Raw genomic sequence first — 57671 nt, 5'->3', positions numbered from 1 at the left:
CATATAGCAGATGATCTTGGCCGCCTGCTCACGGGTCAGGATGCCGGTGGGGTTGAAGTCGCCCTTGTTAGTGCCCTCGAGCACGCCCAGAGCAACCATCACATCCACGGCCTCGGTGTTCTTGATCTCAGCAGAGTCGCTGAAATCCTTGCTCGCAGCGCTGGCGCTGACGACCATCATGCCAACGAGCATGGCGGCGGCCAGAACCAAGCTGAGAGTCCGCTTGAGGTTTCTCATTTGGATATTCCTCCTTTTAAAATTTGAGTGGGGACGCTATCTGCCTTGTTCAAATTGCCGAACAGGGGCGTATAACTCCCCTTGCCTCTGTGAGCATGATAAAACAACTTTCCCTTCCCGTCAACCGCTTCCCGCGATTTGTAACAAAGCTGTAAAATAGCTGGAGCAAGCTGTTTTTCCGCCCGTTTTCTATTAGACGGAACAGTCGGGCAAAAGGTTCCGCCCACCCCGAACTTTTTTATTTCGACGGCTTCGGCCTGTATGATAGAGCAGGGGGGTGGTCCTTGAAACAGTACTTTTTTATTTATTTAAGGAGAGGCAAAAAAATTGTACGAAAGCGTGCAACTTATTCCTCCTTCCACTCGTCTAAAAAGCACCTGAAAAAATCTTAAGGATTCATTAAGAACTTGTCACTGGTTTGTAATTCCAGCGCGGCGGCGCTGTGGTACAATAACAACAAGGTCAATATTAGGAGGTACGGACAAATGGCAGAAGTGCAGACCCCTGTCCTGGATACGCCGGCGGTCACGCCGGGCACGGGGGGACCGAAAAAGAAGAAAAAAAAGGGCATGAGCCGCGGCGCGCGCATCGCCCTGACGATCATCATCCTGGCGGCCGTCGCCATCGCGGTGGCCGTGGTGCTCTACCTTTTTATTTTTAAAGAGGACACCAGCAAGGGCACGGCTATGACCGACTTTGTCTCCATCGGCTCGATCCAGAGCACCGTGGAGGGCAGCGGCACCACCAAGGCCAAGGACTCGGCCACCATTACGCCCACCAGCGGCGGCACTGTGCTGGAGGTCTTTGTGCAGGAGGGCGACCAGGTCACCGAGGGGCAGCCCCTCTATACCATGGACGACACCGCGGCCCAGAAAGCGGTGTCGGACGCCCAGAAGGCGGTGGACGACGCGGCCAAGACCGTGACCAACTGCCAGAAGGAGCTGCAGGCGGTGTATGACTCCATCGCGGACCTGACCATCACCGCCCCCCACGCGGGCAAGCTGATGGACGTGGCCAGCCTGAAGCGGGGGGACGACGTAAGCGTGGGCGACAAGATCGCCACCCTGGTCAACGACACCAAGCTGCGCCTGTCCCTCTACTACAGCTACGCTTATGAGGGGCAGATCTCCAAGGGGCAGAGCGTACAGATCTCCATTCCCGCCGTCATGGCTACCCGCTCCGGCAAGGTGGAGCAGGTCAACTATGTGCGCCGGGTGGTGCCTGAGGGCGGCGTGATGTTCGAGGTCATTCTGGTTCTGGACAATCCCGGTACCCTCACCGAGGGGATGGACGCCTCGGCGGCGATTACCGCGGCCGACGGCACAGCCATCTATCCCTACGAAAACGGCAAGCTGGAATACTATGAGACCACCGAGATCACCGCCAAGGCCCGCGGCCCGGTGGAGAGCATCAATCTGATGAACTACGCCGACGTAAAGGCGGGCGCGCTGCTGGTGCAGCTGGGCGAGGAGGACCAGGACGAGGAGATCGCCTCCAAGGAGCTGGCGCTCCAGTCCGCCCAGGAGGCGCTGAAGACTGCGCAGGATAAGCTGACGGAGGCCCAGAAGGGGCTGGCCAACCACAACGCGGTGGCCCCCATCTCCGGCACTGTGCTGGCGTGCAGCCTGGTGGCCGGCACCGAGGTGCAGAGCGGTCAGGCCATCACCATCGCGGACACCAGCGTGATGACCATTGAAATTAAGGTGGATGAGCGCAACATCCAGTACGTAAAGCCCGGCATGTGGGTGGACATCGACCAGTACGGCAATTACTTTGGCGGCGTGGTGGAGTCGGTCTCCCAGATCGCCAACGCCGAAAACGGCGTGGCCACCTTCCCTGCCGTTGTCAAGGTGGATAACCCCGACGGCCTGCTCATGAGCAATATGTATGTCAGCTACTCCTTTGTGGCCAGCCAGTCGGACAACTGCCTCACCGTGCCCATTCAGGCCGTCAAATACGTCACCCTCGCCGACACGGGCGGCATGGCGGGCGATGACGGAATGATGGAGGACGGCGCCATTACGGACGGCGACCTGGCGGAGCCCGTGCCCGAGGCGTATACCGGCGGTGCGGCGCCCAGCAGCCTGGGAATGGTCATATCGTCAAGCGGCGGCTCTGTGTCCATCGGCGGCGGCTCCGGCGGTCGGCCGGGCGGCTCCTCGGGCGACGGCACCGCAACCATCGTATTTGTCAAGGCGGATACCATGCCGGAGAACGGCATTGCTGAGCCCGACCCCGCCTGGGAGTGCCCGGAGGGCTTCTGGGCCGTGCCCGTTGAGGTGGGTCTGGCGGACACCACCCGCGCGGAGATTCTCAGCGGCCTGAACGAGGGCGACGAGGTATTCATCGGCTACGAGACTCAGAGCGCCGACAGTTGGGGTTAACGCCATGCTGATTGACGTAAAAAACCTCTTCAAGATTTATAATGAGGGCGAGGAGGCTGAGGTGCGGGCCCTGGACGGGGTGAGCGTGGGCATCGACCGGGGGGAATTTGTAGCCATCATCGGTGCCTCCGGCTCCGGCAAGTCCACCCTGATGAACATTCTCGGATGCCTGGACATTCCCACCTACGGGGACTATCACCTGGACGGGCTAGATGTGACCGAGCTCAACGACCGGCAGCTGGCCCATGTGCGCAACAAGCAGATCGGCTTTATCTTTCAGGGCTATAACCTCATCCCCGCTCTTAACGCCTGGGAGAATGTGGAGCTGCCTCTGATCTATCAGGGCGTGCCCGCCTCCCGGAGGGCCGACCAGGTGGAGGAGGCCCTGGAGCGGGTGAATATGGCTGACCGGGCCAAGCACAGGCCCACGGAGATGTCCGGCGGCCAGCAGCAGCGGGTGGCCATCGCCCGGGCCATCGCCACCCGGCCGCCTATCATCATGGCGGACGAACCAACCGGCGCTCTGGACTCCAAAACCGGGCTTCACGTGCTGGAGATTCTGCACTCCCTCCACGCCGACGGCTCCACCATCATCCTCATCACCCATGACAACGGCATTGCCGCCACGGCGAACCGGGTGGTGCGCCTGTCCGACGGGCACATCATCTACGACGGCGCCAGAGAGGGGGCGTTCCAGTGAATCTCAATCAGGCGTTTAAAATCGCGGCAAAATCCATTGCCGCCAAGAAGGGGCGCTCCGCTCTGACCATGTTGGGCGTCATCATCGGTCTGGCGGCGGTCATCATCCTGGTCTCCTACGCCCAGGGCCAGAACGCCCAGATGCGCGCCTACTACGAGAGTCTGGGCACCAACATCATCAACATCGAGGCCAGCAGCTGGTCCGGTCGGGACCTGACGGACGACCTGTATGCCTACTGCATGGAGATGGACGACTACGTGCTGGGCGTCTCCCCCAAGATCGAGATGTGGAACGACATTGTCATCAAATATGGTGCCAAGACCCTGAGCAACATGACTGCGGAGCGCTGGGAGGACACCCCGCAGCTGGCCATGGGCAACCACCAGTTCTCCCTTTGCAGCAACTACACCATCGCCAAGGGGCGTGACATCAGCTACCTGGACGTGCAGAAATACAACCAGGTGTGCGTGCTGGGCTCGCACATGGCGGAGCTGATTTTCAACTACGCAAACCCCATCGGCCAGACCATCACCATCAATAATCTACCCTTTGAGGTCATCGGCGTCTACGAGGAGCAGGACCCGAACTTTATGACAGGCAAGGACAACTATATCGTGGTGCCCTACACCATGACCCGCTACCTGAACAGCAGCACCTCCTGGAGCTCCTTCGTAGCCAAGGCCAAGGACGGCCCCTCCACCACCAAGGCCATCACCCTGCTCAACGGGTTCCTCAAGGGACTCATCGGCGAGAACGGCTATTACAATGTGCAGACCCCCAACCAGTGGCAGGAGCAGGGCGACGAGCAGATCAAGCTCCAGCAGCGCTTCCTGGGCGGCATCGCCGCCATCTCCCTGGCTGTGGGCGGCATCGGCATTATGAACATTATGCTGGTCACCGTGACCGAGCGCACCCGGGAAATCGGTATCCGCAAGGCCATCGGCGCTGAGCGCAAGAGCATTATCGCCCAGTTCCTGATTGAGGCCTGTATGATCTGCGGCATCGGCGGACTGCTGGGTATCCTGGTGGGCTATATCGGTACGCTGATCGTAGGAAAGCTGTCCTTTAATATGATCCTGCTGCCCAGCGCCGGCATCACGGTGGGCGCGTTCCTGATTTCCGTGGCCCTGGGCATCGGCTTCGGCCTGTATCCCGCCATTAAGGCCTCCGGCCTCCAGCCGGTGGTGGCCCTGCGCGCAGAGTAAAGGAGAGAGTGAAATGAGAATCAAACGACTGATTGCCTGCCTGCTGGCCGCGGCCACTCTGGCAGGGATGCTGGTATTCCCGGCTTCGGCGGCCAAGCTGTCCGCCTTTACCGACATCACGGACCCCAAGGTGGCGGAGGCCGCAGAAGTACTGCGGGTTCTGGACGTGGTGGACGGCACCGGCGGCGGCGCATTCAACCCCGGCCGGACCCTGACCCGGGCGGAGTTCTGCAAAATGGTCATTGAGATCATGGGCAAGGGCCCCGAGGAGCCCGCGCAGCGCAACCGCACCATCTTTCTGGATGTAAAATCCAGCCACTGGGCCAGGGGCTATATCAACCTGGCGGCCTCCACCACCATCGGCACGGCTCAGGAGGGTCAGCTGGCCACCAAGCTGATTATGGGAGCCGGCGACGGGAACTTTTACCCGGAGCGGATCATCACCTTTGGCGAGGCCGTGACCATTCTGATGCGTGTGCTGGGCTACGGCAATTCTGACGTGGCCACCGGTGCCCACTGGTATGACGGCTATGTAGCCATCGCCCGCTCCAGCGGCCTGGCCGAGGGCCTGAGCCTGGGCGGCGGCTCCACGATTACCCGCGGCCAGGCGGCAATTTTGTTCTATAATCTGCTCTTCACCAATCCCAAAGGCAACAGCGACAGCTATCTGGTCAGCCTGGGCGGGAAGAAGGAGGACGGCGGCATTCTCCTCTCTGTGGACGCCACCGCCCCGGATGGGACCTCGGGCGCGGTGAAAACCACCACCGGCGTGTACAAGACCAACCGCGTCCCCCTGGACGCATCCCTGGAGGGAGCCCAGGGCAGCGTGCTTCTGGATAAAGACGGCAAGCTGCTGGCCTTTGAGCCGGATGAAAAGCTCACCCGCCGCGCTGTCAGCGTCTCCGGCACCCCCAAGGCCACCTATGTGAACATTTCCGGCGGCGAGCGGCTGGATGTAAAGCCGGAGACCACGGTCTATCAGGACGGCGAGGCCAAGACCTATGAGGCCGTCTGGCAGGATCTGAAGCCGGGTACCCCCATGACCTTCTGCTACACGGCGGACGGCAAGCTCAGCTACATCTTCTATCGCCGCACCTCCTCCGCGGAGAGCGCCATGGTGGCCCGGGCCGTCCCCAACGGCACCACCAACCCCTTCTCCTCCCTGGTCTCCGGCCAGACCGGCTACCAGATCTATAAGAACGGTGTGCCCGCCACTGTGGCGGATATCCGCCAGTACGACGTGGCCACCTATGACTCCGCCGCCAAGGTGCTCAATATCTCCGACCTGCGCCTGACCGGTGTGTATGAAAATGTTTACCCCAACACGGAGACGCCCACAAAAATTACGGTTCTGGGCACGGAATTCAATGTCCTTCCCGAGGCGGCCAATGACCTGCAGAACTTTAAGATCGGCGGCCAGCTCACCCTCCTGCTCACCCGGGACGGGCAGGTGGCCGGTGTGGTCTCCACCAGTGCCGCCCGCTCCAACACCGTGGGCGTGGTAAAGTCCATGGACGGCGGCAGAGCAGTGGTTACTCCCCTCAGCGACGTACTCCCAGAGCTCAGCGGCGAGAGCGGCTACTCCGGCGACACCGCTGCCAAGATGGTGGGCCAGCTGGTCACCGTCTCCTCCTCCAAGGTTGGGCAGATCAACCTCTCCAAACTCAGCGGCAGCGGCTCCACCTCCCGCTGGGATGTGGCCTCCGGGAAGCTTGGCACCGCTGAGCTGGCGGAAAATGTGAAGTTCTACGAGCGGGTGGGCAACGGTCAGCCCCATGAGATCAGCCGTGACCAGATTACCTGTGCCAGCGTCCCCGCCTCCAAGATTCTCTACGTGAGCAAGGATTACGCCGGAAAGGTGAATATCCTGGTGCTCAACGATGTCACCGGCGACCTGTATACGTACGGCCGCCTGACCACCAAAGAGGAGGAGACTGGCAGCTTCAACGGCGAGACCATCTATAATACGGTTGTCTCCGTGGAGACGGACGGCAAAACCGCTCCCGACGGCTGGCAGAATAAGAGCATGAGTGTGTTCGGCAGCGTCAATATCCGGCAGAACGCATTTGGCGGCATCTCCCCCTCTCTGGACACCTTTAATGGCTCCCCCAAGCTTGCCGGTTATGTGGAACTGACCGCCCTTTCCGGCGTGCGCCGCAGCGCCTTTGATCTGGAGGCCATGACCGTGACCACCACGGACGCGGTGTTCCCCATTTCCGAGCATGTGGTCTGTTACAATAAGACCACCGGCAAGTGGTTCCCCGACGCGGAGACCCCTAAGGAGGCCCTGAACCAGGCCCGGGCCTATTCCGACAACCTGACCATCTATTATGACAAGGCCCCTCAGGACGGCGGCAAGGTCCGCATCGTCGTTGTGGGATAATCCCCCCTTCCCGAAGCGGAGCGCTGCAGGTGCAGCGCTCCGCTTTTTTGCTGCAAGAAGAGAGAATGTCTACCAAAAGTCTACCAAGCCAAACCCGCAAGTGACTGCCCTGCAGTCATTTGCGGGTTTTATATTGTTCAAATCAGAAAGTTTGTCTACCAAATGTCTACCACCGGAACTTTAAAAGGAGAAACAGTCGTATTTCTAATTAAAACATTTGCCTTCAGCAACCAATTTGATGGGTGCAAGGGGCGTTATACGCCCCTGTTCGGCAATTTGAACAAGGCAGATAGCGTCCCCACTCAAATTTTAAAAGGAGGAATATCCAAATGAGAAACCTCAAGCGTGCTCTCAGTCTGGTCCTGGCCGCCGCCATGCTCATCGGCATGATGGTCATCTCCGCCAGCGCTGCGAGCAAGGATTTCGGCGACTCTGCCGAGATCAAGAACACTGAGGCCGTTGACGTGATGGTCGCCCTGGGCGTCATCAACGGCAAGGGCAACGGCTCCAACTTCGACCCTACCGGCACCCTGACCCGTGCTGAGGCGGCCAAGATTGTCGCCTACATGAACCTGGGTCCCGCCAACGCCGAGAAGCTGGGCACCACCGGCGCTTCCTTCACTGACGTGCCTGCCAAGCACTGGGCGGCTTCCTATATCGGCTACTGCGCCAGCATGGACATTCTGGCCGGCGTGGGCAACGGCAAGTTCAACCCCGAGGGCAAGCTGACCGGCATCGCCTTCGGCAAGATGCTGCTGGTTGCCCTGGGCTTTGACCCTGTTGCCGAGGGCTATGTGAACGATCCCAACTGGTCCACCAACATCGCCGTGGACATGGTCTCCGCCGGCCTGGATGTGAACAATATCGTCCTGTCCGACAACATCTCCCGTGACGACGCCTGCCAGATGGCCTACAACGCCCTGTTTTACAGCAAGACCACCGAGACCAAGGACGTTTACACCATCAACGTGACCACCGACGCCGACAACAGCATGGATCCGGTGAAGGGCACCTCCTATGATACCTTTGCCGAGGCCTATCTGGTGGCTTCCAATGCCAAGGGCTCTGGCGATGCGTTCTCTATCGTAAAGTCCACCCAGGAGGTCAAGACCGACTCCCTGGCCAACAAGATCTTCAAGCTGACCCGCAGCACCACCGACAGCGACGCGTTCCTGCGCCCCGCTACCGGCTACGCCAGCACCCTCAAGGCCTACAAGGATGTGGCCGACATTCTGGCCCCCAAGACTGCCGACTATGTGGTCAACGGCAAGATCACTGAGAAGGACCTGTACAGCATGGTGGGCTACAAGGCCGCCGGCGCTGACTACACCTGGACCAACAACGTGGACGGTGCCGCCTCCTCCAGCCATGCCAGCTCCAAGCCCGGCAAGACCACTGCCACCGCCTTTGCGGACACCGCCCCCGGCACTGTGATGTATGTCTACATCAACGACGATGCCAAGACCGTGACCACCTGCCTGATCAACACCTACATCGGTGAGGTCAAGAAGGTCACCGCCGCCAAGGACGCCGATCCCCGCTTTGTCACCCTGACCAACGGCAAGACCTTTGTCACCGAGGACTTCGCGGTAAAGGACGTAGTCCTGTACACGGATTCCAAGAAGAACGTCGGCGGCTCCCTCCTGGGTGTGCAGTCCCTGGAGATTGCCAAGTCCGTATCCGGCACCCTGACTGCTGTGACCAACAGCAACAAGTTCACTGTGGACGGCACCGATTACATCGTCTCCAACAAGGGCTCCACCGCTCTGGGTACTGCCAACCTGAGCAAGACCGTCTCCTTCTACGTGGACGGCCAGGGCAACATCATGAAGGACATCAGTGCCGCTGCCACCGCCAAGAACTACTTCCTGGTCCTGGCCAACAGCGTTGTCCAGTCCAGCTCTGACTTCCAGAGCGGCGTGACCAACAGCGTTGAGGTCTACGGTGTAGGCACCGACGGCGTGGCCACCACGCTCACCGTCTCCAAGATCGGCGGTGCAGCTGTGAGCAGCAGCAATGTATCTCAGGCAAACGCCAGCAACATCATCAACAAGCTGTACAGCTACGTGGTGGACGCCAACGGCAAGTACGAGCTGACCGAGGTCACCAACTCTGCCGCCACCGTCGATATCGCTGTGAAGGACACCTCCGTTGCCTACAACTCCACCTCCGCCATCCTGAACGATGCCACTACCTTTATCTTCCTGGAGCAGGCGGACAAGACCGCGACCGGCTCTCTGGTCGCCTCCAATATCAGCACCAAGGTGGGCAACGCCAGCATCGGCGCTGCGATCGACGTCAGCGCCACTCCCGCCTACGTGGCTGCTGAGAACGGCGTGGCCAAGTTCGTCTTTGTGACCCGCGCTTACGCTGACTCCAGCACTGACTCCGGCAAGGTGGTCTTTGTGGACGCTTCCACTCAGGTCGCTACCACCACCAGCACTGCCAAGGGCCAGGTGACCGTCTATAGCTATGACGGCTACACCGTGGACGGCAAGATCACCGTCACCAGCAAGACCACCATCGGCTCTGACGCCCTGTACAAGCTGAACGATGACAACACCGTGGGCGCTTCCGTGAGCACCACCTCCGGTGTGATCACCGCTATCAACGGCAGCGTTATCACCATCGCCAGCTCCACCAGCCTGAATGTTGTGGACGGCACCGCCGAGATCTTCATGGGTGAGGATGCCGAGCTGAAGGTCGGCCAGACCGTCTCCTACGTGGCCAACGCCACCAGCACCTCCGACCTGGCCACCATCGTTGTGACCGCCGATCAGGTGACCAAGACCCTGACCCTGGCCGGCACTCCTGATGGCGTCACCTGCACCACCACCGCCTATGAGGTCATCACCGGCACCGGCGTTGTAAACACCATCGCCATCACCGCCACCAAGACTTCCGGCACCTGGGTCGCTGACAAGGCCATTACCCTGGCCATCTCTTCCGTTAGCACTCAGGCTGTTGTTGGCACCGTGACTCCCTCTGCCGCGACCAACACCGTAACCTTCTATGTCACCGTGACCGCTCCCACCAACAACGAGACCATTACCATTTCCAGCGTGACCCAGGCTACCTAATCCCACCCCAACCGCATAAAAACAGGGGACTCCCGGCTGGGAGTCCCCTGTTTTCCGTTCTTATTTCAGCCCGTACACCTCCACCCGGGAGCCCGCCTGGAGGTTGGCCCCGGCGGAGGAGATAGTCACCTCGGTAATCTCCTCCGGGGTCAGGGTCTTGTGCATGGAGCAGCCCTCGACCCCGTGGCAGCTCCATGCGGTATTCCCCGCCCGGTAGTGATAGGTCATGATCTCCCGGAAATGGCACCATACAGTGGGCAGGGTCAGGTCCAGCACCACCCGGCTGAAATAGGTCACGTCGCTGGACAGGGTGGGCACGGTGACCAGGGACGCCAAGGCGCTGCTGTGGCTCACCGTGTCCCGGAACATCAGCACGCTCTCCGCCGCCGCCCGGTTGTTCAGGTAGAGTGAGGCGTTAGAAACGTCACCGCACAGCAGCGCCGGCCGGACCTCCAGCCCCCGATACAGGCTCAGGTCCACGTCGGTCAGAGGAATACGGATCAGCGTGCCCACTTCTGTGCTCACGTACTCCTTCAGCGGAACCGTCTCCTGACGCAGCGCCCCCAGCGCCGCGTCAATTTTCTGAAAGTCCTCGTTGAAGTCCGTCCGTAAAAAGTCGTCTCCCGGTTCCCATTGATGTAATTGATAGTTATCCGTATAGTTTGCCATAAATATAACCCTCCTTTATCAAGGGAGGCCCACCCGCCTTTTGTTGCACGCGCACAGAAAGCGGGCCTTTTCCATGCCCGCCGGCACGGAAAAGGCCCGCTTTTTTCTCTTTTTAAAACAACTCAGCCCTTGAGACTCTCCGCCCAGGCGGCATATTTGGCCACCCGCTCGTCGCAGGCGGCACGGCTGTCCCCATTGGTGAGAATGTAGACCTTCACCTTAGGCTCGGTTCCCGAGGGGCGCACAATCAGGCTGGTGCCGTCGGAGAGCTCGTAGCGCAGCACGTTGGAGCCGGAGAGCTCCATGGGCGCCAGCGCCCTGCCCTGGGCGTCGGTGACCGAGCCGTCCTGATAGTCCTTTCGCTGGGCCACCGGCACCCCGGCGATCTCCACCGGCGGGTGCTCCCGCAGGCCGGCCATAAGGGCGGCCATCTTCTTCAGCCCGTCCAGGCCCGGCATCACCAGGTTCATGGTGCGCTCGCTGTAGTAGCCGTACTTCTCAAACAGTGCGTCCAGCGCGTCGGCCAGGGTCATCCCCTGCCCGGCATACCAGGCGGCCATCTCGGTGAGCATCAGGGCGGCGGTAACCGCGTCCTTGTCCCGGACGTAATCGCCGAACATGTAGCCATAGGACTCCTCGTAGGCAAAGATCACCTTGCCCTGGCCGGACTCCTCCAGTTGGTCCTTCTTTTCGGCCAGGAATTTAAAGCCGGTAAAGGTGTCGTAGCAGTCCAGACCGTTCACCTGGGCCACCTTGCGGGCCATCTCCGTGGTGACGATGGTTTTGAGGGCCACGGGCCTGGCGGGCAGGCGGCCGGTGCGCTTCATGGCGCCGATGAGATAGTCCAGCACCAGCACGCCGGTCTGGTTGCCGGAGATGGCCTGGAACGTGCCGTCCTTGGCGCGCACCATAATGCCCACCCGATCGGCGTCCGGGTCGGAGCCCAGGATGAAATCCGCCCCCTCTTTCCTGGCCAGCTCCACCGCCAGGGCAAAGCCCTCCGGGTTTTCCGGGTTCGGTGAGACCACGGTGGGGAAGTTTCCGTCAATCACCATCTGCTCCGGTACGCAGATCACATGCTTCATGCCCATGCGCGCAAGCGCCTCCGGGATGAGCTTATATCCGGTCCCATGGAAGGGAGTGTAGACCATCCGGAAGGTGTCCGCAACCTTCTCCACCGCGGTGGGGTCCACGACCTGGGCCATGACGTGGGCGAGGAACTTTTCATCGGTCTCCTGCCCCAGCAGGGTAATGAGCCCCCTTTGGAGCGCCTGGTCGTAGTCCGCGGTTTTCACGCAGCCGAACACGTCCAGCTCTGCCATCTTTTTGGCCACCAGATCGGCGTGCCGGGGGGGCAGCTGGGCGCCGTCCTCCCAGTACACCTTATAGCCGTTGTACTCCTTGGGGTTGTGGCTCGCGGTGACGTTGATGCCGGCGATGCAGCCGTACTCCCGCACGGCAAAGGACAGCTCCGGCGTGGGGCGCAGGGCGTCAAACAGCCGCACCGGAATCCCGTTGCCCGCCATGACGCAGGCGGCCTCCCGGGCGAAGAGGGCGGAATTGTTGCGGCAGTCATAGCAGATGGCCACACCCCGGGCCGCGGCCATGGGGCCCTCCTCCAGGATCACCTGGGCAAAGGCCTGGGTGGCGTGGCGGATGATATGCACGTTCATCTGGTGCAGCCCCACGCACATGGTGCCCCGCAGCCCGGCGGTGCCGAACTCCAGGGGGCCGAAAAAGCGGCTCTCAATCTCCTTTTCGTTGCCGGCAATGGCTCGCAGTTCGTCCTTCTCTTCCTCGCTCAGTGCGGGACTGTTCAGCCAGGTCTCATACGCTTGCTTGTACGTCATATCGGTTGCCTCCTCCATTTTATCACCGCTTATTTATGGTAGCTGGAGCCCTCGCGGATCTTAAAGCTCCGGTAGATCTGCTCCAAAAGCATTACCCGCGCCAGGTGGTGGGGAAAGGTCATGGGGGACATGGACAGCCGCCAGTCCGCCCGGCTCTTCACACTGGGATGCAGCCCGTAGGAGCCCCCAATGACAAAGACCAGCGTGCTCCTGCCACTCCCGGCCCAGGCCTCCAGCTTTGCGGAGAGCTCCTCGCTGGAACAGAGCCCGCCCTCCACACACAGCGCCGTGACCGCCGCGCCCTTGGGCACCTTTCCCAGAATCGCTCCGGCCTCCCGCTCCAGCGCGGCGTCGATCTCACCCCGGCCGGGGGTGGAGCCCAGGCGCTCCTCAGGCAGCTCGGTAATGGTCAACCTGCAATACGCCCCCAGCCGCTTGGCGTATTCCGCCGCGGCCTGGGTGTAAAAGCGCTCCTTCAGCTTTCCCACACAGATGATATGGATATTCAGCCCTCGTCGCCTCCATTCATCCCACCCGGAAGCGCCGGCTGGTCTCCGCCCGGGGCGCCACCTCCAGGGTTACGTCCCGTCCAATCGCCGCGCCCGCATATTCCAAGGCCGCGCGCACCGTATCATAGGCCCGCACCGGGGTATTGTTTTCCGCGGAAAGATGGGCCAGCACCACGGTCCGGGCGCCCCCCTCCACCGCGCTGCGGGCCAATTGGGCCCCCGCCTCATTGGACAGGTGGCCCCGGTCCCCCAAGATACGGGCCTTTAAAAAGTAGGGATAGGGCCCGGACTGCACCCAGTCCACGTCGTGGTTGGCCTCTGCCACCAGAAGGTCGGTCCCCCGGATAGCCCGGGCCACCTCCTCCGTCACACGGCCCAGGTCGGTGACCACGGCCGCCTTGCTGCCGCCGCTGGAGACGGCGTAGCCTACGCTCTCCGCCGTGTCATGGGGCGTGGCAAAGCTCTCCACCGCAAGGCCGTCCACCGCGAAGCTCTCCCCGGCGGAGAAGGGGCGCAGCAGCTCCTCCAGAAAGGCGATGCGGTAGCACAGCTGCAGCCCCGTGCCCCGGCTGGCATACACCGGCAGGCGAAACTGCTTGGCCAAAGTGGCCAGCCCGGCAATGTGGTCCGTATGCTCGTGGGTGATCAGCACCCCCGCCAGATCGGCGGGGTTCACATCCAGCTCCTTCAATCCCCGGCAGATGCGGCGGGCTGAAATGCCCGCGTCCACCAGCAGCCGGGTACGGCCGTCGGACGCCAGCAGGCAGTTCCCGCTGGAGCCGCTGGCCAGGGTAACTAGCTCCAGCAAAAAGATCGCTCCTTATGTAAATCAGGGGCGGCGGCATCCAGCCGCCGCCCCTCGATTTCTCTTATCCAACCTGAACCTGCTTGTCCTCATCCGGGGCGACTACTACGCGGATATCCGCTCCAGCCCCCGAGAGCTTGCGCACAATATCCTCATAGCCTCGCTCAATATGGTAGATATTTCCGATCTCCGTCGTTCCGTGGGCGGCCAACCCCGCAATGATCATGGCCGCGCCGGCCCGCAGGTCACAGGCCTGCACCTTTGCCCCGGTGAGCTTCTGCACCCCTTCGATCACAGCCACCTTCCCGTCCACCTGGACCTGGGCGCCCATACGGCGTAGCTCGTCCACATAGCGGTAGCGGTTGTCCCACACGCCTTCCGTCAGCACGCTGGTACCCTCCGCCAAACAGAGAATAGCGGCAATCTGGGGCTGCATGTCCGTGGGAAAGCCCGGGTAGGGCAGGGTCTTTACATTGGTGCGGGTGAGCTTGCCGGTGCGGCGTACCACCACCGCGTCGTCCCGCTCCTCCACATCCACTCCCATCTCCAGCAGCTTGGCGGTGATGCATTCCAGGTGCTTGGGAATCACGTTCTTGACCAGCACCTCACCTCCGGCGGCGGCCACAGCGGCCATGTAGGTGCCCGCCTCAATCTGGTCCGGAATAATGGAGTAGGCGCCGCCGCTCAGGCGGCTGACCCCACGGATCTTAATCACGTCCGTGCCCGCGCCCATGATCTCCGCGCCCATGGAGTTTAGGAAATTGGCCAGGTCCACAATGTGGGGCTCCTTGGCGGCGTTCTCAATGACCGTCATGCCCTCGGCCAACACGGCCGCCAACATAATATTCATGGTCGCGCCCACGGATACAATGTCCAAATAGATCTGGGTGCCCTGCAGCCGGCCCGCGCGGGCGTTGGCGTGAATGTAGCCCCCGTGTACGTCCACATCGGCCCCCATGGCCACGAAGCCCTTAATGTGCTGGTCAATGGGCCGTCCGCCGAAGTCGCAGCCGCCGGGAGGCGGAACCTCCGCCGAGCCAAACCGTCCCAGCAGTGCGCCGATCAGGTAATAGGACGCCCGAATTTTCCGGGCCAGCTCCTCCGGCACCCGGGCGTTGCGGATGTGGGAACAGTCCACATCCACCGTGGTGCGGTTTACTGTCCGCACATCCGCGCCCAGCTCCTGCAAAATATTCAAAATTAAGGTGACATCGCTGATCTGCGGAATGTTCTCGATCCGGCACACGCCATCCACCAGCAAGGCGGCGGGGATGATGGCAACAGCGGCGTTCTTGGCGCCGCTGATCTCAATTTCTCCGGAGAGCGGCTTTCCGCCGTGAATCACATATTTAGTCAAACCTGCAACCCTCTATTCCTAGTCCATGGGGCGAGCCTCCCAGCCCCAGAAATCCATAGGCGCCCCGCGGGGAGCGGCCCCGATAAATTCAATTTATACGCCTCATCGAAATGAGCACGCTTCAATACGTATATATTATAGCATAGGAAAATGTAAAATCCAAGTAATTTTCTTCTCTTCTCTCTTTTCTCTCCTCAGCCCGCTTCTCTTAATATTAAAACGATGCCCAATCTGGTGGATTTTATGCAGACAACCCCCTCCGAACTCCGGCAAGAGCAGAGAATGTCTACCAAAAGTCTACCAAGCCAAACCCGCAAGTGACTGCCACGCAGTCATTTTCGGGTTTTATATTGTTCAAATCAGAAAGTCTGTCTACCAAATGTCTACCACCGGAACTTTCAAAGGAGAAACAGTCGCATTTCTAATTAAAACATTTGCCTTCAGCAACTAATTTGATGGGTGCAAGGGGCGTTATACGCCCCTGTTCGGCAATTTGAACAAGGCAGATAGCGTCCCCACTCAAATTTTAAAAGGAGGAATATCCAAATGAGAAACCTCAAGCGCGCTCTCAGTCTGGTCCTGGCCGCCGCCATGCTCATCGGCATGATGGTTGTCAGCGCCGGTGCTGTGGGCGTTGACGACTTCTCCGACAAGGAAAACATCGTCAACAAGACTGCCGTAGATACCCTGATCGCTCTGAACGTGATCAATGGTAAGGAAGACGGCTCCTACTTCGACCCCACCGGGATCGTGACCCGCGCCGAGATGGCCAAGATGATCACCATCATCTTGAACGGTGGCAAGGCTCCCACCCTGGGTGTCAAGGACGTGCCCAGCTTTACCGACATCAAGGGCACCTGGGCGGAGCAGTTCATCGAGTACTGCGCCAGCCCCTCCGTCGGCTCTATTTCCGGCCGCGGCAACGGCAAGTTTGATCCCACCGGCACCGTGACCGGCTCCGAGGCCGCCAAGATGCTGCTAGTGACCCTGGGCTACGGCGCAAAGGTGTACGGCCTGACCGGCGCCAACTGGGAGATCAACACCAACGTACTGGCCAACACCGTCAAGCTGTATGAGAATCTGGACATCAAGGCTTCCGCCGGCCTGACCCGCGATAATGCCGCCCAGATGATCTTCAACGCTCTGAACAGCGACATGGTGGAGCTGCGCTACAGCCAGAATGTGGCCACCGGCGAGATCACCCAGTCCTATGTCCCCACCGGCAAAACCCTGCTGGAGACCAAGTACGGCACCACCGAGAAGATCGGCGAGATGACCGCCTTCTCCTATGACGCCGACAAGGCTCAGTTTACCTACACCGTGGGCGGCGATACCTTTACCACCGCTCTCGACGCTACCGCCCTGTACAAGATGAACGTCAAGGTCATCTACAAGACCGTCAACGGCAAGACCACCGTGTTCGGCATCTTCGCTGAGAAGAGCGCTGTGATTATTACTTCCGCTTATAAGAACGTGGCGGACGGCGAGAACAACGGTGAGATCAAAGTCGGCGGCACTGTGTACAAGACCGACGTGGCCGCCAAGAATCTGAGCGGCAAGTACTATGCCTTCAAGTCCGGCACGGCTGCCGCCCCCGGTTTGGAAGAGATGGTCACCTTCATCGACAAGGACGGCAATGGCAAGATCGACTATGCCACCTACGTGCCTGTGGCGGTTGAAGAGGTCACCTATGCCGGCGTGAAGTCCTTCACCCTGAGCGGCGCCACCGGCAATAAGCTCTTCACCGACAAGACCGTCAGCGTCTATGACGGCATTGCCAAGGGCGACAAGGTCATGGTCGTGGCCGCCGCCAATAGCGCCAAGGGCCTGATCGAGATCTCCAAGCTGGACGTGATTTCCGGCAAGGTCACCGCCACCAAGGGCTCTGAGGTTCAGGTCAACGGCACCTGGTACAATGTGAACGGCAACACCATGACTCTGGGCACCTCCTATGACTTCGTGGCCATCAACGACGTGGTCATGAACACCACCGCCACTACCTCCTCCACCAAGGTTGAGGACTACGTGGTTCTGGTGAACAAGCAGGCCCTGGGCGGCTTCCAGCTGTACAACCAGGCTCAGATCCTGCGCTCCTCCGGCGAGTTCGAGGTTGTTGACCTTGAGGCCGACGCCGATAACGGCTCCGGCGTGGACTTTAGCTCTCTGGCTCTGGCCACCCTGTACACCATCTCCGACGCGGACGGCGACGGCAAGTATGTGCTGACCGCTATCGCTACCAGTGCTGGCGGCGACGGCAAGGTGGGCGGCTTTGACGGCTATACCACCGGCGCCTATGCCAAGGCTGACGGCAAGGCTGGCACCATTGATGGCAAGGCCATCGCCTCCGACGCCGTGGTCTTTGTGAAGACCTCTACCGGCTATAAGGTGGTTACCGGCGCCGACCTGGCCAAGGTAAGCGTTGCCACCACGAAGAACGCCTATTACAACACCAGCAGCTCCACCGGCTTCGCCACCATCTCCCTGGCCTTTGTGGAGAGCGAGATGGGCTCTGCCAGCGACCTGCAGTACGGTTACGTAGTGGCCGATGTGGAGAAGGTCCTGAACGATAAGAGTGTCACTGTCGCCAAGGTCACCTTCTGGAACGGCAAGGAGAACGTCACCCTGAACACCGCCGCCGATACCGACGCGCTGGCTAAGGGCGCTTACTTCTCCTACAAGGTGGACGCCAACAACAACATGACCAACCTCACTGTCTACACTGTGGCCGGATACGGCCAGGCTATTGTGGCCTATGATGGCACCAACATGAAGTTTGCCAACAATGCCGATACCCTCAAGGTAGACGAGAACACCGTGATCCTCTATGTGGACTCTGCTGCCAAGACCGGTGTTGAGGGCGGCTCCATCGTCCTGAGCAACACCGCCTCCGATAGTTCCCGCGTGAAAAATGTTGTGGCTGTTGCTGCTGCTGACAAGACCCTGGACTTCGTGTTCGTAGACGTAAACAACGAGATTAAGTAGGTTTCCGACTCTCGGAACCCAAACCCAAAGAAAGGGAGCCCCCTCGTTTGAGGGGGCTCCCTTTTCCCTGTTTATGAAATGGCGCAGTAGAAGAACCGCTTACTCTGCGCATTGGTGCCGATCGTGCCCCCGTAGGTCCCGCCCACCGATTTGCTAAACACCCGGAAGCCGCTTTCGGTCAGCTCCACGCTGGCAAAGTCGCAGAATCGGGTGCCCCCCGCCGGCCCGGCGAATCCCCGATAGGAGACACGGTCCGTCTGGACCATGGTCTGGTCCTGGGGAAAGACTGCCACCGCCTTGGGGCAATAGCCCAGGTTCACATCCTGCCATTCCGACCCGTCCCCGGTGTACGTGCCGAACAGGATACCGCTCTTTTCCCCCAGCGCCGCGTCGATCCGCTGAAAATCCTGATTAAAGTCCTCCCTCAAAAAATCGTCCCCCGCTTCCCACTGGTGTAATTGATAGTTATCCGTATAGTTTGCCATAAATATAACCCTCCTTTATCAAGGGAGGCCCACCCGCCTTTTGTTGCACGCGCACAGAAAGCGGGCCTTTTCCATGCCCTTCAGCGGAAAAAAAGTCCTTTTTCGTCTCTTTGCGCCGCAGCTTTTCCCGCCCTTGCGGCCGGACGCTCTTTTTGCTATACTGGGGCTATCTGAGACAAAGGGGGGCGGTTCCTGTGGCGGAAGCGCAAGGTCTGGTGCAGCTGTACTACGGCGATGGGAAGGGAAAAACCACGGCGGCCTTCGGGCTGGCCCTGCGCTGTGCGGGTTGGGGGAGGCGTGTGGTCGTCGCCCAGTTCCTCAAGGGCGGAAGGAGCGGCGAGGCGGAAGCGGCGGCGCGTATTCCGGAGATCACGCTCCTGCGGGACTCCCCCACCGGCAAATTCACCTTCCAGATGGACGAACGGGAGAAGGCAGAGACGGCGGCGCGCTGCCTGGCCCTCTTCCGCCGGGCGGTCGGGCTGGCCCGGGCCGAGGAGGCCCGCCTGCTGGTGCTGGACGAGGTGCTGGACGCTCTCCACGGCTTTCTGCCCGCGGACGAGCTGCTCTGCTTCCTGGATACCCGCCCGGCGGGCCTGGAGGTGGTGCTCACCGGCCACGACTTGCCCCCTGCTCTGGAGTCGCGGGCCGACTATATCACCCGCTTTTCCAAGGAAAAGCACCCCTACGACCGGGGCGTGACCGCCCGGAAGGAAATTGAGTTTTGAGCCGCCTGCGCCGCCGCCTGCTGGCCCTGGCCCTTGTATGCGGGTGCGTGATCGCCTTTTTGCTCTCCCCCCTGTTTCCCTTCGTCCGCTCCCTGGCGGTGATGGGGGTGTACAGCGGGATGCACCAGCGGCAGAGCCTGCTGGCGGAGGAGGGGATCCGCCTGCACATCCCCGGCGGGCTGGCCACGCCGGAGGCTGACTGGTACCCCTTTGTCATGACCTTCACCGCGGATGCCGCCTATGCCGCCTATACCGGCCAGCCGGACGCCCGGCTGACCATTCTCTACAACTTCCCCGCCTTTGACCTGAGCCGGGGCTGCAGCCGCCTTTACGACCCGAACTCCCCCTATTACAACGGCTTCTACGGGGCCTATCTGGTCCGGGACGGGAGCAACGCCGCCCTGGCCGGCGGGGACCCGGATGAGGACGCGGCGGCCCAGATCGCCGCCTTCGACTTCTTCACCCTGGTGCTGGGGGATTTCGGCCTGACGCCGGAGGAGCGGGTGTTTGACTTCACCGTGACGGAGCGCGCCTCCGGCGTGACCTATGCCGGGTACGAGGGCTGGACCAAATTCCAGGCGGAGTTCACCGTCAACGGCAGCGCCCACAATGCCCGGGAGGGGGGCGTGCTCTCCTACCTCCAGTACGGCGCGCCCGGGTTCGGCCCCGTGGCGGAGGAATTCGCCCCAGTGGAGATGCACGGCATTGTCTGCGCCCGCTACTTTCCTGAGTGGGACGCGGGGGTCTATTTCTATGTGATGGGCACAAGCGCGGAGCTCTGCCGCGCCTGCGACCAGGAAATTCTCTCAAAAAGCACCCTGGAGGCCAAGCCATGAAACACGCCAATCGCCTGCTCCACTGGGTGGCGGGCCTGCTGCTCGCCTCCGCCATACTCGCCCTGGCGGTGGCAGTTACCCTGCATTTCCGCCCCCTCTATGTCCGGGATGTGCGTGCCTACGACCTCTCCCAGGCCACGGGCATGAGCGAGGCGGACATTCTCCGGCAGTACGACGCCCTCATCGACTACAACAGCATCGGCGGGGCGGAACAGCTGGAATTCCCCGATCTGCCCTCCTCTCCCACCGGCCTCATCCACTTTGCGGAGGTGAAGGTGATCTTCCTGGCCTTCCAGTGGTGGGCCGTTCTGGGCACGGCTCTCTCCGTGCTGCTGGCAGCGCTCCTCCGCCGCCAGCGGCCCCGGCGCTGGCTGAAATACGCGGGACTGGTGTCCCTGCTCTTCCCCGCCGGGGTGGGGCTGGGGGTGGCCCTCATGTGGGACAGGGTGTTCGTGTGGTTCCATGAGCTGTTCTTCCGCAACGACTACTGGCTCTTCAGTGCGGAGACAGATCCCATCATCCTCCTGCTGCCCGACGGGTACTTTATGCACTGTGCCGTGCTCATCATTGCCCTGTTCCTGCTGGGCGGGGCGGTGTGCCTGGGCCTCTATGTCCTGAGCCGCCGGAAGGAAAAACAACGTGAAAAAACGGCCGCTTGACGCGGCCGTTTTTTCGTCCGCCGGAGACCTCGGCGGCTTTTATGGATTTTTCAGGGCCTGCTCTCCCCCCACCGGCCCCAGGATGTTCAGCGCAAGCGGCGCGGCGGACAGCTCCGCCCGGTATCCGCCGCAGTTGGGGCAGAACCACGCCCCGTAAGGCCGCTCGGGCCGCCCGTACTGGGTGAGCAGCCCCATGAGCGTACCCCCGTGGGTCACCACAGCCGCCCGATCCAGCCCCCGGCGCCGGGCGTCCTCCGACACCTTCCGCAGGCCCTCCGTCACCCGGACGGCCACCTGCTCCTCCGTCTCCCCCAGGGGGCTGGCGGCAAAATTGGGGCCGCCGGGTCGGTCGGCCCACGCCCGGTAGAGGGGGTCGTCCGCCAGCTCCGCCTCCCGCCTTCCCTCGTAGGGGCCGAAATCGGTCTCCCGCAGCTCCTCCACCACCGTGGTCTCCACGCCGGGCCACAGCAGCTGCGCCGTCTGACGGCAGCGCAGCAGGGGACTGCGGTAGATATGCTCCACCGCCGGGAGCGTGGGGGCCACCCGCCGGGCCAGCTCCTCCCCCTCGGGGAGGAGGGGCAGGTCCAGCCTGCCCACGAAAAAGTGCTCCACATTGCCCCGGGTGGTCCCGTGGCGCACCAGAATCAATTCCATTTCCAGCTCTCCTTTTCGCTCCGCTTTCAGCGTCTACGCACTCGCCGGCCCGCCCGCAGGAGGGCCGCCCCTTTCTCAAAGCACTGCAGCACCAGATGCATCAGCGGCTGGGCCAGGCACATGAAGAGGATAAGGATCAGCAGCGGCTGGAGTGTGAGCTCCGTCAGCCCGAAGCGATCCCCATAAAAGAGCACGATGACCGACGCGCACCCGGCCATGGTGCCCCAGAGCACCCGGCGCTTCCAGTCAAAGGGCTTGCACACCTGGTAGAGCACCAGCAGCCCGATAAAGAGCAGCAGAATGGCGGACATGGTGGACAGGTCGGCCTCGGTAAATCCGAACACCAGGTAAAACAGCTCGATCCCCAGGATGATCACCAGGTCGGTAATGCCGCCGGGGAGGGCCTGACGAAACACGTTGCCCAGGAACTTTCCCCTGACCAGGCTGTAATTTGGCTCCAGCGCCAGGAAGAAGGACGGGATGCCGATGGTGATCGCGCTGAGCAGAGATAGCTGCAGCGGCGTCACCGGGTAGGGGAAGGTGGCGAACAGGGAGATGATGGCCAGGCAGAAGGAGAAAATATTCTTCACCAGGAACAGCGCCGCAGCCCGCTGGATATTGTTGATGACCCGCCGCCCCTCCGCCACCACCTTGGGCATGGCCCCAAAGTCGGAGTTGAGCAGCACTAGCTGCGCCGCCCGGCAGGCCGCTTCCGCGCCGGAGGCCATGGCGATGCCGCAGTCGGCGTCTTTGAGGGCCAGCACGTCGTTGACCCCGTCGCCGGTCATGGCAACGGTGTGCCCCTGCTTCTGCAGGGCCCGCACCAGCTTGCGCTTCTGCCCCGGGGTGACCCGGCCGAACACCACGTATTTTCCCGCGGCCCGCTCCAGCTCGGCATCGGTGCGCAGGGTGGCTGCGTCGATGTATTTATCCGCCCCCTCAATACCTGCCTGGCGCGCCACCTCGGATACGGTCACCGGGTTGTCCCCGGAGATCACCTTCACCGTCACCCCCTGCTGGGCAAAATAGTGAAAGGTTTTGGGCGCGTTGGCCCGGATGCGGTTGGACAGCAGGACCAGCGCCATGGGCCGCACCCGCGCCGGGTCCAGCCCCCTCTGGTCGGGGACCCCGTCGTACTCAGCGGCCAGCAGAACCCGGTAGCCCTTGGCGGAGTATGGCTCCGCCAGCTCCTTCAGGTCGGCGTAACGCGCGCCCATCACAAACTCCGGCGCGCCCACCACGTAGGCCCCATGGCCGGGGAACACGGCAGCGCTCCATTTGGTGGCTGAGGTAAAGGGGATGGTGCGGGCCGCATGCCAGGGGGACACGCCGTGAAAGCGCTCCTTCATGGCGCGGGCGGTGTCGTTTTCCGCCTCCATACACTTATAGAAGGCGTTGAGGGCGGAGGTGACCGCCTCCTCCGGATACTCCTCCTCGTCCAGGAGGACCGTCTCGCTCACCTCCATATGGGGCTCGGTGATGGTACCCGTCTTGTCCACGCACAGCACGTCCACCCGGGCCAGGGTCTCAATACAGCTCATATCCTGGGCCAGCACCTTGCCCTGGGCCAGGCGCACCAGGCTCACCGCCAGGGCCACGCTGGTGAGCAGATACAGCCCCTCCGGAATCATGCCGATCAGGGCGGCCACCGTGGACACCACGGCCTGCCGCGCACCTAGCTCCAGAAAATAAAACTCCTTGATAAACAGGGCCACACCCACGGGGATGAGCAGAATGCCGATCACCCGGATCAGCTTGTCCAGAGAGGCCATCATCTCCGATTTGCCGGCGGTGACGTTCTTCTTGGCCTCCAGGGTCAGGCGGGCGGCATAGGAATCCGCCCCCACCTTGTCCAGCCGGGCCCGGCACTTCCCCGCCACCACAAAGGACCCGGAGAGCAGCGTGTCCCCCGCCCCCTTCTCAATGGCGTCGGCCTCACCGGTAATCAGCGCCTCGTTCACCTGGGCCGAACCGGAGAGGACCGTGGCGTCCGCGGGGATCTGGTCCCCGGAGGTAAACTCCGCCACGTCGTCCCGCACCAGATGGGCAGAGGGGATGGAGATCAGATTCCCCTCCCGCACCACCTTGGCCCTGGGGGCGGAGAGCAGATTGAGCTTGTCGATGGTGGCCTTGGAGCGCAGCTGCTGAATAATGCCGATGCCCGTATTGGCCGCGGCGATCAGCAGGAAGAGCATGTCGTCAAAGGACCCCACCGTGATCAGCAGGCAGGCCAGGACAATGAAAATGAAGTTGAAGAAGGTACATACATTGGCGCGCACGATCTCGCCCACGGACTTCGTGGGCGACTCCACCGGAGTATTGGCCCAGCCGGCCTGCTCCCGCTGATGCGCCTGCTCCTGAGTCAGGCCCTCCTCTGGATCCGGACTCACACGGGGCACCTCCCGGCGGACGGGCGTCTCCGGCCGGGGATCGGGCGTTTTTTTTCGCTGGTTTTTCTTCATGTACACGCCTCTGTTTCCATTTGGTAGTCTCCATTATATCCAATCGCCCGGCGCGGGACAAGTGGCTTGGGGAAAAATTAACCGTTTGGTCATAATCGCTTAGGATCGGAAATAAATTGCAGCCCGTCCCCCTGGCATGCCGGGCGGGCGGGCGCACTATACTGGATCAAAAGGAGGCGGAGTCCTATGGATGATTGGAAGCAGGATAAACAGCAGACCGTGACCCGGCTGGCCATCTGTGTGGTCATTGCCGTGGTGCTCTACGTGGTGATGGACAAATTCGGGGATAAACTCCCCCTGCCGGATGGGTGGCGTCCCTGGCTGGAGCGCAACAAGATACAGGCCATCGCCATTCTGGCTGCAATCCTCTTCGGCGCTTCTCTTGTGCTGCTCCCCGCGCTGCAGGTCGGCGGGCAGCCCCAGCCGCCGGAAGACCCTGACCCCTGCCAGGGCTTCCAGCGAACCGAGGAGTAGCCCTCAGCTGTCCCGCAGGTTCAGAAAATTCCCCGCCTGGAAGGCGGCCATGGCCCCGTCCGCAGCGGCGGTCACCAGCTGCCGCAGGGGCTTTGCCCGGGTATCCCCGGCAGCAAAGACCCCGGGCAGATTGGTGCGGCAGCCCTCGTCCGCCCGCACATAGCCCTGCTCGTCCAGCTCCAGGGGCGGGGCGAAGGCCCCGTTGTCCGGGATAAGGCCCACTGCGGTAAACACGGCGGACACGGTCAGCTCCCTCGCCCCCGCCTTTCCGTCCAGCAGCAGGGACTCCACCCGCTCGGCTCCCCGCACTTCCTCCACCCAGGTGTCCATAACCGGGATGATGTTGGGGATGGACTCCACCGCCCGGACCAGATGGGTCTCTCCCCGGAACCGGTCCCGCCGGTGGATCAGCCATACCCTGGGACACAGGGAGGCCAGGTAGAGGGCGTCCTCCAGGGCGGCGCTGCCGCCGCCCACCACGGCCACCTCTTTTCCCTTGAAAAAGCCCCCGTCGCAGGTGGCGCATACGCTCACGCCCCGGCCGGCCAGCTGCTCTTCCCCGGGCACCCCCAGCTTTCTCCGGCGCACCCCGTTGGCCAGGATCACCGCCCGGGTCTCGTACCCGCCTGCGGCTGTGCGCACCCGCCAGCCGTCCGACACCTTTTCCAGGCCCGTGGCGGCCTCAAAGCGAATCTCCGCCCCCAGGGCCGTGGACTGCTGGTACAAATTCATGGCGAAGTCGCCACCGGAAATGCGCTGTGTGCCCGGCCAGTTTTCAATCTCCGGAGTGGTGGCGGCCTGGCCACCCAGCACCCCGCCCTCCAGCAGCAGGGCGGAGCGCCCCGCCCGCTTGGCATATAGTGCGGCGGTAAGCCCCGCCGGGCCGCCGCCGATGATTACAATGTCATACATGGCATTCTCCACGCTCCCAACACAAAAAAGGGTTCCTCCGGGCCGGGACACTCCTGTCGTGTCCCGGCCCGGAGGAGGTTCATGCTTCGATCTGCGTCGGCGCCTCCGATTCCGGGAAGGAGACGGCCGCCTTAAACAGGTCGCCGTCCACATCCAGCCGGAAGGTGCCGCCCTGCAGCTCCGCCAGGCTGCGGGCAATGGACAGGCCCAGCCCGGAGCCCTCCGTACTGCGGGATTCCTCTCCCCGCACAAAGCGTTCCATCAGCTGCTCTGCCGGAATGTTCAGCTGCTGGCGGGAGATGTTCTTCACAGATAGGGTCACCTGTCCTTCCCATTTTATCACATCCAGATAAATCCTGGTACCCTCCAGCGCATATTTATTGCAGTTGGAGAGCAGATTGTCAATAATGCGCCACAGGTGCCGGCCGTCCGCTTCCACGTAGGCCTCCTCTGCAGGAGCGGTAAGCACCGGCGTCAGACAACTGCGGGCAAACTTTTCCTCAAACTCGCCCAGGGCCTGCTGCACCAGCTGAACCACGCCCAGCCGTTCCCGGTTCACGCTCAGGCTGCCTGTGGACGCCTTGGAGGCCTCCACCAGGTCTTCGGTCAGCTTTTTCAGCCGCTGGCTTTTCCGGTCCAGCACCTCAATATACTCTGCCGCCTTTGGATCGGAGATCTCCTCCTTTTTCAGCAGGTCCACATAGTTGATGATGGAGGTCAGGGGCGTCTTGAGGTCATGGGAGACATTGGTAATCAGCTCCGCCTTGAACCGCTCGCTCTTCATCCGCTCGTCCACGGCGGTGGAGATGGCGCTTCCCAAGTTGTTCAGCTGCTCGGCGTGAATCTTCAGGTCCCGGTACATCTTTTCGGTATCAATTTTATACTCCGGATTGCCCCCGGTAATCTGCTCCGTACCTGTGCGCACCCGCTTCCACTGGATGGTCCAGCGGCACAGCAGCCAGAGGACCACGCCCTGATAAACCGGAATCAGAAACACGGTAAGCGCGGTGAGGAACGTGCCCAGCAGATACAACAGGAACCAGCCCACCATGCGCCCTGTGAGGGGCCAGGAGGCGGAAATGCGTCGGCAGCCCTTATAGATGACCTTACACAGCATCCAAACCAGAGTGTTGGAGCCCACAGTGCCCGCTTTGATTCGGACGACCAGCGTCAGAAGGAAGGCCTCCACACAGCCTGCGATCCCCAGGGAAATAACGCTTAAGCCCGCCGCCAGATCCGGTGTGAGGGACATGGTATTGAACGCCCATGCCATAGAATCCCCCGCATTGAGCAGCAGAGCCAGTGCAAAGAATTCCAGTATCGCCAGAGCATCCAGCGGAATCCGGTCAAAGCCGTTGAGCACCACGCCCTCCCGTTCCCGCCGACGGCCGGCGCCCAGACAGAGAAATACAAAGAGCAGGACCGCCGCTGCATCCAAAACGAGGGCCAGCAGAGCAATCGCCGGCAGATACTGGGCGTACTCCAGATATTCCTGCGCGCCCTGGGTAAATTCGTCCTCCACGGTGGTGGGGTTGGTCACCCCGTACTCCACGGCAAACTCCACCGATACCACCCGGCTGTCCCGGCTGGAATCATACTCCCAGGAGTAGCCCCCGTCAAAAAACCAGCCGTATTGGGCAGCCAGCTGCGTCTCCTCCGGCGTACACACCTTCGTGCTTCCATCCGGAAGCACCAGATGGAGCAGATAATACTCCTGTTCTCCGTCCCAGCTCATATAGTCTTCCCGCCGCTCCCCACCGTTTCTGGTGAATCCCATCGCGTCGGTATGGACCCGGTACACACTCTCCCCCATGGGCCAGCCCTTCAGGTTGCCGTAGACCAGCTCGCCGGTGGCGTTGTCCAGCAATTGGAAGCGAAAATTGGTCTTTTCCGGGGCAAGCATCTCTTTCAGGTTTTCCAGCCTCTGCTGGTCCAGATAGGACAGGCCCCCATCCCACGCCTTTTCCTGCGTCAGCCGGGCCAGCTCCTGTACTTGACCCAGACGGTTGTAGAGATTAGCATAATAATTGTTGCTGTCATAGTAGCCCGCTCCGGTCCAGATGTCGTCCCACTTGTACAGGGTAAACAGGGACGCCCAAAAGCCCCCTGCCGCCAGGACCAGGAGCAGGATCACCGCCACCGCCTTGAGAACAGGATTGGTGCGAAGCTGTTTTTTCATGGTATCACTCCTTGCTTTGGGGGGCGGACGCCCTCCGAAATACGCGCTCTGCGCGGGACAGAGCCCCTCCGGTAAAATTGGTCCGGCGCAGTCCGGCCGGTCAAATCTTCTCCATCTTGTACCCCAGCCCCCAGACGACCTTGATGTACCTGGGATTGGCCGGGTCGATCTCGATCTTTTCCCTCAGGTGGCGGATGTGCACGGCCACGGTGTTTTCCGAGCCAAGGGAGGGATCGTTCCACACCTGCTCGTAGATCTGGCTGGTGGAAAACACCCGCCCCGGATGCTTCATCAGCAGCAGCAGAATGTTGTACTCCAGGGGTGTGAGACTGACCGCCTCCCCGTCCACGCTCACGGATTTTGCGGTATCGTCCAGCACAATACCGCCGTTGGTCAGGGCGGCGCTGTCCGCCCCCGGACGGCCGCCCAGAGTGGTGTACCGCCGCAGCTGGCTTTTCACCCGGGCGATCAGCTCAATGGGGTTAAAGGGCTTGGTCACATAGTCGTCCGCCCCGATGTTCAACCCCAGCACCTTGTCTGAGTCCTCGCTTTTTGCGGTAAGCAGGATAATCGGCACATTGCGGCTCTCCCGCAGCTTGGCCGTGGTGCGGATTCCATCCAGCCCGGGCATCATGATGTCCATCAAAATCAGGTCCACCGGATGCTCCTCCGCCAGCCTCAGCGCCTCCAGCCCGTCGTAAGCCTTCAGGGTGCGGTAACCCTCGCTGGTCAAATAGATCTCCAGCGCGGCGACGATATCCTTGTCGTCATCACAGATGAGAATGTTGTACAACTCCATCACCTCATATTCGGTATCATAGCAGGAGAAGGTTAAGCCCCAAGCGGGAAAACCTTTAAGAACTGATTAAGAAAACAGGAACATTTTACCCTAAAGTACGTCTAAAAAGCAAACCGGCAAAAAGGAGGTCTTCCCATGAACATCCGGATACTGTCGCTCGCCCTGACATTGTCCCTTATTTTGACGGGCTGCTCCGGCGGGACCCAGGCGCTGAAAGCCGCCCAGTCTCCGCCCTCTGTGACCCCTCTCGCCGACCCGGACCTGGACCTGGCCGCTGCGGACTTCGGCCTGGAATTGCTGCGTCAAACCCGCCTTGCGGGAGAAAACACCCTCCTCTCTCCCCTCTCTGTGCTTTTATGCCTTTCCATGGCGGCCAACGGCGCGTCCGGGGAGACCTTAACGCAGTTTGAAGCGCTGCTGACCGGAACGGGCGGCCGGGACGCCCTCAACGCCAATTGCGCCGCGCTGCTGGCCGACTACGCCGCGCTGAACGGCGGTACCCAGCTGTCCATTGCCGACAGTCTGTGGCTGGATGCGCGCGCCCAGGCGGAAGACGTCTTTGTGGGCCGCTGTACAGACCCCTACCAGGCCGGGATATTTGCCGCCGATTTTACCGCGCCCTCCACCCTTAGCCAGGTTAATGCCTGGGTGGAGCAGCACACCGGCGGACACATAAAGCAGGCCCTGTCTCAGCTGGACCCGGACACAGTACTGGCCCTGGTCAATGCCGTCTATTTCGAGGGGAAGTGGGAAAAGGAATTCGACCCCTCTGACACCCGAAGTGCCCAGCCCTTTTATCGGGAGGACGGCACCCAGGGCCAGGTGGACCTGATGAGCAACGGCGGCCGGACCGAGCGCGTCCTGCACGCCGACGGAGTGCGCGGAGTCCTCCTGCCCTATCAGGACGGTCGGCTGGCCCTGATGGCCCTTTTGCCGGAGGAAGGCATATCCTTGGCAGACTGTCTGGAGCGGCTGGATGGAGCAGGTCTGCAGACGCTGATTACAGGCGCAGCCGAGCGGCACCTGGTCCTCCTCCTCCCCAAATTCACAGCCTATTGGCAGGGCACTCTGGTCGGGCCGCTCCAGGCTATGGGGCTTACCCGTGCCTTTGCCCCCGCCCTGGCCGACTTTTCCGCCATGGGCACCGACCAGGGCGGCCGCCCCCTCTACCTCAGTACGGTCGTCCACGGCGCTGGAATCGAGCTGGATGAACAGGGCACCCGCGCTTTTTCCTTTACCTTTGGCGGCATAAACACCATCAGCGCCCCGGCTCCGGATGACATTCTTACCTTTGACCGTCCCTTTGTCTACGCCATTGTGGATCTGGAGCGATGTATTCCCCTGTTTTTGGGCACTTTTGAAACCTCTGAACCCTGAAAATACGAATTTTGACAGAAAAACCACGCATTTTTTATTGAATTTCGTCTTCAGAAATAGTATAATAGGCGCAATAAGGGGGGGATTTTATGCCGGTGCTCTATGGACGGACCGACGGAGGAGCGGCGGCCAGGCTGCTCTCTTATGCCCTGCAGCAGACCTATGGCATAGCCGCTCTGCCGGAGACGGCCCGGCTGCCCGGCGGAAAGCCCTGGTTTCCCGCTCACCCCCACATCCATTTCAGCATCAGCCACAGCGGTCCTCTGGTCCTATGCGCCGTGGGGGACGCCCCCCTGGGTGTGGACATAGAGCTCATCCGCCCACGCCGCGCCGGCCTGCCCCGCTGTGTGCTCAGCCAAGGGGAGTATACCTGGTTTGAGGCCCGGGGCTGCAATTGGGAAGACTTCTATACCCTGTGGACCCTAAAAGAGGGGCGGTGCAAATACACCGGCCGCGGGCTGGACTGCTCTCCCGCTGGTCTCTCCGTTCCCCTGCTGGAACCAGGCGACGGCAGTACGCTGGACAACCTGTCCTTCCGCGCTTATGGCTCCTCGGCCTGGCGCGCCGCCCTGTGCGCCGCCGCCCCGGCAGCCCTCCCCCCGTCCATTGTGTGGCTGGACTATGCCTCCCTGGAAACCGTCAGATTTTCTTAAGGATAAATTAAGGATTCATCTGCGGTTTTCTAAAGAATCCTACGATATACTGGTCGCAGAAAAGGAGGAAGCGCCATGAAGATCCTGATCTTGACCGGAAAATTTGGCCTAGGCCACTGGTCGGCTTCCCTGTCCCTGCGCCAGCAGCTGCTGCAGTGCTTCCCCCGCGCTCAGGTAGAGGTGGAGGATCTGATCGCCTACGCCCTGCCGGAGACCTCCGACCTGGTTTACAAAGGGTTTCACTGGCTGGTGACCCGGGGCAGCGGTCTGTTTAATCTGTATTACAAGCTGACCCAAGACGTCCGCATAGAGCTGCGCCCGGCCTGCGAGGGACTGCTGCTCTCCCGGCTGAACCGGCTTTTGGAGGAGCGGTGTCCGGACGCCGTCATCGCCACCCATCCCGCCTGTGCCCAGCTGATCTCCCGCTACAAGCGGCTGCACCGCAGCGCGCTGCCCCTGGTCACCTGCGTCACCGACCTGACCGCCCACGCCGAATGGATCAACTATGGCACGGACTGCTATCTGGTGGGCACCGAAGACATCCGGGACCAGCTGCGTGTCAAGGGGGTGCCCGGCGCGCGCATTTTGGTTACCGGTATCCCGGTGAAAGAGGAGTTCAAGCATATTCGCCGCCGGCCGGCGGACCGGGAGCGCCGCCTGCTCATCATGGGTGGCGGGCTGGGCCTAATGCCCCGGACGGACCGCTTTTATGAGGCGCTCAATTCCCTGCCCGGGGTTCGGGTCACCCTCATCACCGGCCGCAATCAAAAGCTCTATGACCGCTTGGCGGGTCGGTACGACAACATCGAGGTCGTGGGCTTTACCGACCGTGTCTACGACTACATGGCCCAGTCCGATCTGCTTTTGTCCAAGCCCGGCGGCATTACCCTCTTCGAAAGCATTTTTGCCGAGCTGCCCATGCTGGCGTGGGAGCCCTTTTTGGAGCAGGAGAAGAAGAATGCCCGCGCTTTGGAGGAGCGTGGGCTTGGCCGGGTTGCGGCCAAGGAGCCCGAGGCCTGTCTGTCCGCGATCCGCGCTCTGATCTATGACGACGATGCTCTGGAATGCATGGCCAGCCGTATGCGGGCGCTGAAGAGCCAGCTGGAGGAGGAGGACTTGGTGCGCCGCCTGTCCCAGCTGGTCGGAGCAAAGGAGGCGTGTGCCTGATGTCCAAGCGAAAAAGCTGCCTCGGCATCGCGCTGATGCTGGGTCTGATGGCCCTGACCGGCTGGATGCTCTTCCGGGACCAGCCCTTTTCCCGCCTGGCCGGCACACTCAGCCAGGTCAGGCCCGGCTGGATTCTCCTGGGACTGGCCCTGATGCTCGTCTTTGTGGGGTGCGAGGCCCTGTGTTCCCGGCTGATCCTGGGCCGGCTGGGCCATCGGGTCCCCTACCACAGCTGCCTGGGTTATTCCTTCGCCGGATTCTATTTCAGCTCCATTACCCCTTCCGCCACGGGCGGACAGCCCGCCCAGATCTACTACATGTCCAAGGATGGCGTTCCCGCCGCCCACGGAACGCTGAACATGATGCTCATTGCCGTGTGCTACCAGGTGACTGTACTGGGCTACGCCCTTGTGGTGCTTTTTGTGCAGCCCGGCCTCCTGACCAATCTTGGGGGGGGCCTGGGTCTGCTACTGGTCTACGGCGCGGTGGTAAACCTGGCCCTGACCGCCGGGATGCTCTGCCTGATGTTCCTGCCCAACGCCGCCCGCAGGCTCGCCCGGGCCGTGCTGGCTCTGCTGGTAAAGCTGCACATTGTCCGCAGCCCGGACGCCGCTCAGGAAAAGCTGGAGCACCAGCTGAGCGAGTACCGCCGGGGTGCGGACTGTGTCCGGCACAACCCCGGCCTAGTGCCGATGCTGCTGGCCCTCACCGCTCTTCAGCTGACCGCCTCCTTCTCCGTCCCCCTCGTAGTGTACCAGGCCTTTGGTCTGTCAGGGCACAGCCCCTTCGCCCTCATCGGCACTCAGGCGCTGATTACCCTGGCTGTGGCTTCCCTCCCCCTCCCCGGGGCAGTAGGCGCTTCTGAGGGCGGTTTTGTCAAAGCCATGGCCCTCTTTTTCGGCTCCGGCCTAGTAACCCCTGCGGTGTTGGTCTCCCGGGGCATCAGCTTCTACGCCTTCCTGCTGGTCAGCGGTGTGGTGACCCTGTGCGTCCATCTGCGCCGCCGGCGGAAGGAGTGTCTTCCAGCCCGGCCCAAATTAGCCCCCTCTCTACCCAGGACCGGCAGCAAGATCATTGCCGACGGCTGAGCAATGGCCTTCTCCGGAACAAAAAGCTACGGGACGCATCCAGGTGCGTCCCGCAGCTTTTAATCTTCTAAGAACTGGATGCCTCCACCCAGCACACCGTCCCCGATGTATACGCTGAGGGTGGCGTCCAGCGCCCCCTCCCAACAGTGTCCGTAATCCGGGAAGGCTGCCCGCATCCGCGCAGAGAGCTCTGCCATCTCCTCCGGAGCGCCGCCGTTGGCCACGCCCAGATTGTAGCGCAGGGACTTACCCGCCCGCCGGCGCTCCTCCACCAGGCGCCGGAGCAGGTCGAGAATTTTGTCCTGCACCTGCCGGCGGCCGCGCACCTTGGCAATGCTCTGCAGCTGCCCGTCTTGGGCAAAGGTGATGATGGGCTTAATATTCAGCAGGCTTCCGGCCATGGCGGTCACCTTGCCGATCCGGCCGCCCTTATAGAGATACTCCAGGGTGTCCACGGAGAAAAATGGGTAGGTATTGCCGATCAGGTACGGCGTGCGCCGCTCCACCAGTTCGTTCCAGCCCGCCCCGGCCAGAATCTCCTCCCACAGCTGCAGCAGGATAATCCCAATGCCCAGAGACCCCGAATTGGAGTCAAACACCGCAACCTCCAGATCCTCCCTCTGCTCCCCCTGCAGGCGCACCATGTTATAGGTGCCCGACAGCCCAGAGGAGAGCATCACCGCAATTACCTTTTCATACCCGTCGGCCCTGATGCGGTCAAAGGTGTCGCTGACCACACCCCCTTCGGGCAGAGAGGTGCGGGGCAGTTCTCCGCCCCGCAGTCGTCTGTAAATGTCCTGGGCGAAGATGTCCTCCCCGTCGGAGTACTCCCCGTCCTCACAGATGATCTTCAGCGGCACCACATAGATTGCCTTGCCCTCCCGCATGGCGGGGGGCAGATCGGCGGTGGAGTCGGTCAAAAGGGCAATTCTCTCAGGATTCAGCAAAGCGATCCTCCTACTCTGCAGCAATGGCGCCGAAATGATTAGTCTGATTATAACGGATGCAAAATATTTCTGTCAAGGCCCGCTCCTCAGTTTGTCTCCATTATACCCCCCTGCGGCGGCGGGCACAAGTGCCGCAGGGAATTTTTCCCACCGGACAGGCAGATTTTTTTCTTGCGGTGCATACAGTCTGGAGACGGAGGTGAAACCATGTCCAAATTGCTCTCCAGACAGCGTGTGCGTGAGGTGCTGCTGAGTCTGGCCCTGCTGTGCGCCACGGCGGCGCTGCTGCTCTTCCCGCAACAGGCCATGACGGCGGCCAAGGATGGGCTGCTGCTGTGTTATAATGTCATCGTCCCCTCTCTTTTCCCCTTTTTCGTCCTCTCCTCCCTTGTGGTGGACTTGGGGCTAGCCGGCTATCTGGGCCGGGCCCTGGAGGGGGTGATGCGTCCGCTGTTCCGGGTCAGCGGGGCGTGTGCCTCCGCGCTCGCCCTTGGCTTTATCGGCGGCTATCCGGTGGGGGCCAAGACCGCCATCGGCCTGTATGAGAAGGGGATGTGCTCCAAGGTGGAGGCGGAGCGGCTGCTGGCCTTCTGCAACAACTCCGGCCCCGCCTTTATCCTGGGGGTCGTGGGCGCAGGCGTTTTCGCCAACAGCCGGGTGGGCGTGCTCCTCTGCCTGGCCCATGCCGCGGCCTCCGTGTGCGTGGGCGTCCTCTTCCGGTTCTACGGTCGGAAAACGGACACAGGCGCACGGACCCGAGCTCCCCATCCTCAGTTTCGGGCGGAGCACTTTTCCTCCATCTTTACCTCTGTGGTAAAAAACGCGTTTTTTTCCACGTTGAACATCTGCGCCTTTGTGGTCTTGTTTACGGTGGTCATCCGTCTGCTTTTCCTCTCCGGCTTTCTTCCGGGCGTAGCCCGGCTGCTGGGTCTGCTCTTTTCCCCCCTGGGGCTGACCCAGGAGTGGGCGGAGCGCCTGCTCACCGGCGCCATCGAAATCTCCTCCGGCGTGTGGACCCTGGCCGGAGAGGGCGCCCTGGCCGGGCGGCTGTCCATGGCCGCCTTTATGCTGGGCTGGGCCGGGCTGTCCGTCCACTGCCAGACCCTGTCCTTTTTGGGCGGCAGCGAGCTGTCTGCCCGCACCTACCTGGCGGGCAAGGTGCTGCATGGGGTGTTTTCCGCCCTGCTGGTGGGCGGGCTGGCCCGGCTGATCCCGCTGGACGCCCCGGTCTCCGACTATCTGGCCGAACAGGTGGCCGGCATCGCGGCCCTGGATTTTCACACCGCGCTCACCATCTCCACGGTATGCGCCTGGGTAGTCTTTCTGATCTTTCTGCTGGCCGCCGCCGCGTCCGTGCGGAAAGGCCTTGGCAAAGGGCGCCGGGGCGTGTTATAATAGAAATGAATCGGGTATTGACGAAAGAAGGCGTGCACCATGCTGTTCCAGAAGAATATTGAGCCCCGCTGCAGTTACTGCGCCCGGGGCGCACAGTTGGATCCGGATTCCATTCTCTGCCCCAAGCGGGGCGTGGTGTCTCCCGGCGGCAGCTGCCGCGCCTTCCGCTACGATCCGCTCAAGCGGATCCCTGCCGCTCCGGCAACGCCCGATTTCAGCCGTCTGAAGGACGAGGATTTCCGGCTGTAACCCACAAAAGAACCTGCGGTGAGGTGACCGAATCATGAAGGAAAAAGTGGAAGCGATTTTGGACGAACAGGTGCGCCCCTATCTGCGCTCCCATGGGGGCGATGTGCGCATCCGGGAGCTGCGGGACGGCGTGCTCTATGTGGAGCTGCTGGGCCAGTGCTCCCACTGCCCGTCCAATACCATCACTACCCAGAGCGTGATCCAGGAGGCCGTGTGTCAGGCCATCCCCGACGTCACCCAGGTGGTGCTGGAGGACACAGTGAGCGAGGAGCTGCTGGACATGGCCCGAAAGGTCCTCAACCATGAGCTGTGAGCGGATGGAGCGGGCGGTCAAGTACTGTGGCGGCTGCAATCCCCGTTTTGACCGGGTGGCCGCCGCCGCGTCCCTGGGGTTTGCCGGCGCCCCCTCCGCCCGGCCCGGCGTGCCCTGCGGCACGCTGCTGGTGGTCTGCGGCTGTACGGCCCGCTGTGCCGACCTGTCCGGCCTGGAGGCCGACCGGATCCTCCTGGTGAGCACCCCGGAGGAGGCGAAGCGCGCCCGGGCCGCTCAGAATAAAACGGTGTGACGCAGACGGTCCCGGCTCTGGCCGGGGACCGTCTTTTCTTTGACATTCGCCCTCCAAGGGGATACAATAGCATTTACCAAAGCTGTTTCCGGGAAGGAGTCTTTTCCATGCTGTTTGCGGAATATGAGCGCTGTCACTACCTCCGTCCACCGCTGGCGGAGGTTATCTGCCAGCTGCGTTTTCCCACCATTCTCTCCATCGGTGCAAAGGAGCCCGCGGACTTTCAGGAGGCGGTGCGGGCCGATTTTCCCCGCTATCTGGTCCGTCAGGAGCAGCAGCCACCCAAGCTGACCGCGGGCACGCCGCCCAAGGTGGAGCCCCAGAAGCCGGTGACCAACTATCACTTCATCTCCGCCGACGGCCGGTGGAAGCTCAACCTCACCCAGAGCTTCATCGCCCTGTCCACCCTGAGCTACCAGAGCTGGGAGGACTTCGCCGCCCGGCTGGACAAGCCCCTGGCCCGGTTTATCCAGCTCTATCAGCCCGCCTTTTTTGAGCGGATCGGCCTGCGGTACGTCAACGCCTTCTCCCGCCGGCGGCTGGGCATGGAGGGCCTGCTGTGGGACGACGTAATTGAGAGCCCCTTCCTGGGCATCCTGGGAGAGCCGGATGTGGATGAGACCGCGGTGCGCAAATGCGCCCTGCACGTGGAGAGCACACTGAACGGCGGCTGCCGTATGAAGCTGCAGACTGGCCCGGGCCTGCTGGGCGGCGGCAAGGCCGACCAGGAGGTCAAATTCATTTTGGACCAGGACTTCTCCTTCTCCGGCAGCCTCACCGCTGACTCAGTCCCCGGCCATCTGGAGGAGATGCACCGCTGGGCTGTGCGCCTTTTCCGGGGCGCTGTAACCCGGCAGACCCACGAGGCCATGGGCCCCGTGGACGAATGAGGAGCGACGCCATGCTGACAATACAAGCGGCGGTGCCGGAGGACCTGGACACCGTCTGGGCCCTGGTGCAGCGGGCGACCGCCCATATGAACACCCTGGGCAATCCTCAGTGGGGTGACGATTACCCCACCCGGCAGCTGTACGCCGGCGATATTGACCGGGGCGAGCTGGCCGCAGCCCGGCTGGACGGGGTCCTGGCCGGGGTGGCGTGTCTCAACCTGGAACAGGACCCCGCCTATGCGTCCCTGCCCTGGCGCACGGATCCCCGGGCTCTGGTGATTCACCGCATGGCGGTGGACCCCTGCTTCCAGAGCCGGGGAATTGCCCGCGCCCTGTTTCACCACGCGGAGGAGTACGCCCGCCGCCAGGGCCTGAGCGCCCTCCGGCTGGACACCTACTCAAAAAACGACCGGATGCAGCGACTGCTCCTGTCTCTGGGATTTCGGCTGGTAGGTCAGATGCGCACCCCTGACCGCCCTCTGCCCTTCCCCTGCTTTGAAAAAAGCCTGTAAAGGCTTGCTTTTTTGCCTGTTTTGGGCTATGATAGCAGCAATTCTACTGTCAAGACAGGTACCGCCGCGTTGCGGCGGTCGCCTGCCGCGAAAGGGTCGTGAACGATCAGATGAAAGAACGCATGAACTATACCCTCCTGTGCGATTTTTACGAGCTCACCATGGGCAACGGCTATTTCCAGACCGGAATTGCCGACCAGATCTGTTACTTTGACGTGTTCTTCCGCAACGTTCCGGACGGGGGCGGCTTTGCCATTGCCGCCGGCCTGGAGCAGGTCATCGACTATATCCAGCGCCTGCGCTTTGATGAGGAGGACATTCAGTATCTCCGCAGCAAGGGCTGCTTCTGCGAGGCGTTTCTTGATTACCTGAAGCAGTTCCGCTTTACCGGCGACATCTGGGCCGTACCCGAGGGCACTCCCATTTTCCCCGGGGAGCCTATCCTCACCGTCCGCGCCCCCGCCATTCAGGCCCAGTTTGTGGAGACTTTCATCCTGCTCTCCCTGAACCATCAGTCCCTGATCGCCACCAAGTCCAACCGCATCGTGCGCTCCGCCGCCGGGCGGCCGGTGAGTGAGTTTGGCTCCCGCCGGGCCCAGGGGGCGGACGGCGCCGTGCTGGGCGCCCGGGCCTCCTATATCGCCGGGTGCGCGGGCACTGCCTGCACCCTGGCCGACGAGCTGTACGGCTCCCCCGCCGGGGGCACCATGGCCCACTCCTGGGTGCAGATGTTTCCCGACGAGTACACTGCCTTCAAAACCTACTGCCAGCTCTATCCCCACTCCGCCACTCTGCTGGTGGACACCTATAATGTGCTCAAGTCCGGCGTGCCCAACGCCATCCGCGCCTTTAAGGAGGTCCTGCTCCCTCAGGGCATCACCAACTGCGCCATCCGCCTGGACAGCGGCGATTTAACCTATCTCTCCCGCAAGGCCCGGCAGATGCTGGACGCAGCCGGGCTGACCGAGTGCAAGATCGTGGCGTCCAACGCCCTGGACGAGTATATTATTCGGGACTTGATCCTCCAGGGGGCCAAAATCGATTCCTTCGGCGTGGGAGAGCGGCTGATTACCTCCAAGTCCGAGCCGGTGTTCGGCGGCGTGTATAAGCTTTCCGCCGTGGAGGACAGCCAGGGCAACATCATCCCCAAGATCAAGATCAGTGAGAACGCCGCCAAGATCACCAATCCCCATTTCAAAAAGGTCTACCGCCTGTTTGAAAACGCCACCGGCAAGGCGTTTGCCGACCTGATCTGCGTCCACGACGAGAAGATCGACTTCTCCCAGCCCCTGGAGCTCTTTGACCCGGACGCCACCTGGAAGCGCCAGGTCTTTACCAACTTTACCGCCAAGGAACTGCTGGTCCCCATTTTCCAGGGCGGCGAGCTGGTGTACCGCTCCCCCTCTATTACGGAAATGCGCTCCTACTGTGCGGCCCAGATCGACCTGCTGTGGGACGAGGTCAAGCGCTTTGAAAACCCGCACAACTACTACGTGGATCTGTCCCAGCGGCTCTGGGACATCAAGCAGCAGCTGCTCAAGCGCAGTGGAAGCTGACCAAACCTATAATAAAGAGCGCGGACGTTTCGAACGTCCGCGCTCTTTTCAGCTCTTGCGCCGGGCCGCCGCCCGCAGCCGCCTCTCCAGGGTCTGTGCCGCCCTGCCCAGGGGGCGGTTCTTATCGGTTACCAGGCAGATGGAGCGCTCCGGTATCGGCTCGGCCAGGGCGACGGCAAATACCTCACCCCGCTCCAGTGCCCCTGCGGCAAACCGCTCCGGCAGAAAGCCCAGCCCCAGATCGCTGCACACCAGCGGGAGAATCTGATCTGCGGTAGCCGCCTCAACATCTGGCTGAAGGGCCAGGCCGTGCCGCGCAAAGAGCTGCTGATAAAATTCATAGGTCTTGGTCTCCCGCCCCAGGCAGATCAGGGGGTAATCGGCCAGCTGTGCCAGCGCGATGGTCTCCCCGGCCAGAGACGCAAACCGCGGCCCGGCGATCAGAATCTCCCGGTAGTCCACCAGCCGCGCCTCCTCCAAAGGATGGCGCACCCCAGTGGGCGTCGTCACCACAGCCAGCTCCACCTGGCCGCTGCGCAGCGCGGCCACAGCCTGGGGGGTAGAGTGGTTGGAGATGCGGATCCTCACGCCTGGATAATCCAGCTGAAACCGGCGCAGCACCGGCAGCAGAAGCCCATGCAGTGCGGTCTCGCTGGCTCCCACGGTCACCACCCCGCCCCGCAGGTCCTTCCCGGCGGCAAGCTCCGCCTCCCCCTCCTGCAGCTGCTGCTGGGCGATGCACACATGGGAGTAGAGCCGTTCTCCCTCCGGAGTAAGGGCCACCCCCCGGTTTGAGCGGGAGAGCAGGCGGCAGCCCAATGCCTGCTCCAGTGCGTTCATGGCCCGGGTGACATTGGGCTGACTGCTCAGCATCGCCTCCGCCGCCCGGGTCAGGTTTCGGTATTTGGCCACATAGTAAAAACAGCGGTAATATTCATAATTTATATTCATGTCAATCACCTCTGTCATTATATATTGATATAATTGCAATATCAACTCTATATTTTTCTTTTTTAAGGGCAGGGCGTATACTGTGGTAGCCTGAAAGGATACGGTTGCTTTGGAATCAGAAAAGGGGAATTTGTTTTGAAGCCTTTTATTCTCTGTATTGGCCGTCAGTATGGAAGCGGCGGGCGTGAAGTCGGTGAGCGTGTGGCAGAGGCCCTGCGGGTTCCCTGCTACGATAAGCTGCTGCTTCAGCGCACAGCGCACGATTCCGGTCTCAGCGAGTCCCTGCTCGCGCGCTGTGAGGAGCGCCCCGCCTACTTCTCCGCCATGCTCTCCGGCAATTCTTTGGCCGATACTGCCGATATGTCCAACCTGTTCTACTCGGAAAGCCAGATGGTTTACAACGCTGAGGCTGCTGAAATTCGCCGTCTGGCACGGCAGGGCTCCTGCGTGATTGTGGGCCGCTGTGCCTCCGCCATCCTGGAGGATTATTCCGGTGTGCGCTCCGTCTTTCTCTATGCAGACGCGGCGGAACGCGTACGCCGTATTATGGACAGGAATCATCTGGATGAAGCGGCGGCCCGCCGCCGGATGCACAAAATAGACCATATGCGAAAATCCCGCTTCAACTTTTATTCCGATACCCATTGGGGCCTCCCCGAGAGCTATGACCTGATGCTCTCCAGCAGTCGCTGTGGCATTGAGGGCTGTGTGCAGATTATAACAGACAGCCTGAAGCACTTTTCTTAAAAAGGGGAGAAACCAGCCATGGAAAAAGATTTGACCATTGGGGAGCCCAGATCCGTCCTCTGGAAATTCTGCCTGCCCCTGTTCGGCAGCATTGTGTTTCAGCAGCTCTACAACATCGCCGACAGCCTGGTGGCGGGGAAATTCGTGGGAGAAAACGCCCTGGCTGCAGTGGGCAACAGCTACGAGATCACCCTGATCTTCATTGCCTTTGCCTTTGGATGCAACATCGGCTGCTCGGTCATTGTGTCCCAGCTGTTCGGCGCCCGGCGGATTGCAGACATGAAAACCGCCGTGTCCACCGCCCTGATCGCCAGCGGCGTGCTGTGTGCCGTCCTCATGGCCGGAGGGCTGTCCCTGGCTCCGCTCCTGCTGGAGGCCATCCACACTCCGGCCGAGATCCTCCCGGACTCCCTGCTCTACCTGAACATCTATATTTATGGCCTGCCCCTTGTGTTCTTCTATAATGTGGCAACTGGTATCTTCTCGGCCCTGGGCGATTCCCGGACTCCCTTTCTCTTCCTGGCCTGTTCCTCCACTTCCAACATCGCGGTGGACATCCTTTTTGTCACTGCCTTTGACATGGGGGTGGCCGGCGTAGCCTGGGCCACGTTCCTGTGCCAGGGCGTCAGCTGCGTACTGGCCATTTGGGCGGTGTTCCGGCGGCTGTCTCACATTCCCTCGGAGGCAAGCGCCCACGCCTTTTCCTGGCCCCTGCTCGGCAAGATTGCCGTCATTGCCGTCCCCAGTATTTTGCAGCAGAGCTTCATTTCGGTCGGCAACATTCTCATACAGGGCGTCATCAACAGCTTCGGCACCGGCGTTATGGCGGGCTATTCCGCCTCTGTAAAGCTCAACAACCTGGTGGTCACCTCCTTTACCACGCTGGGAAACGGCGTGTCCAACTACACTGCCCAGAACATCGGCGCCGGAAAGCTCCACCGCGTGCAGGAGGGCTTCCGGGCCGGTCTGAAGCTGGTCTGGACCCTTTGTATACCGCTGATCGCACTCTATTTCTTTGCTGGGAAATATCTGATCTACCTCTTTATGGACGCCCCCTCCGCCGCCGCGATCCATACGGGCGTCCTCTTCCTGCGCATCCTCTCCCCCTTCTACCTGGTGGTCTCAACCAAGCTGGTGGCCGACGGCATTCTCCGGGGCGCGGGTCTGATGGGGAAATTTATGGCCGCCACCTTCACCGATCTCGTTCTGCGGGTCGTGCTGGCCTACGCTCTGTCCGGCGCCCTTCAATCGTCCATCGGCATCTGGTGTGCCTGGCCCATTGGCTGGTGCGCGGCCACGGTTATTTCTCTGATCTGTTACCGGACCGGCCCGTGGCGCCGCGCGGCCCCGGAGGTCCAGGAAAAAACAGGGATGGCCTAACGCCACCCCTGTTTTTTCGTTTCGGGTCAATTGAACTTGTAAATTCGGCGGGCCAGCCGGTAGAGCTGGACCGACAGCTTGCGGCCCTGATAGCCCGGAATATTTCCCACCATGGAGACCGAGCGGTACTTGAGTTTGTGATAGAGCTCCGGATTTACGGTACGCAGATATTCCCACAGCTCCGTCTTCTGACCCAGGGCCTCCGGAGAGCCGTCAATGATCAGGAAGATGGAGGAGATGGTCATCATCATGGACAGATAGCTGATCATATAGCGGGCCAGCTTTTTGTTTTCCTGATAGACCGCGTTCAGGTCATGGCTGTCGATCATCAGCCGGGTCACCCGCACCTGTTGGGCCACCCGGGACACCATCACCCGCTCGTTGACGCTCTGGTCTGCCCGCCCGATAAAATAGCGATACAGGTCCAGATCCATATAATACATGCTTTTTACCCACGGCAGGGGCTGGTACACAAAGATGTTGTCCACATAGAAGGTGTGCTTAGGCAGCTCCAATCCGCACTCCCGCAGCAGCTGGGTACGGTAGATGACCGAGTGCATCAGCAGGTACTGGGAGGGGCGGAAGCGCCCAATCTCCGCCCAGGTAAAGACTCGCTCCTCCGGAAACACATTGGTATAGCGCATCACCTTCTGGGTGCCGTCCGCCACATGCTCATACACATAATTGGCCACCAGCAGGTCCACCGGCCGCTCCGCAGCGGAAAATTCCCGCAGCTTGTTCAGCACCCTGGCCAGAGCCGTCTCGTCCAGCCAGTCGTCGGAGTCCACGACCTTATAGTACAATCCGGCGGCGTGGCGCAGACCCTGGTTGACCCCCTCACCATGGCCGCCGTTTTCCTGGTGGATGACCCGCACGATCTCAGGGTATTCCGCGGCGTAGCGGTCGCAGATGGCGGGCGTGTCGTCCTTCGTGGACCCGTCGTCCACCAGAATAATTTCAATGTCCTCCCCGCCGGAGAGCAGCGTCCGGATACAGTGATCCATGTAGTCCGCGGAGTTGTAGCAGGGGACAGCAAAGGTGATGATCTTAGACATTGGGATTCCTCACTTCAGCAAATCGTCACACAGCGCCAGAGCCCTTGCGGCAATGGCGTCCATGTTATAGTACTTATATTCCGCCAGCCGGCCCAGCAGCTTCAGGCTGGGATAGGTCGCGGCCAGGGCGGCGTATCGTCGGTAGAGTGCGTTGTTCGCCTCGTTGATAATGGCGTAGTAGGGGATTTCGCCCGGCTGGCCCGTATAGGCCCGGGAGTATTCCTTCATAATGGTGGTCACCGGCTCTCGCAGCCGCTGTCCGGTCAGATGCTTGAACTCGGTGATGCGGGTGTAGTCCTCATCCATGGTGTAGTTCACCGTGCCGTGGGTCTGGAAGAACTGCCTGTCGTAGGACTCGAACCGGAAATCCAGGGTGCGGTACGGCAGGCGGCCATAGGCAAAGCCAAAGAGCTCGTCCACCGCGCCGGTGTAAATCACCGTTCCGGTGAAGGCCTCCCCGTCCAGGGTGATCTTCCCCCCGTCCAGCCTGAGCCGGGACAGGGCGTCCACCCCCAACTCCACGGTAATCCCGGGACAGTCCAGCATCCGTTCAAACAGCGCGGTATAGCCCTCCTGGGGCATCCCCTGCCAGGGATCCTGAAAATACCGGCAGTCCCGGGAGAGGAACACGGGCACCCGCGCGGTGGTGTTGGGGTCAATCTCCTCGGGCTTCTGCCCCCACTGCTTCATGGTATAGCGCACAAAGACGTGCTCATACACATACTCCGCCAGAGCGGCAATCGACCGGTCGGGGCTGGCGCGCAGCTCCAGAATGGTGACCTTCCGTTCCGCCCCATAGGCGTCGATGAGCTTTTTCTCCAGGGTGGCGGCCTGCTTCACACCGAAGGCCACCTCCAGGGAGACCAGGTTGAAGGGCACCGGCAGCAGAGTACGCCCCCCGCCCTCCACCGGGATATTGGCCACCACCTTGTGCTGGTAGTCCCGCCAGGCGGTGTACCGGGATAAGTAATCGTAGACCCGCTTGTCGCTGGTATGGAAAATATGGGGGCCGTATTGGTGGATCAGCACACCCCGCTCATCCAGGCAGTCATAGGCGTTGCCGCCCACATGGGTCCGCCGCTCCAGCAGGAGCACCCGCTTGTTTCCGCGCTGCGCCAGCTCCCGGGCCGTCACAGCCCCGGCCATGCCCGCGCCGATGACCAGGCAGTCATATGGGTGGTTCATATTCGGCCCCTCCCAGGAAGTGTTTTATTTCGGTTTTCAGTATATCATAACCCATATAGCCAAACAGTAAAAAATCAATTAAGTTTTTCTTAATCTCGCCCGTGCTCAGCGGTCAGAGGTCTGTCGGAACTCTCCGCTGTCCTTATCCTTTACAAAGCACTCCTCATAGTGCTCCATGGCCTGCCGGATGACCCGCACGGCGGCGGCGCGGCCGTTCACGTCCCCGGCCACCGTCTCTTTGCCCTCCAGGGCCTTGTATACGGCGAAGAAATGGGCCATCTCGTCAAAGATATGGGGAGGCAGGTCCATCAGGTCGTTGAAGGTGTTGTAAGTGGGGTCGGCAAAGGGAATGGCGATGATCTTCTCGTCGTTTTTGCCCCCGTCCAGCATGGAGATATACCCCACCGGATAGCAGCGCACTAGGGTCAAGGGATCCATCTCCTCCGAGCAGAGCACCAGCACGTCCAGCGGGTCCCCATCGTCGCCGTAGGTACGCGGAATAAATCCGTAATTGGCCGGATAGTGGGTGGAGGTATGAAGCACCCGGTCCAGGATAATCAGACCAGTCTCCTTATCCAGTTCGTATTTTTTCTTGCTCCCCTTGGGAATTTCAATGACCGCCACAAAGTCCTCGGGGGTAATGCGCTTTGGACTGATGTCATGCCAGATGTTGGACATCCTGCGTCTCTCCTTCTCGTGTAGCTTGTCTCAATTATATCCGTTCCCGTAAGAAATTACAACAAGAGTCTTGACAAATTAAACCTACAGTTGTATGTTTATATTAAGACATACATCTGTAGGAGTTGATGGATATGGACCACCTTACCCGTCTGCCTGAGGCCGAGCTGACGGTGATGCGGGCTGTATGGCGGCTGACCGCCCCCGCCTCCACCGGGGCCATCCGGGGAGAGTTGGAGCGTTCCCGTCCCTGGAACCTATCCGCTGTACAGACCCTGTTGACCCGCCTGACCGACCGGGGCTTTCTCTCCGCCGGGAAGGAGGGGAGGCAGCGGACCTATACCCCGCTGGTGGCCGAGCGGGACTATCTGGCCTTTGAAAACCGCCCCTTCCTGGCCGGGCGGCGGGGGGCGCTGCCCGGCCTGGTGGCCTCTCTTTACGAGACCCACTCCATCAGCAAAGACGATCTGGAGGAGCTACGGGCTTTTCTGGACACGGCCATTGACGGGAAGGAGGCGTCCCCATGAGCATCCTGGAAACGCTGCTGAGCCATGTGGCGGAGATCACGCTGGCCCTGTCCGCGGTGATCTCCGCGCTGCTGGCCCTGCGCCCTCTGCTGGCGCGCCGCTACCGCTCCAAGCTGTATTACTGGGCCTGGCTGCTGGTGGCGGTGCGGCTGGCCATCCCCTTTAACCCCAGCCTGCCCGATCCGCTGGTGCAGGTGCAGACCCCGGCAGTAACGGTCTACCAGGTGGAGCCCACCCGCGCCCAGCCGGGCACGCCCCGTTACCGGGCCCTGACTGAGGCGGGCTATCAGGCGGAGGTACAGGAGGAGGCCGCCCGGGCCGAGGCGCCGGTGACCCAGGTTCAGGCCCACTACACCCCTGTGCTGGAGCTGCCGCAGCTGCTGGCCCTGCTCTGGCTGGCAGGCGGATCGGTATTCCTCCTCTGGAGCCTGGCCGTCTACGCCCGTTTCCGCCTGCGGATGCGCCGCTGGCGCGCTCCGGAGGAGCAGCCGGCCGTACAGGCGCAGTTCGAAGCCCTCCGGCGGGAGCTGGGAGTCCGGCGCCTGACCCTGCAGCGGTGCCCCGCCGTGACCTCCCCCCTGGTCACCGGCTTTGTCCGCCCCGCCCTTCTGCTCCCCGCCGGGGACTTTTCCCCGGCGGACCTGGACGCCGTCTTCCGCCATGAGCTGGTCCATGCCCGCCGGCATGACCTGTGGTATAAGCTGCTACTCCTCCTGGCCCGCAGCGTCCACTGGTTCAACCCCTTGGTCCACCTGATGGCCCGCCAGGCCGCCCGGGATCTGGAACTCTCCTGCGACGAGGCGGTGGTGGCCGGGCGGGACGCCGCTTTCCGTGAGCAGTATGGCAGGGCCATCCTCTCTGCCGTAGAGCGGGGCTGCCGCCAAGGTGCGCCCCTGACCTCCTATTTTTACGGCGGCCGGAAGGCCATGCTGGAGCGGCTGCGCGCCATTGTGGGCCGGGGCGGCAAAAGGCGCGGCCTGATCCTTTTGTGCGCGGTGGCACTTGTGGTGGCTGCTCTGGCCGCCGCCTGCTCGGTGGGCAGTTCTTCCGGTGAGGACCCCAATCCCTCTGACGGCATCTCTACAAAAAGCGGCTCCCTGCCGGGCTATGACGGCCCGGTGGCCTGGGCCCTGGGCCATTACACGGTAGAGCTGGACTGGGAGCACAGCGCCGACGGACAGGGCGGCCGACTCACCTTCTACCTGGTGCGGGATGAAAACGGCGAAACCACCCGCATCCCTTTCCAGCGTCTGCCGGAGGACTATGGCCCCGACCTGCGCTATCCCTATCCCAGCTCGGTGGCGGCCCGGCCCTTCTCCGGTGTACTGGGGCAGGAGGGCTTTGTGCTCACCTACGCTCTGGGATCGGAGTCGGTCCCCACGGAATACTACACGCTGGACGGGGACGGCGCTTTCCAGCTGCTGCTCTCCTGCGACGGGCAGGTCTGGGAGCTGGACCTGGACAACGACGGGGACGCAGAGCTCCTGGAATGCCCCTATGGCGCGGACGGCGAGGCCCGCGTCTATGACTGGATCAGCGTCGGCGGTCTGAGTCTGGAGCAGGGCGGACCCGGCCAGGTGGCCGTGGCCGACGTCAACCACGCTGCCGCGCGCAAGCTGGGCTTTATTCAAGGCGGCGTCGGTCTGGAATACCTGCCCCCGGAGGGCGGCTCCAAGCCGGGGGATCCCATGGGCTTCCGCTGCTTTGCCCAGCTAAACGACATGGGTACCCCCGCCGGAAACGCAGTGCCGACGGACAGGACGCTCTCCCTGTCCTGGGATGAGCTCAACGGCTTCCAAGCCCCGGTCTCCTCGTTTACCGCCGACCAAAGCCCCCTCTGGCCCGCCGACCCGGACGGCATGGACCGGGACAGCGGCACCCTCTGGTGGAACGACGCGGATGGCCAGGGCTACGGTGTGGACTTTTCCCTCCACATCCCGGCTGACGTCAGCGTCCATGAGCTGGGCTCCGGCTGCCACGAATACTGGACCGCGGATCCTGTGGGCGACCTGGTGCTGCTGGACGACTTCTCCCTGCTGGACAGCTCCACCGACCACGGCCTAACCGACTATCTGGGGGACGGCGTGTTTGTGCGCACCGGCATGGGCTGGTACGACGGCTCTCTGGACGCCCAGTTTGGGAACAGCGATACTTACCGCGCCTGGTATTACCCCCTGGCCGACGGAGTGCACTGCCTGCGCCTGCGCTGGACGGAGGCCGACCTGGAGACGGCGGAGCGGATCCGCGCCACCCTGGTTCTCTCCAACGACGGGCCCATCCAGCGCACCTATTATGACTATGAGAAGCCTACGGCGGAGATGTTCGGCCTGACGGACGAGTACGCCGCCATCTTTGACTATCTGGTGGACCAGCGCTGGGAGAGCTGCCAGGCAGACCACACTCTCTATTTCCCCCGCATGGTCTGCTACGGCACCTATACCAAGGCCGGGCGGGATGTGTACGTGTGCTGGGTGGCGGAGAATTTCTATTACGATCTGACTTTGGAAAACCGCACGGTCACCCCCGGCTGGGGCGGCAGCCTGATGGCCTTTAGCATCGGCTACGGCGGCCCGGGTATTCCCTATGACGCCCCCATGGTGGACGCTGTGGAGGCGGGGCAGGACGGCGAGGGAAGTGCGCAGTCTGTCCGGAACCTGTGCGGCCCGCTGACTGATCTGGCCGACGCTTATCTGGGCGTCTCCGGCGCCCTGCTGCCGGCACCTGTCTGGAACGAGATGGCCTCCGAGCCGGAGCTGCTGCGCGCCTATGTGGCGGCCACCGGCGCGCCCATCGACAGCGTGGCGATTTACGGCACTGACCTTGTCCCCCTGGAGGACTACTGGGAGGGATGGTAACGCTTGAAAAAGCGCGGGGCGGAGGAAAAATCCTCCGCCCCGCGTGTTTTTCTGCTTTGTGGGCAGAATTTACTTCATGCCGTTCTCGTAGGCCTCAATCATCTTCTTGACCATCTGGCCGCCCACGGAGCCGGCCTCACGGCTGGTCAGGTCGCCGTTGTAGCCCTGCTTCAGGTTGACGCCCACTTCCTGAGCGGCCTCCATCTTGAACTTATTCAGAGCCTCACGGGCGCTGGGGACAACAGGCTGGTTAGAGTTGTTAGAACTAGACATAATGTGCATCTCCTTCTCGCTTCAATGTTTTGTTGGATTGAGAATCCGAACATAGCTTTGCCACAGCCGTTTTTTCTATGCGCTTTTGTCCTTTGTTAATTCATGGCGGAATTGACAGCGCGCCGGAGTCACCTTATAATAATAAATTGAATTGTTGATTGCGCGGCAAATGTCGTTTTGTTTCAGAAAGGAGGAGGCAAGACTGATGAGAGAGCTTGCTTCTGAGGCGATTACTCAGGCGGTGGCCCGTATGTGCGTTCAGGCAAATACCCGCCTGCCCGAGGATGTGAAATCCTGTATCCGCCAGGCCCGCAGGGCGGAGGACGGGGCGGTGGCCCAGGAGATTCTGGACCGCATCATCGAGAATTTTTCCATTGGCGGAGATACGCCCATCTGCCAGGACACCGGTATGGCGTGTGTCTTTCTGGAGATCGGGCAGGAGGTGCATATCAGCGGCGACCTGGCCCAGGCGGTCAACGAAGGCGTCCGCCTGGGCTACACCGAGGGCTATCTGCGTAAATCCGTGGTGCGCGACCCCCTGGATCGGGTCAACACCGGGGACAATACCCCAGCCATGCTCTACATCGACCTGGTCCCCGGCGACCAAGTGAAGATCACCGTGGCCCCCAAGGGCTTCGGCAGCGAAAATATGAGCCGCATCGCCATGCTCAAGCCCTCCGACGGGCTGGCCGGGGTGAAGCGTTTTATTCTGGAGACTGTGGAGCTGGCCGGGCCCAATCCGTGCCCGCCTATTGTGGTGGGCGTGGGTGTCGGCGGCACCTTTGACAAATGTGCCCTGCTGGCCAAGCGGGCCCTGCTGCGGGACATGGGCGTGCCCAGCGACAATCCCTTCTACGCCGACCTGGAGCGGGAGCTGCTGGAGCAGATCAACGCCTCCGGTATCGGTCCCCAGGGCTTCGGCGGCCGGACCACCGCCCTGGCGGTCCATATTGAGACCCTGCCCACCCATATCGCCGGTCTGCCCTGTGCGGTTAATATCAACTGCCACGTGGCTCGGCATGTAACGGAGGTGCTGTAACATGGCAAAACACATCACCGCTCCCCTGACCAAAGAGGCGGCCGCCCAGCTGCGCGCCGGGGAGAGCGTACTGCTCAGCGGCACCGTGTATACCGCCCGGGATGCCGCCCATAAGCGGTTTTGCGAGCTCGTGGCTGCGGGCAAGCCGCTGCCTTTCCCCATTGAGGGGTCGGTCATCTACTATGTGGGGCCCTCCCCGGCCCGGCCCGGCCAGCCCATCGGCTCCGCCGGCCCCACCACCAGCTACCGGATGGACGCCTACGCCCCCACCCTGCTGGACCTGGGTGAGCTGGGCATGATCGGCAAGGGCAAGCGGGGACCGGCGGTCATTGAGGCCATGAAGCGCAACGGTGCGGTCTACTTCGGCGCCATCGGCGGGGCAGGCGCTCTGCTCAGCCGGTGTGTGAAATCGGCCGAATTGGTATGCTATGAGGACCTGGGCGCCGAGGCGGTGCGCAGGCTCGTGGTGCAAGATCTGCCCCTTACGGTTGTCATCGACAGCCAGGGCGGCAACCTCTATGAGACCGGTCGGGCCGCCTATCTGGCGCAGCGGGACTGCGTGTAGCGCCTCCTTTTTTCAGTTGAAACTACCAGCAATAGCCTCCGGGGATGGATGCCTTTGGCGTCCTTCTCCGGAGGCTTTCTTTTTACTTTTGTACCGCAAAGTGCAGATATTTCAACGCTTTGCGGGCCCACGCAGGATTTGGCCCGCATTCTTTCCTCCCTCTTTTGAAATACCTCATCTCAAAAATTTCATTTTGGTCCATGTTTTTTCGCTGCACACATTGACAAAAAAAAAAAAAACAGAGTATAATCCAGAAATATCAGCAGGCGACGGGGCCAAGTAAATATTGGTTTCCGTCTTCTTTTTATTTGTTTTTGCAAGCTATTTTACATTATCTTGCAAGAAAGATGGTGATTTTTATGGAGCACTGCAAGGCGATCTTTCCGAAAAAGCTGTATGACGGCACCGCTTCTCCTGCCGTGGAGCGGGTGGCTGTCATCCTGCAGGGTTCTCAGATCGTGGACATTCTCCCCGCCGACGCTGCCGAGCGGATCGAAGCCTATCACCCGGAGAGAATTGACGCGGGCGACAAGTATATGATCCCCGGACTGATCGACGTACATACCCATCTGATGATGGAAGGCCAGGGCCCGCTGGCGGAGGAGACCCTTTCCCGCATGAGCCTGGGCGAGGTGCATCTGCTGGGGCTGCAAAACGCCCTCAAGGCGCTGCGCGCGGGCGTGACTACACTGCGTGACTGCGGCTCTGTGGGCGGCGTCTCCCGGAATGTCAAGCGCTTTATTCAGAAAGGGCGTATTCTGGGGCCGGATATTATGATCTGCGGCATGGCGGTGACCAGCACCGGAGGCCACTGCAACTACATGGGCGGAGAGGCCGACGGTGTGGACGCCATCCGCCATCTGATCCGCCAGCAGCAGAAGGACGGAATTGACTTTGTCAAGCTGATGGCCACCGCCGGAGGCACCATCGGCGTGGCCCGGGGCAATACCTTCCAGCCGGAGGAGTACCAGGCCGCTGTGGACGAGGCCCACCGCCTGGGCCTGAAGATCTCCATGCACGTGTGCACCTATGACGGGGTCAAGGCCGTGGTCGACACCGGGCTGGACGGCATGGAGCACTGCATGTTCTACAACGACAACGAGGAGCCCCGCCGGGATGTGGAGCTGGCGGAAAAGCTGGCTCGAAACAAGGTACAGATGTGCCACACCCTCTCTGCCCTGGGCGCCACCCTGGTTATGCTGGACCACAAGCCCAGAGAGGAGTGGACCGCCTTTGACCACAGCGAGTACAAGCGCATCAGCGAGGGGCAGCGCAAGCTCTATGAGACCATGCGTTTCCAGTATGAGTGCGGCTGTGAGCTGGTGGCCGGCAGCGACTCCGGCTGGCGCTACTGCGACTTCTCCATCGGCCTGGCCGTGGCCTTGAAGCTGATGGAGAAGGCCGGCATTCCTCTGCCCGAGATCCTCGTCTCCGCCACCAGCCGTCCGGCAAAGTACCTGTGTGTGGACGACCGGGTGGGCGTCATCCGCAAGGGGATGCAGGCCGACCTGGTGCTGCTGGACGAGGACCCCATGATCACCGCCGACGCTTACGGGCGGGTCAGCCAGGTCTACAAAGCCGGTCGGCTGGTGGACCAGCTTATTTAAGTTGACCCACAGCCTGAGGGCTGATCGGATCATAAAAACAAGATATTCATTTTTAAGGAGGAGAATCAGTGAAAAGACGTACTACGAAAGCGCTGTCTCTGCTGCTCGCCAGCGCGTCCATTCTGGCCCTGCTGGCTGGCTGCGGCGGTGGCGGCGGTACGGCAGAGAACAGCAATTCCCCCGCGCCGTCCGACTCTTCCGCTCCCAGCGGCGAGACCACCTATGCCGACACCATCGTCATCGGCGACAACACCGAGCCCAAGAACCTGGACCCCGACCAGTCCTGGGGTGCGGCAGAGGCCCGCTTCAGTTGCTTTGTCTATGAGGGTCTGGTCCGCGAGGATGCGGATGGCAACATCATCCCTCTTCTGGCCACTGACTGGAAGATCAGCGAGGACGGCACCGTCTATACCTTTAATCTGAAGCCCGACGTAAAGTTTTCCGATGGCACCCCCGTCACCGGCGAGGACTGGATCTGGTCTCTGGAACGCGCCCGGGATAACCCAGAGTCCAACTCCCGCACCGTGGCCTCCAACATTGTGTCTATCGAGGCGCCCGACGATGCCACCCTGGTCATCACCCTGGACAGCCCCGTGGCCTCCTTCCTCGCCAACTGCTGCAAGTGGAATATGGTGGTCAAGTCTAAAGCCCACTATGAAGCTGTCGGCGCTGAGGGTTTCCTGACTCAGCCCATGGGCACCGGACCCTACGCCGTGACCGAGTGGAAGAAGGGTGAGTACATTCAGTGCGTGGCCAATGAGTATTACCATGTGGAGGGCCAGCCCTATACCAAGAACCTGACCTACAAGATTATCACAGACGACAATACCCGCCTGCTGCAGCTGCAGTCCGGCGACATCGACATTATGGGCATGGTTCCCGTGAACATGATGGCCCAGATTGACTCCGATCCCAACCTGACCGCCGCCGCCTACACCGGCAGCCAGATCCGCTTCCTGGTCATCAACTGCGCCGATGAGGTCACCGGTAAAAAGGAGGTCCGCCAGGCCCTGGACTATGCCACCGATAAGCAGGCCATTGTGGACATGGTGGCCAACGGCTACGGCAAGCCCGTCTCCACCTATGTCTCTAACATCCACGGCGACCTGCACAACTCTGAGCTGGCCGACCGCGGTCCCGACATTGAAAAGGCCAAGGAGCTGCTTACCCAGGCCGGCTATCCCGATGGTCTGACCCTGAAGATCAACATCACCAGCGGTAACACCATCTACGAGAACATCGCTACCGTGCTCCAGTCCCAGTGGGCCGCGGCCGGCATCAGTCTGGAGATCGAGCCTCTGGAGTCCGGCACGCTGGTAGAGTCCCTGGGTGCCGGTAACTATCAGCTGACCATCCTCCAGTGGACCGATTCCACTCCTGACCCTTCCGACATCTCCGCCTATGAGTGCCGCTACTCCGACTCTTTCCAGTGGTACTCCGGTGTACAGGACCAGGAGATCGAGGATGCCTATATGGCCACCATCTCCGAGACCGACCCCGCCAAGCGGGCCGAGCTGTTCTGGACTCTGCAGGAGCTGGTGTATGAGCGCACCAACATTGTCCCGCTATTCCAGGCCGATTGGGCTTATGGCTACAGCTCCAAAATCGAGGGGATCAGCGTAACCCCGTTTAACAAGATCAACGTGGCCGAGCTGAAAAAAGCCAACTAATTGCCCACTTCAGACCGATACTTTCGAAAGGGGGAGGAGTCCAGCTCCTCCCCCTTCTGTTAAATATATGCGAACCGGCATGCCTCCACACTATTTTGGAAAAGGTGCACAGATATGGCTAGATTGACTTACATCCTAAAACGCATATTACAGATGATACCGGTGCTGTTTGTGGTCATTGTCCTGATCTTTGTTATGATCCGTCTCATCCCGGGTGATCCCGCCCGCCTGATGCTGGGTGAAACAGCGGTGGAGGCGGATGTGGAGGCCCTTCGGGAGGCTATGGGCCTGAATGAACCGTATACCACGCAGTTCGCCATCTTCTTTAAAAATCTGCTTCATTTTGACTTCGGCAACTCCCTTCTCTACAAGACCTCCTGCATCGACCTGGTAAAGGAGCGGCTGCCCCTGACCGTCTCCCTGACAGTGGTGGCCACCCTCTTTTCTCTGCTCATCAGTATTCCCCTGGGCTTTGTGGCCGGTCTCCACAAGGATAAGGCTTCGGATCAGGCCATCCGAATCAGCGCCCTTGCGGCCATCTCCATGCCCACCTTCTGGGTCGGTCTGTTGCTAATGATTGCCTTTTCCGTAAAAATACGCATCTTCCCTGCCGGAGGCTGGGGCACCACACCGCTGGAGCACCTCCAGGGCCTGATCCTCCCGGGAATCGCCCAGGCACTGATGACCGCCGCCCTGCTGATGCGCAACCTTCGCAACTCCGTGGTGGACATCAGCCGGATGGACTATGTGGATTTCGCCGTCAGCAAGGGTGTCTCCACCCGCCGGGTGCGCTCGGCCTATATCATGAAAAACTCCCTGATCTCCACCATCACGTTGCTCTCCACCCGCATCACCTATATGCTTGGCGGCAGCGTGGTCATCGAAACCGTCTTTTCTCTGCCCGGCTGTGGCAAGCTTCTGGTGGATGCCATTTTCGCCAGAGATTACGCAATGGTGCAGTGTATGGTGTTCATCTTTGCCTTAATCGTGCTCTTGGTCAGTTTGATTACCGATATTATTTATTCCTTTATTGACCCCCGCATCACGCTGTAGGAAGGAGGCACAGAGAGTATGAAAAACAAGCGCTCCCGCCGTCTGAGCGGCGGGCTGAAGGCCGCCTTCTCCAATCGCTCCTTCGTGATCGGCTTTGTCATTACAGCCATCGTAGTCGTAGTTGCCCTGTTTCCCCAGGTATTCGCCACCCACGATCCCAACGCCCTCTCCCCCACCGAGGTGCTGGCGGGCCCCTCCTCCGCCCATTTCTTCGGCACGGACAACTACGGCCGCGACGTGTTCTCCCGCTGTATCTGGGCCACCCGAATGGACCTGCAGATCGGTTTGATCTCGGCCAGCATCCCTCTGGTGGTGGGTTCCATCATCGGCCTGCTGGCTGGCTTCTACGGCGGCATTGTAGACACCCTGTTCATGCGCCTGCTGGACGTGGTGATGGCCTTTCCCTTCACGGTGCTGGTCATCGCTATTATGGCAATCCTGGGACAGGGGATTCAAAACATGTACATCGCCATCTGGATCATCGGCTGGGTGGCCTTTGCCAAGTTGGTCCGGGCTGAGGTGTTAGTGGTCAAAAATTCCGAATATGTGATGGCCGCCCGCATCATGGGCTTTTCCGACCGGCGCATCCTGCTGCGGCACATCTTGCCCAACACCATCAGCTCCGCCATCGTTTACTTTACCAGCTATATCGTCATCTGTATGCTCACCGGCGCATCCCTGAGCTTTTTGGGCCTGGGCGTGCAGCCCCCTACCTCTGAGTGGGGCTCTCTGATGAACATGGGCCGTGGCTATATCAACAACGCGCCCTGGATGACCATTTTCCCCGGTCTGTTCCTGGCGATCACGGGCGTCGGCCTCAGCCTCATCGGCGACGGCATGACCGACTTCCTGCGCACCAAGGGCCGGTAAGGAGGCGACAAGATGAATACTCCATTATTGGAAGTCAAGGATCTGCAGACCTACTTTTTTTCCAAACATGAAACCGTCAAGGCCGTGGACGGCGTCAGCTTTACTGTCAATGAGCAGGAGACCTTCGGCCTGGTGGGTGAGTCCGGCTGCGGCAAGAGCATGACCTGCCGCTCCATTCTGGGATTGGTGAAAAGCCCCGGCCGGGTGGTGGGCGGCGAGATTCTTTACAAGGGCGACGACCTGCTGCACAAGAGCAAGCGCGAGATGCAGGCTATCCGCGGCAGGGAGATTGGCATGATCTTTCAGGAGCCTATGACCGCCCTCAACCCCCTGCTGAAGGTAAAGGATCAGATCATCGACGCGCTGGACAAAAGTATTTACAACACCGCTGAAAAGCGCTATAATCATGCATTAGAGATGCTCAAGCTGGTGGGTATCCCCTCCCCAGAGAGCCGGCTGGAGGAATACCCCCACCAGTTTTCCGGCGGCATGCGTCAAAGGGTGATGATCGCCATTGCCCTTTGCTCCGGCCTGAAGCTGCTGCTGGCGGACGAGCCCACCACCGCCCTGGACGTGACCATTCAGGATCAGGTGATGAAGCTCATTAACCGCCTGCGGGACCAGCTGAAAATGAGCGTCATTCTCATCACCCACGACCTGGGTGTGGTCGCCCAGATGTGCGACCGGGTGGCCGTCATGTATGCCGGCCAGATCGTGGAGATGACGGACACCCGCACCCTGTTCCATATGCCCCGCCACCCCTATACTTATGCGCTAATGAGCTCCCTTCCCGGCGCCGCCGGCAGTAGCCAGAAGCGTCTGCCCACTATTGAGGGCGCGCCTCCCAACCTGGCCAACCTGCCGGAGGGTTGTCCTTTTGCGCCCCGTTGCCGTTTTGCCCAAGACATCTGCCGAAAGGAAAAGCCAGAGCTGCTGCCCTACGAGGGCGACGTCGCTCATCTGGTCCGTTGTCACATTCGGGACGGGCGCACCCAATTTGTGGGTGCCACGGCAAAAGGCAAACAGGAAGGGGGCGCGGAGCAATGAGCACTCCGGAACGGAAATGTCTGCTGGAGCTGGAGGGGATCAGCAAATGGTTTCCCCGCAAGCGGACCGTCAAGGACGCCGTGCAGCACGCCGAGCGCCAGTATGTCAAGGCGGTCAGCGATGTGAGCCTGCAGATCTACGAGGGGGAGAACCTGGGTCTCGTGGGCGAATCCGGTTGCGGCAAGTCCACCCTGGCCCGCACCATCATGCGCCTTTATGATCCCACTGCCGGACAGATCATTCTGGACGGCAGGGATATTACCAGGCTCAAGGGCAACGCCCTGCGGCAGGAGCGCATCAAGATGCAGATGGTCTTTCAGGACCCCTATTCCTCCCTGAATCCCCGTATGACTGTGTACGAAATGCTGGAGGAGCCCCTAAAGGTGTATCACTTCGTGCCCAAGGACGAGATCCCCCAGGAGGTGGACCGACTTCTTCGTATCTCCGGCCTGAGTCCCGAGATCGCCAATCGCTTCCCCGGCGAGTTTTCCGGTGGCCAGCGGCAGCGTCTGGGTATTGCCCGGGCCCTGGCTCTGCGCCCCCGCTTCATCATTGCCGACGAGCCAGTCTCCGCCCTGGACGTATCCATTCAGGCGCAGATTCTCAACCTGCTGGCCGACCTACAGGAAGAGTTAAATCTGACCGTGCTCTTTATCTCCCACGATCTGCAGGTGGTGCGCCATATCAGCGACCGGGTCATCGTGATGTATCTGGGCGCCATTGTGGAAAGCGGTAAAACCGAGGATGTGTTTGACCGTCCCCACCACCCCTATACCGATGTATTGATGAAGGCGGCCCCCTCTCTGGACGTAGACGCCCGCACCAAGGAATACGCCATTGAGGGAGATCCACCCAGCCCCATCAGCATTCCATCCGGCTGCAAGTTCCATCCCCGCTGCACCCGCTGTCAGGAGCGGTGCCGCACGGAGCAGCCGGCGCTGACCACCCTGCCGGACGGCCGGCAGATCGCGTGTCATTTCCCGCTGAATACAGATTCCCCCTGAGGCTTGGTCCCAGGTTGGAATTTGAATAAAGAAAGGAAGCAGATTACAATGGCGAATGATAAGACTAAAGTTCTGTCCGTGGGCGAACTGAGCGCCTCCGCGGGCTCCAAGGTGCAGGGCTACCTGGAGGTAGAGGGTACGCCTGTAAAGATGCCGATTACGCTGATCAACGGCGTGAACGAGGGGAAGACGGTGGTGATCACGGGCGGGACCCACGGCGGGGAGTATCCCGGCGTGGAGGCGTCGATCCGGCTGGCCAAGACCCTGCAGCCGGCGGAGGTGAGCGGGCAGCTGATCATCGTGCACCCTGTGAACGTGCCCGCGTTCCAGGCCAAGCTGCAGTACGTGGGCCCCTATGACGGCAAGAACCTGAACCGGGAGTACCCGGGCCTGGCCACGGGCACGGTGACCCAGCGCAT

The 57671-nt window shown here is 61.4% G+C and carries 52 protein-coding genes (1 of these 52 running past the window's edge); 34 read left to right on the top strand and 18 right to left on the bottom strand.

The genetic code is table 11. The features are described from left to right. Positions 1 to 237, bottom strand: partial view of an S-layer homology domain-containing protein gene (locus H9Q75_RS09380; protein ID WP_186566426.1) — the 5' portion only. It extends 2433 nt beyond the left edge of the window; the window shows 237 of its 2670 coding nt (coding positions 1–237); the start codon lies at positions 235 to 237; its stop codon lies off the left edge, out of view. A 485-nt stretch (positions 238 to 722) separates the two neighbouring features. Between H9Q75_RS09380 and H9Q75_RS09375 the strand changes: the two genes are divergently transcribed. The 5 genes from H9Q75_RS09375 (at position 723) to H9Q75_RS09355 (ending at position 9989) form a co-directional block, all read left to right on the top strand. After that, entirely contained in the window at positions 723 to 2621 is a 1899-nt protein-coding gene (locus tag H9Q75_RS09375) for an efflux RND transporter periplasmic adaptor subunit (protein ID WP_186566424.1), read from the top strand. 4 nt (positions 2622 to 2625) lie between these two features. After that, positions 2626 to 3321, top strand: coding sequence for an ABC transporter ATP-binding protein (locus tag H9Q75_RS09370; protein WP_279287663.1), 696 nt, complete (start codon positions 2626 to 2628; stop codon positions 3319 to 3321). Next, positions 3318 to 4526, top strand: coding sequence for an ABC transporter permease (locus H9Q75_RS09365; RefSeq protein ID WP_186566422.1), 1209 nt, complete (start codon positions 3318 to 3320; stop codon positions 4524 to 4526). The genes H9Q75_RS09370 and H9Q75_RS09365 overlap by 4 nt, the downstream gene beginning before the upstream one ends. 13 nt (positions 4527 to 4539) lie before the next feature. Beyond that, the gene (locus tag H9Q75_RS09360; RefSeq protein WP_186566420.1) at positions 4540 to 6909 is read left to right on the top strand and encodes an S-layer homology domain-containing protein; all 2370 of its coding nucleotides are present in this window, start codon (positions 4540 to 4542) and stop codon (positions 6907 to 6909) included. A gap of 329 nt (positions 6910 to 7238) precedes the next feature. Continuing rightward, positions 7239 to 9989, top strand: coding sequence for an S-layer homology domain-containing protein (locus H9Q75_RS09355; protein WP_186566418.1), 2751 nt, complete (start codon positions 7239 to 7241; stop codon positions 9987 to 9989). 60 nt (positions 9990 to 10049) lie between these two features. Here H9Q75_RS09355 and H9Q75_RS09350 read toward each other — a convergent pair whose 3' ends face one another. The 5 genes from H9Q75_RS09350 to H9Q75_RS09330 form a co-directional block, all read right to left on the bottom strand. Continuing rightward, entirely contained in the window at positions 10050 to 10658 is a 609-nt protein-coding gene (locus H9Q75_RS09350; RefSeq protein WP_186566636.1) for a hypothetical protein, read from the bottom strand. A 122-nt stretch (positions 10659 to 10780) separates the two neighbouring features. Next, the gene (locus tag H9Q75_RS09345; protein ID WP_186566416.1) at positions 10781 to 12508 is read right to left on the bottom strand and encodes a phospho-sugar mutase; all 1728 of its coding nucleotides are present in this window, start codon (positions 12506 to 12508) and stop codon (positions 10781 to 10783) included. Positions 12509 to 12537: 29 nt separating this feature from the next. Then, positions 12538 to 13017: a 23S rRNA (pseudouridine(1915)-N(3))-methyltransferase RlmH gene (gene rlmH / locus H9Q75_RS09340; protein ID WP_186566618.1), complete on the bottom strand. Its 480-nt coding sequence runs from the start codon at positions 13015 to 13017 to the stop codon at positions 12538 to 12540. Positions 13018 to 13033: 16 nt separating this feature from the next. Further along, the gene (locus H9Q75_RS09335) at positions 13034 to 13825 is read right to left on the bottom strand and encodes an MBL fold metallo-hydrolase (RefSeq protein WP_186566415.1); all 792 of its coding nucleotides are present in this window, start codon (positions 13823 to 13825) and stop codon (positions 13034 to 13036) included. A gap of 61 nt (positions 13826 to 13886) precedes the next feature. Further along, the gene (locus H9Q75_RS09330) at positions 13887 to 15179 is read right to left on the bottom strand and encodes a UDP-N-acetylglucosamine 1-carboxyvinyltransferase (protein ID WP_186566413.1); all 1293 of its coding nucleotides are present in this window, start codon (positions 15177 to 15179) and stop codon (positions 13887 to 13889) included. 546 nt (positions 15180 to 15725) lie between these two features. On the opposite strand from H9Q75_RS09330, the gene H9Q75_RS09325 reads away from it, so the two are divergent. Further along, positions 15726 to 18161: an S-layer homology domain-containing protein gene (locus H9Q75_RS09325; protein WP_186566411.1), complete on the top strand. Its 2436-nt coding sequence runs from the start codon at positions 15726 to 15728 to the stop codon at positions 18159 to 18161. Positions 18162 to 18232: 71 nt separating this feature from the next. Here H9Q75_RS09325 and H9Q75_RS09320 read toward each other — a convergent pair whose 3' ends face one another. Continuing rightward, positions 18233 to 18646, bottom strand: a complete 414-nt coding sequence (locus tag H9Q75_RS09320) for a hypothetical protein (RefSeq protein ID WP_186566409.1) — start codon at positions 18644 to 18646, stop codon at positions 18233 to 18235. Positions 18647 to 18840: 194 nt separating this feature from the next. Here H9Q75_RS09320 and H9Q75_RS09315 point away from each other — a divergent pair, with 194 nt between their 5' ends. From H9Q75_RS09315 to H9Q75_RS09305, 3 genes are read left to right on the top strand one after another with little or no spacing between them, the layout of a single operon-like run. Continuing rightward, the gene (locus H9Q75_RS09315; RefSeq protein ID WP_186566407.1) at positions 18841 to 19371 is read left to right on the top strand and encodes a cob(I)yrinic acid a,c-diamide adenosyltransferase; all 531 of its coding nucleotides are present in this window, start codon (positions 18841 to 18843) and stop codon (positions 19369 to 19371) included. Then, positions 19368 to 20207 (top strand): hypothetical protein, encoded by an 840-nt coding sequence (locus tag H9Q75_RS09310; protein ID WP_186566405.1) that lies wholly within the window; start codon positions 19368 to 19370, stop codon positions 20205 to 20207. The genes H9Q75_RS09315 and H9Q75_RS09310 overlap by 4 nt, the downstream gene beginning before the upstream one ends. Next, positions 20204 to 20866 (top strand): TIGR01906 family membrane protein, encoded by a 663-nt coding sequence (locus H9Q75_RS09305; protein ID WP_186566403.1) that lies wholly within the window; start codon positions 20204 to 20206, stop codon positions 20864 to 20866. Before H9Q75_RS09310 ends, H9Q75_RS09305 begins: the two co-directional genes overlap by 4 nt. Positions 20867 to 20905: 39 nt before the next feature. On the opposite strand, the gene H9Q75_RS09300 is transcribed toward H9Q75_RS09305, so the two are convergent. Beyond that, positions 20906 to 21520: a histidine phosphatase family protein gene (locus H9Q75_RS09300; protein ID WP_186566401.1), complete on the bottom strand. Its 615-nt coding sequence runs from the start codon at positions 21518 to 21520 to the stop codon at positions 20906 to 20908. Between the two features lie 26 nt (positions 21521 to 21546). Beyond that, a complete protein-coding gene (locus H9Q75_RS09295; protein WP_341480929.1) occupies positions 21547 to 23910 on the bottom strand; it encodes a cation-translocating P-type ATPase in 2364 nt (787 codons plus the stop codon). Between the two features lie 258 nt (positions 23911 to 24168). Between H9Q75_RS09295 and H9Q75_RS09290 the strand changes: the two genes are divergently transcribed. Beyond that, entirely contained in the window at positions 24169 to 24456 is a 288-nt protein-coding gene (locus H9Q75_RS09290) for a hypothetical protein (RefSeq protein WP_186566397.1), read from the top strand. A 3-nt stretch (positions 24457 to 24459) separates the two neighbouring features. Here the strand turns inward: H9Q75_RS09290 and H9Q75_RS09285 are convergent, their stop codons facing one another. From H9Q75_RS09285 to H9Q75_RS09275, 3 genes are all read right to left on the bottom strand, one after another. Further along, positions 24460 to 25368 (bottom strand): NAD(P)/FAD-dependent oxidoreductase, encoded by a 909-nt coding sequence (locus H9Q75_RS09285; protein WP_186566395.1) that lies wholly within the window; start codon positions 25366 to 25368, stop codon positions 24460 to 24462. Positions 25369 to 25447: 79 nt separating this feature from the next. After that, positions 25448 to 27547, bottom strand: a complete 2100-nt coding sequence (locus H9Q75_RS09280; RefSeq protein WP_186566393.1) for a sensor histidine kinase — start codon at positions 27545 to 27547, stop codon at positions 25448 to 25450. Between the two features lie 100 nt (positions 27548 to 27647). Next, positions 27648 to 28340: a response regulator transcription factor gene (locus H9Q75_RS09275; protein ID WP_186566391.1), complete on the bottom strand. Its 693-nt coding sequence runs from the start codon at positions 28338 to 28340 to the stop codon at positions 27648 to 27650. A 141-nt stretch (positions 28341 to 28481) separates the two neighbouring features. Here H9Q75_RS09275 and H9Q75_RS09270 point away from each other — a divergent pair, with 141 nt between their 5' ends. The 4 genes from H9Q75_RS09270 (at position 28482) to H9Q75_RS09255 (ending at position 32631) form a co-directional block, all read left to right on the top strand. Continuing rightward, the gene (locus H9Q75_RS09270) at positions 28482 to 29723 is read left to right on the top strand and encodes a serpin family protein (protein ID WP_186566389.1); all 1242 of its coding nucleotides are present in this window, start codon (positions 28482 to 28484) and stop codon (positions 29721 to 29723) included. Between the two features lie 89 nt (positions 29724 to 29812). Next, a complete protein-coding gene (locus tag H9Q75_RS09265; RefSeq protein ID WP_186566388.1) occupies positions 29813 to 30376 on the top strand; it encodes a 4'-phosphopantetheinyl transferase family protein in 564 nt (187 codons plus the stop codon). Between the two features lie 75 nt (positions 30377 to 30451). Continuing rightward, the gene (locus tag H9Q75_RS09260) at positions 30452 to 31543 is read left to right on the top strand and encodes an MGDG synthase family glycosyltransferase (protein WP_186566386.1); all 1092 of its coding nucleotides are present in this window, start codon (positions 30452 to 30454) and stop codon (positions 31541 to 31543) included. Next, complete coding sequence (locus H9Q75_RS09255; protein ID WP_186566384.1) at positions 31543 to 32631, top strand: lysylphosphatidylglycerol synthase transmembrane domain-containing protein; 1089 nt, start codon at positions 31543 to 31545, stop codon at positions 32629 to 32631. Before H9Q75_RS09260 ends, H9Q75_RS09255 begins: the two co-directional genes overlap by 1 nt. Positions 32632 to 32690: 59 nt before the next feature. Here H9Q75_RS09255 and H9Q75_RS09250 read toward each other — a convergent pair whose 3' ends face one another. Then, the gene (locus H9Q75_RS09250; RefSeq protein WP_186566382.1) at positions 32691 to 33578 is read right to left on the bottom strand and encodes a DegV family protein; all 888 of its coding nucleotides are present in this window, start codon (positions 33576 to 33578) and stop codon (positions 32691 to 32693) included. Between the two features lie 207 nt (positions 33579 to 33785). Here H9Q75_RS09250 and H9Q75_RS09245 point away from each other — a divergent pair, with 207 nt between their 5' ends. The 7 genes from H9Q75_RS09245 (at position 33786) to H9Q75_RS09215 (ending at position 38746) form a co-directional block, all read left to right on the top strand. Beyond that, positions 33786 to 34973, top strand: coding sequence for a nucleoside recognition domain-containing protein (locus H9Q75_RS09245; RefSeq protein ID WP_186566380.1), 1188 nt, complete (start codon positions 33786 to 33788; stop codon positions 34971 to 34973). 39 nt (positions 34974 to 35012) lie between these two features. Then, entirely contained in the window at positions 35013 to 35222 is a 210-nt protein-coding gene (locus tag H9Q75_RS09240; protein ID WP_186566378.1) for a hypothetical protein, read from the top strand. 34 nt (positions 35223 to 35256) lie between these two features. Next, positions 35257 to 35535, top strand: a complete 279-nt coding sequence (locus H9Q75_RS09235; RefSeq protein WP_186566376.1) for a NifU family protein — start codon at positions 35257 to 35259, stop codon at positions 35533 to 35535. Beyond that, positions 35525 to 35788, top strand: coding sequence for a hypothetical protein (locus H9Q75_RS09230; RefSeq protein ID WP_186566374.1), 264 nt, complete (start codon positions 35525 to 35527; stop codon positions 35786 to 35788). Before H9Q75_RS09235 ends, H9Q75_RS09230 begins: the two co-directional genes overlap by 11 nt. A 107-nt stretch (positions 35789 to 35895) precedes the next feature. Continuing rightward, a complete protein-coding gene (locus H9Q75_RS09225) occupies positions 35896 to 36678 on the top strand; it encodes a TIGR04255 family protein (RefSeq protein WP_186566372.1) in 783 nt (260 codons plus the stop codon). A gap of 11 nt (positions 36679 to 36689) precedes the next feature. Further along, positions 36690 to 37190: a GNAT family N-acetyltransferase gene (locus H9Q75_RS09220; protein WP_186566370.1), complete on the top strand. Its 501-nt coding sequence runs from the start codon at positions 36690 to 36692 to the stop codon at positions 37188 to 37190. A 122-nt stretch (positions 37191 to 37312) separates the two neighbouring features. Next, positions 37313 to 38746: a nicotinate phosphoribosyltransferase gene (locus H9Q75_RS09215; protein WP_243200777.1), complete on the top strand. Its 1434-nt coding sequence runs from the start codon at positions 37313 to 37315 to the stop codon at positions 38744 to 38746. 48 nt (positions 38747 to 38794) lie between these two features. Here the strand turns inward: H9Q75_RS09215 and H9Q75_RS09210 are convergent, their stop codons facing one another. Continuing rightward, positions 38795 to 39697: a LysR family transcriptional regulator gene (locus tag H9Q75_RS09210; protein ID WP_186566366.1), complete on the bottom strand. Its 903-nt coding sequence runs from the start codon at positions 39695 to 39697 to the stop codon at positions 38795 to 38797. A 135-nt stretch (positions 39698 to 39832) separates the two neighbouring features. On the opposite strand from H9Q75_RS09210, the gene H9Q75_RS09205 reads away from it, so the two are divergent. Then, positions 39833 to 40444, top strand: coding sequence for a cytidylate kinase-like family protein (locus H9Q75_RS09205; protein WP_186566365.1), 612 nt, complete (start codon positions 39833 to 39835; stop codon positions 40442 to 40444). Positions 40445 to 40462: 18 nt separating this feature from the next. Beyond that, positions 40463 to 41824, top strand: coding sequence for an MATE family efflux transporter (locus H9Q75_RS09200; protein ID WP_186566363.1), 1362 nt, complete (start codon positions 40463 to 40465; stop codon positions 41822 to 41824). A 26-nt stretch (positions 41825 to 41850) separates the two neighbouring features. Here the strand turns inward: H9Q75_RS09200 and H9Q75_RS09195 are convergent, their stop codons facing one another. The 3 genes from H9Q75_RS09195 to H9Q75_RS09185 form a co-directional block, all read right to left on the bottom strand. Next, positions 41851 to 42879, bottom strand: a complete 1029-nt coding sequence (locus H9Q75_RS09195; RefSeq protein ID WP_186566361.1) for a glycosyltransferase family 2 protein — start codon at positions 42877 to 42879, stop codon at positions 41851 to 41853. Positions 42880 to 42888: 9 nt separating this feature from the next. Then, the gene (gene glf / locus H9Q75_RS09190; RefSeq protein ID WP_186566359.1) at positions 42889 to 44064 is read right to left on the bottom strand and encodes a UDP-galactopyranose mutase; all 1176 of its coding nucleotides are present in this window, start codon (positions 44062 to 44064) and stop codon (positions 42889 to 42891) included. Between the two features lie 105 nt (positions 44065 to 44169). Next, positions 44170 to 44742 (bottom strand): inorganic diphosphatase, encoded by a 573-nt coding sequence (locus H9Q75_RS09185; protein ID WP_186566357.1) that lies wholly within the window; start codon positions 44740 to 44742, stop codon positions 44170 to 44172. Positions 44743 to 44876: 134 nt separating this feature from the next. Here H9Q75_RS09185 and H9Q75_RS09180 point away from each other — a divergent pair, with 134 nt between their 5' ends. Further along, the gene (locus tag H9Q75_RS09180; RefSeq protein ID WP_186566355.1) at positions 44877 to 45269 is read left to right on the top strand and encodes a BlaI/MecI/CopY family transcriptional regulator; all 393 of its coding nucleotides are present in this window, start codon (positions 44877 to 44879) and stop codon (positions 45267 to 45269) included. Continuing rightward, complete coding sequence (locus H9Q75_RS12580) at positions 45266 to 48124, top strand: M56 family metallopeptidase (RefSeq protein ID WP_207720816.1); 2859 nt, start codon at positions 45266 to 45268, stop codon at positions 48122 to 48124. Before H9Q75_RS09180 ends, H9Q75_RS12580 begins: the two co-directional genes overlap by 4 nt. A 69-nt stretch (positions 48125 to 48193) precedes the next feature. Here the strand turns inward: H9Q75_RS12580 and H9Q75_RS09170 are convergent, their stop codons facing one another. Next, entirely contained in the window at positions 48194 to 48397 is a 204-nt protein-coding gene (locus H9Q75_RS09170; protein ID WP_033119165.1) for an alpha/beta-type small acid-soluble spore protein, read from the bottom strand. Positions 48398 to 48602: 205 nt separating this feature from the next. Between H9Q75_RS09170 and H9Q75_RS09165 the strand changes: the two genes are divergently transcribed. The 9 genes from H9Q75_RS09165 to H9Q75_RS09125 all read left to right on the top strand — a co-directional run. Then, the gene (locus tag H9Q75_RS09165; protein ID WP_186566353.1) at positions 48603 to 49436 is read left to right on the top strand and encodes a fumarate hydratase; all 834 of its coding nucleotides are present in this window, start codon (positions 48603 to 48605) and stop codon (positions 49434 to 49436) included. A gap of 1 nt (position 49437) precedes the next feature. Further along, positions 49438 to 50001 carry a Fe-S-containing hydro-lyase gene (locus H9Q75_RS09160; protein ID WP_186566351.1) on the top strand — a complete coding sequence of 188 codons (564 nt, stop codon included), beginning with the start codon at positions 49438 to 49440 and terminating at the stop codon, positions 49999 to 50001. A gap of 359 nt (positions 50002 to 50360) precedes the next feature. Beyond that, positions 50361 to 51608, top strand: a complete 1248-nt coding sequence (locus H9Q75_RS09155) for an amidohydrolase family protein (RefSeq protein WP_186566349.1) — start codon at positions 50361 to 50363, stop codon at positions 51606 to 51608. Between the two features lie 68 nt (positions 51609 to 51676). After that, positions 51677 to 53278, top strand: coding sequence for an ABC transporter substrate-binding protein (locus H9Q75_RS09150; RefSeq protein WP_186566347.1), 1602 nt, complete (start codon positions 51677 to 51679; stop codon positions 53276 to 53278). Between the two features lie 114 nt (positions 53279 to 53392). Continuing rightward, the gene (locus H9Q75_RS09145) at positions 53393 to 54331 is read left to right on the top strand and encodes an ABC transporter permease (RefSeq protein WP_186566345.1); all 939 of its coding nucleotides are present in this window, start codon (positions 53393 to 53395) and stop codon (positions 54329 to 54331) included. An 18-nt stretch (positions 54332 to 54349) separates the two neighbouring features. Next, on the top strand, positions 54350 to 55201 hold the full coding sequence (locus H9Q75_RS09140; protein ID WP_186566343.1) for an ABC transporter permease: 852 nt from the start codon (positions 54350 to 54352) through the stop codon (positions 55199 to 55201). Positions 55202 to 55213: 12 nt separating this feature from the next. Then, complete coding sequence (locus H9Q75_RS09135; RefSeq protein WP_186566341.1) at positions 55214 to 56248, top strand: ABC transporter ATP-binding protein; 1035 nt, start codon at positions 55214 to 55216, stop codon at positions 56246 to 56248. After that, a complete protein-coding gene (locus tag H9Q75_RS09130) occupies positions 56245 to 57252 on the top strand; it encodes an ABC transporter ATP-binding protein (protein ID WP_186566339.1) in 1008 nt (335 codons plus the stop codon). Before H9Q75_RS09135 ends, H9Q75_RS09130 begins: the two co-directional genes overlap by 4 nt. 48 nt (positions 57253 to 57300) lie before the next feature. Continuing rightward, positions 57301 to 57671: M14 family metallopeptidase (locus H9Q75_RS09125; RefSeq protein ID WP_186566337.1), on the top strand; the 371-nt coding region annotated here is incomplete at its 3' end.

The sequence above is a fragment of the Lawsonibacter celer genome (assembly GCF_014281125.1).
Taxonomy (GTDB): Bacteria; Bacillota; Clostridia; order Oscillospirales; family Oscillospiraceae; genus Lawsonibacter_B; species Lawsonibacter_B celer.
This window is presented reverse-complemented; position numbering and strand designations above follow the sequence as displayed.

Coding starts and splice junctions, on each gene's coding strand:
- H9Q75_RS09170 (WP_033119165.1), bottom strand. CDS start 48,397: ATGTCTAGTTCTAACAACTCTAACCAGCCTGTTGTCCCCAGCGCCCGT.
- H9Q75_RS09210 (WP_186566366.1), bottom strand. CDS start 39,697: ATGAATATAAATTATGAATATTACCGCTGTTTTTACTATGTGGCCAAA.
- H9Q75_RS09355 (WP_186566418.1), top strand. CDS start 7,239: ATGAGAAACCTCAAGCGTGCTCTCAGTCTGGTCCTGGCCGCCGCCATG.
- H9Q75_RS09285 (WP_186566395.1), bottom strand. CDS start 25,368: ATGTATGACATTGTAATCATCGGCGGCGGCCCGGCGGGGCTTACCGCC.
- H9Q75_RS12580 (WP_207720816.1), top strand. CDS start 45,266: ATGAGCATCCTGGAAACGCTGCTGAGCCATGTGGCGGAGATCACGCTG.
- H9Q75_RS09145 (WP_186566345.1), top strand. CDS start 53,393: ATGGCTAGATTGACTTACATCCTAAAACGCATATTACAGATGATACCG.
- H9Q75_RS09180 (WP_186566355.1), top strand. CDS start 44,877: ATGGACCACCTTACCCGTCTGCCTGAGGCCGAGCTGACGGTGATGCGG.
- H9Q75_RS09230 (WP_186566374.1), top strand. CDS start 35,525: ATGAGCTGTGAGCGGATGGAGCGGGCGGTCAAGTACTGTGGCGGCTGC.
- H9Q75_RS09220 (WP_186566370.1), top strand. CDS start 36,690: ATGCTGACAATACAAGCGGCGGTGCCGGAGGACCTGGACACCGTCTGG.
- H9Q75_RS09240 (WP_186566378.1), top strand. CDS start 35,013: ATGCTGTTCCAGAAGAATATTGAGCCCCGCTGCAGTTACTGCGCCCGG.
- H9Q75_RS09260 (WP_186566386.1), top strand. CDS start 30,452: ATGAAGATCCTGATCTTGACCGGAAAATTTGGCCTAGGCCACTGGTCG.
- H9Q75_RS09370 (WP_279287663.1), top strand. CDS start 2,626: ATGCTGATTGACGTAAAAAACCTCTTCAAGATTTATAATGAGGGCGAG.
- H9Q75_RS09140 (WP_186566343.1), top strand. CDS start 54,350: ATGAAAAACAAGCGCTCCCGCCGTCTGAGCGGCGGGCTGAAGGCCGCC.
- H9Q75_RS09375 (WP_186566424.1), top strand. CDS start 723: ATGGCAGAAGTGCAGACCCCTGTCCTGGATACGCCGGCGGTCACGCCG.
- H9Q75_RS09290 (WP_186566397.1), top strand. CDS start 24,169: ATGGATGATTGGAAGCAGGATAAACAGCAGACCGTGACCCGGCTGGCC.
- H9Q75_RS09215 (WP_243200777.1), top strand. CDS start 37,313: ATGAACTATACCCTCCTGTGCGATTTTTACGAGCTCACCATGGGCAAC.
- H9Q75_RS09195 (WP_186566361.1), bottom strand. CDS start 42,879: ATGTCTAAGATCATCACCTTTGCTGTCCCCTGCTACAACTCCGCGGAC.
- H9Q75_RS09360 (WP_186566420.1), top strand. CDS start 4,540: ATGAGAATCAAACGACTGATTGCCTGCCTGCTGGCCGCGGCCACTCTG.
- H9Q75_RS09345 (WP_186566416.1), bottom strand. CDS start 12,508: ATGACGTACAAGCAAGCGTATGAGACCTGGCTGAACAGTCCCGCACTG.
- H9Q75_RS09325 (WP_186566411.1), top strand. CDS start 15,726: ATGAGAAACCTCAAGCGCGCTCTCAGTCTGGTCCTGGCCGCCGCCATG.
- H9Q75_RS09350 (WP_186566636.1), bottom strand. CDS start 10,658: ATGGCAAACTATACGGATAACTATCAATTACATCAATGGGAACCGGGA.
- H9Q75_RS09130 (WP_186566339.1), top strand. CDS start 56,245: ATGAGCACTCCGGAACGGAAATGTCTGCTGGAGCTGGAGGGGATCAGC.
- H9Q75_RS09135 (WP_186566341.1), top strand. CDS start 55,214: ATGAATACTCCATTATTGGAAGTCAAGGATCTGCAGACCTACTTTTTT.
- H9Q75_RS09245 (WP_186566380.1), top strand. CDS start 33,786: ATGTCCAAATTGCTCTCCAGACAGCGTGTGCGTGAGGTGCTGCTGAGT.
- H9Q75_RS09165 (WP_186566353.1), top strand. CDS start 48,603: ATGAGAGAGCTTGCTTCTGAGGCGATTACTCAGGCGGTGGCCCGTATG.
- H9Q75_RS09320 (WP_186566409.1), bottom strand. CDS start 18,646: ATGGCAAACTATACGGATAACTATCAATTACACCAGTGGGAAGCGGGG.
- glf (WP_186566359.1), bottom strand. CDS start 44,064: ATGAACCACCCATATGACTGCCTGGTCATCGGCGCGGGCATGGCCGGG.
- H9Q75_RS09255 (WP_186566384.1), top strand. CDS start 31,543: ATGTCCAAGCGAAAAAGCTGCCTCGGCATCGCGCTGATGCTGGGTCTG.
- H9Q75_RS09155 (WP_186566349.1), top strand. CDS start 50,361: ATGGAGCACTGCAAGGCGATCTTTCCGAAAAAGCTGTATGACGGCACC.
- H9Q75_RS09270 (WP_186566389.1), top strand. CDS start 28,482: ATGAACATCCGGATACTGTCGCTCGCCCTGACATTGTCCCTTATTTTG.
- H9Q75_RS09300 (WP_186566401.1), bottom strand. CDS start 21,520: ATGGAATTGATTCTGGTGCGCCACGGGACCACCCGGGGCAATGTGGAG.
- H9Q75_RS09305 (WP_186566403.1), top strand. CDS start 20,204: ATGAAACACGCCAATCGCCTGCTCCACTGGGTGGCGGGCCTGCTGCTC.
- H9Q75_RS09185 (WP_186566357.1), bottom strand. CDS start 44,742: ATGTCCAACATCTGGCATGACATCAGTCCAAAGCGCATTACCCCCGAG.
- H9Q75_RS09225 (WP_186566372.1), top strand. CDS start 35,896: ATGCTGTTTGCGGAATATGAGCGCTGTCACTACCTCCGTCCACCGCTG.
- H9Q75_RS09235 (WP_186566376.1), top strand. CDS start 35,257: ATGAAGGAAAAAGTGGAAGCGATTTTGGACGAACAGGTGCGCCCCTAT.
- H9Q75_RS09280 (WP_186566393.1), bottom strand. CDS start 27,547: ATGAAAAAACAGCTTCGCACCAATCCTGTTCTCAAGGCGGTGGCGGTG.
- H9Q75_RS09265 (WP_186566388.1), top strand. CDS start 29,813: ATGCCGGTGCTCTATGGACGGACCGACGGAGGAGCGGCGGCCAGGCTG.
- H9Q75_RS09200 (WP_186566363.1), top strand. CDS start 40,463: ATGGAAAAAGATTTGACCATTGGGGAGCCCAGATCCGTCCTCTGGAAA.
- H9Q75_RS09160 (WP_186566351.1), top strand. CDS start 49,438: ATGGCAAAACACATCACCGCTCCCCTGACCAAAGAGGCGGCCGCCCAG.